Genomic DNA, 57,671 nt, shown 5'->3' on the forward strand with positions numbered 1-57,671 from the left:
GCTTGAATAGGGAGGTGATCATCATTGCTTCTGAAACAGAGGGGCGACAAGTGGTGTTATATTTTTATGATTTGAACACAGGACAATTAGAAGCTACTTATTATTTAGGGACTTTAAATCCGTTTACCCTTTCAAGTGTTATTGAATTGGAAGATGACGGGATTGCAATAACGGGTACTACTTTCTTGGCAGGAAGATTTGAAAGAATTTATCTGCAAAAAATAACGAAGGAGCAATTAGTTGGAATTTTATAGCTTGATTTTAAAAAATTAAAGCATCTTGCGAGTTCGCTAGCAACTCGTTTAAATTGAAATTATTCAAAAATAAATTTAAGAATTCAAAAAATGATAAGGTCTTTGGAAAGATTAAATCCGAAACCTTTCTCTTTAGCTGGATATCAGAATATTTCCTAAAAGCTCATAAATCCGAATCATCACATGTCCTTTCAGATGAAGTATGTGATGACCTGGATTTTGATGAGTTATTCATGTTTTTGGATCGAACCAATTCCAAAATTGGTCAGCAATATCTTTATCATCATCTCAGGACTTGTAATGGTAATACTATTACGAAAGAGGAAGAATATTTAATTCGTAGGATTAATGAAGATGAGCAGCTTAGATCATTTTTAGAAAAACAGTTGTCAAAACTCGATCAGAAAGAAGCTTTCTACATCGCAAAATTATTTCAAGATAAACCCATAGAAGCCCCCAAGTGGTACCGGCTGCTTCCGTTTTTATCCGCTTTATCCTTTGTTGCAATTATCAGCCTTTTATTTAGTACGATTATGGTTTATGTAGTTCCTGTTTTGGTTATCATCAACATGGGGCTTCATTACAGAAATAAAAACCATCTTGCCCATTATATTTCTTCCATACCGGAACTTGTAAAATTGCAAGCTGTAGCTAAAAAGCTAAATGGACATGATTGTGATTTTTTCACAGATGAAAAATTAGATAAATCTATATCTGCAATTGATAAGGTGAAGAAACACTTCTATTTATTTCAAATGGAAAACAAGGTACAAGGGGATATGACCACCGCATCCTGGGGTATCTTGGAATTAATTAAAATTATGTTCGTTATAGAACCTATTCTGTTTTTTAAGGCACTTAAGCGAATAAAGAGAAATCAAAAACACATTAATATATTATTTAATGCTATAGGTCGACTCGATATGCTTTGTTCCATAAGTTCTTTAAGGACAGGTATTGGAAATTACTGTTTCCCAGATTTTTCAAATTCTGAAAGAGGTATAAAAGCAGATGGGATTTATCATCCATTAATTGAAAATTGTGTGATCAACGATATTGATACTGCAGGTAAATCTATATTATTGACAGGCTCAAATATGTCTGGCAAAACTACATTTATTAGGACTATTGCTATCAATACCATAACATCGATGGCACTAAATACCAGTTTTGCAGAGGCTTTTCAAATGCCGAAAGTCAGACTGATGTCTGCTATCAGGATAAGTGATGATTTAATGAATGAAAAAAGTTATTATTTTGAGGAGGTATCCACTATAAAAGAGATGATTACTTGTTCTGAAAGCAGGAACTGTCATTTATTCCTTCTAGATGAGATTTTTAAAGGAACTAATACGATAGAAAGAATTTCAGCTGGGAAAGCCGTGCTATCGTATTTAGCAAAGCATAATAACTTGGTTTTTGTATCTACGCATGATATTGAGCTTGCTGATTTGTTAAAGGAAGAATATGATCTATACCATTTTAGTGAGATCATAAGCAATAATGAAGTTGATTTTGATTACAAACTTAAAGAGGGGAAGCTTAAAACCAGAAATGCCATCAGAATCCTAGATATAAATGGCTATCCAAAAACGATTATTGAAGAAGCTGAAAAAACCGCAGGGAGATTAGATTTAGAAAATTCCACTGCTAAAATGCCTCCCCAATAAATAAATAAAAGCCAGGGCCTTCTTGAGTGAAGGCTACATCTAATCGAGTGTAAATATCTTTTTTAGGGAATAATAAAAACCGAAGCCCGGCACCACCTGAGACCACAATATTTGATAAATCGAAGTTATTTAACTCCGAGAATACCTTACCTGCACCTGCAAATACCGCGGCTCCAATTCGGTCAGTAAAACCAAAAGGAATTGGAAGAAAGCGATATTCAAATTGAGCTGCCAATTGATTTCGATCTCTGTATCTGCCATAATAATACCCTCTCATTATGCTTTCTCCACCCATTAAAGCCAATTGATTAAACGGAACATCACCCGAATTAAATTGCCCCAATAGTTGCGCAGCAAATACATTGTGATTGCCAACAGGTCGGTAAATTCTTGTGTCGGATATCACAGTAGTGAAATCATATGTGCTTCCCCATCCTTGATTGTAATGAAGTAAAGCAAGTTCTGAGAAAAATCCTTTTCTTACATTTAAAACATTATGTCGGTTGTCATGCACTAGGCCGAGTCCAAAACCTAAATTAGTGGAGCCTTCGCTTCCTAATGGCAATTCCTGAATTCCGTTATTGCTTTCAGCGGGCACAAAGTCCACATTGCTTAAACGTTGAAAATCCATTTCTAAGCCTACAAATACATCTTTTTTGATTTTTCGTAAAACCCTTTCTTTGATAAAGATCTGATTAGCATCAACTCGCGCTATATAATCTTCAGGGGAGTCATTACCAATTCCGTGATAGAATAATGGGAAACTTTGAAACCGTAATCTACCAAGGAAAAACCATTTGTCTTCATCTGAGTAAATAGCATGATCAAACCATAATCCATATTGATTTTCTAATGTGAAAAAAGTAAATCCATTTATTTCACTTAAGCGGTTTGAGGTGTCTTGCTTGGCATAAAACACTAGCAATGAGCTTAATCCAAATTCCCAGCTTGTTTCAGGTGCATAAGCAACTGTTGGGTAAATCAAGAACTGTGGTTTGGATATATCGCTTGTATCATTGATTAGATTATTAAAGTACCTTTTTACAAAATTCTGAGCGTAGGAGGAGTGGCCACAAACAAGAAACAAGGCTAGTATAAATACTTTTACTGAGATAGTTTTCTTCACAAATATATTATTATGTAATCCCTTCAAGAACGACATTCTTCCTTTAAGTAGTTAAAATTTTCAGATTTTTTTTCAATAAAAAAAGCCTTCGACTAAATCGAAGGCTAAATTTAAAATATTTATGTTCATATTTTTTATTTGGTTCTCATATGAATATCTCTTTGCGGAAATGGAACTTCAATATTTTGCTTAACAAATTCGTTGTTAATAGCTTCCATATTATCCCAATATACTGGCCACAAATTATCAGTATCAGTCCAAACCCTAACACTTAAATCTAATGAACTATCTCCAAAATTAGTGAATTTCACTGCTGGCGCTGGATCAGCATGAATTCTTTCATCTCTTGATACTACATCTAAAATGATTTCTCTGACTTTACTGATATCAGAACCATATGCTACACCCACTTTTAATTCTGCTCTTCTAGTGTCTTTTATAGTGGTGTTCGTGACATCTGCGTTAGCTAATGCTCCGTTTGGCATCACAATCACTTGATTATCAAATGTTCTGACATAAGTATGAAGAATATCGATTTTCTCTACAACCCCAAAGTAACCCTTAGCTTCAATGATGTCATCAACTCTGAACGGTTTTGTAACTAAAATCAATATTCCCCCTGCAAAGTTGGATAAACTGCCCTGTAAGGCTAAACCGATCGCTAAACCAGCTGCACCTAAAACACCGAGTATAGCAGCAATTTTAATATCAATGCTTTGAGCGATGACCAATACTAAAGCGATATAAAAGACGAATCTAAAAAAAGAGCTTAAAAAAGATACAAGGGATACCTCCAATTCAGATTTCTTGAAAGCTTTCTTGATTCCCTTCATGAGGTAACCAATAGTAATTCTCCCTACAATAAATATGAGAATTACCTTTATTAGTGCTATTCCAATTTCGATAGCGTAAGTATAAATTTTATCTAATAATTCCGGATCTAATTGTTCAAACATATTTTTATGGTTTGGTAAGTTTTAGTTTAACATTGAAAATAAATGTTATGACATAAATTATTTTATCGTATTAAACTGTTTATAGTTTCATTTCTTTGATATAAGCATCTACACCACTTTCCAAATCAGTAAATTGATAAGGGTAGCCAATTGTTTTTAATTTTTCCATTTTTGCCTCTGTGAAATATTGATATTTATCACGAATATCAGCAGGAGTATCAATAAAACTGATGTCTTCTTGTTTATTCATGGATTTAAAAACGGCTTTCACTAAGTCTAAGAAAGTACGAGCTTTTCCACTACCCAGATTGTAGATTCCGGAATTTTTTCGGTGATGCATTAACCAAACCATCACATTCACCACATCATCTACAAAAACAAAGTCTCTCATTTGCTCCCCATCCTTAAATTCAGGATTATGAGAACGGAATAATTTCATTTTACCCGTTTCAGAAATTTGCTTGTAAGCATGTAAAATCACACTGGCCATTCTGCCTTTATGATATTCCCTTGGGCCATAAACATTGAAAAACTTTAATCCTGCCCAGTAAAATGGTTTTTTATCTTGCTTAAGCGCCCATTTATCAAATTCATTTTTTGAAATACCGTAAGGATTAAGGGGTTTTAATTCAGGGATTTTGCTTTCATCATCGTCATAACCTAGTTCCCCAAGTCCATAAGTAGCTGCAGAGCTAGCATAAATTAATGGAATTTGCATATCGATACATCTTTTCCAAACTTCTTTAGTGTAATCGGTATTGAGTTTAGTCAGTATAGCTAAATCAAATTCTGTAGTATCTGTTCTAGCACCTAAATGAAAGATAAATTCAATTTCTTTTTCATTTTGTTTATCTAGCCATTCAAAAAACACTTCCCTTTCGATTTTTTCTTGAATTTTTAAGCCTTCCAGATTTTTATTTTTTTCAGCATTATCAAATTTGTCAACCGCAATAATGTGGTTAAAACCCTCAGAATTGAGTTTTTTGATGAGGTTTGATGCGATAAATCCAGCGGCTCCGGTAACTATTATCATAAGATGTATGTTTTTGTAATAAGCTATTTAAGCAAAACTATTTATTATAAATGAATAAACGTATATTTGCAGCCTAAAAATTAAGATTGACATGGTTTACGTTAATCGTAAAGAACATTTTAACGCAGCACACAAGCTATTTAATCCTAACTGGAGCCGAGAGAAAAACGAAGAAGTTTTTGGTCCTTGCGCCAATGAAAATTGGCATGGTCATAATTTCGAGTTGATTGTAACAGTGAAAGGAGAACCTGATCCTGACACAGGATTTGTGGTAGATTTGAAGAAGTTAAGTAACTTGATTAGATCTGAAGTGATTGATAAGGTGGATCATAAAAACCTTAACATGGATGTGCCTTTTCTGGAAGGAAAAATGGCAAGTTGCGAAGTAATTATAGCTGAATTTTGGAAAATTTTAGAACCGAAAGTAAAGCAATTGCAAGAAGGATCTAGTCTTCATAAGTTAACACTTTATGAAACTCCTAGAAACTTTGTGGAGTATTACGGCTGAGAATATAGCTAAAGTATCATCTTAGAAAAATCTTGAAAAAAAATCATAATTATCCTTAATTCATATCCTAAAATCAAAAGGGTATTTATAAATTGCGCTAATGGAAAATTTTGTTGTATCAGCAAGGAAATATAGACCAAAAGGTTTTGATGAGGTAGTAGGGCAGAAGCATATTACTACTACTTTAAAAAACGCAATTGACAACGATCATTTGGCGCAATCTCTTTTGTTTTGTGGGCCAAGAGGGGTTGGTAAAACTACTTGTGCTAGGATTTTAGCAAGGCTGATCAACGATTTTGAAGTAGATAACATGGAAGGTTCTTCCTCCCTTAATATCTATGAGCTGGATGCTGCTTCAAATAACTCTGTGGATGATGTTCGGAATCTTATTGACAAAGTAAGAGTACCGCCACAGCATGGAAAATACAAAGTCTATATCATAGATGAGGTTCACATGCTTTCGAATGCAGCCTTTAATGCTTTCTTAAAAACATTAGAGGAGCCACCTTCTTACGCTATTTTTATTTTAGCAACTACTGAAAAGCATAAAGTAATTCCGACTATTCTTTCAAGATGTCAGATTTATGATTTTAATAGAATAAAAGTTTCGGATATATCAGATCATTTAAAAGATATAGCAGAAAGGGAAGGGATAGAAGCAGAAGAAGCCGCTTTACACCTAATTGCTCAGAAAGCGGATGGTGCTTTGCGTGATGCGTTATCCATTTTTGATTTGATAGTTACTTTCTCTCCTGATAATAAAATTACCTATCAGACAACTATAGATAATCTCCATATTTTAGATTACGATTATTATTTTAAAGTAACAGATGCTTTAAATAATGAAAAAATACCTCAAGCTTTATTACTTTTTGATGAGGTCTTGAAAAATGGCTTTGATGGACATAATTTCATTAATGGACTTGCTGCCCATTTCAGAGATTTATTAGTTTGTAAAGACGAATCTACTTTACAGTTATTAGAAGTTTCAGAACAGGTGAAAGCACAATACAAGCAGCAAGCTGCTGAAGTTTCTCCTTCCTTTATACTTTCAGGTCTTCAAGTTTTAAGTCAAACGGATCAATCTTATAAGGCAAGTAAAAATCAAAGGTTGGCAGTTGAATTAGCATTGATGAAACTAGCCAAAATTAATAGTGCAATTGATTTGGCAAAACAGAATGATGCTGTTTTAAAAAAAAAAGTGAGCTAAGTCAGTCTGAACAAGAAGATTCAACATCAAGTGAAGCAAAAAGCACCTCCCTTGCAGATCAAATTTCTGCTAAGGCAACCCAAAGCAAACCTTTAAAATCTTCTCCTTCCATTCCAAAACCAGGAGAGAAAATTAAATCTACTCCAGTAGAGTCCGCTTCCGAAAAGAATGCAGAAGATGCTAAGCAGGATTTGGATGATAATGACAATACTGAAGAAGGTAAGCAATTAAATGAGGGAGAATTAAAGTCTGCTATCTTAGAGTTCATCAAAAACGATAAAGTGGGTCCCGTAATCGAGAATTCTTTAAAAAACTCCGTAAAGCTAAAAGGGGAGATGATTACGGTAGAATTAACTAATCCTGTTGAGGTAGATGGAATTGAAAAAATAAAGGCTGATTTACTTACATTTATTAGAAAGAAATTTCAGAATAAGGCTATTCAATTACAGCATCAAGTTAATATTGAAAAGGCGGCTGAAAGACCTTATACCCCTAAAGAAAAGTTCGAGGCCATGCTAAAAGAGAACCCTATTTTAGGTAAACTCAGAGATACTTTTGGTCTCGATACTGATTACTAAACTTAATCGTTGTTGATTTATAGAAATAGAGAATGCTTAGCTTATATCTTTATGTTAAGCCCAATGTTCATTACACTTTTAAATTGGATACCAGCTACATTTCTGGTCTCGCCTGTAGTTTCATTTACAATGATTTCTTTTGATTTGATATCGTTATCGTAAATTAATTGAGTACTGTAACTAGCAGATAAGAATTTATTGATTTTAAAATTGAGAGCTGTTTCCCAGTTGACGTCAATATTTCCTATTTTTTCGTAATCAGAAAATAAGTTAAGGTTTGTAGATAGATTTACGTTATCCCATATGTCCTTTTGAAAGGAAGAAGAAAAGTTTAAACCAGCCTGAATTCTATAAGTTTCACCCGGATTAACCCCATAAGCACCTGCAGCGGACAAACTGTCATCTGTTACAAAAGTTGTTTTTGATGATATTGGAGAGATGGTAGCCGTAAATATCTTTTTATAACGATAGGTTATACCAATATTGGCTAATAAAAATCCAGGAGCCATAAAGCGTGAAATGACTTGATTTCCTTCTTCATTTAAACCTTCGGTAAATTGCGTTCTGAAATCCAAAATACTGGATACAAATATTCTTTTTCTTAATTGGCGGCTATAGCGAGAAGTTAAAATAATATTATCATCAGTTTTTACAAAGGGCTGTTCGCTATCCCCTTGTCTTAATAAGCCATATGCCATGTCAAGGCGATTGTCCCAAGCATCTTTATCCTTTTGGTAATTAATATTAAAGTTTGTTAAGCCAGCAATTGAAATTGAACTTTTACCACCACCATTCCAATTGGTAAGGTTAACCTGAGAAAAATTTAGGTTTAACACTGCACCTTTACTCCAATAAGTAGTATCAGATGGAATACTATCATTTTGTGCAAAAACAGATGAACTTAAGATTAGGAGGAATAAAATACTGGTAATAATCTTCATAAAGTAATGATACTTTTAAAAATCAATGAATTACTAATCTAGTATAGGTCAAGAGAACGGATTTCATTAAGTGCATTCTCGGTCAAAGGTTTTGTAATGAATTTAATTACATGATCATTATTCACAATCTTATCAATATCTCTTTTATTGTCAGAACTTGATAAGATGATAACCTTACATTTATCTTTTACGATATCCGAGAACTTTTCGAATTCATATAGAAATACGAAACCATCCACAATTGGCATATTGATATCCAAAAATATAATATTAGGAAGCTTATCAGGATCCTCCTTGTGCTCTTCCAAATATTCTAAGGCGCTCTTGCCCGAATTTTTGATTTCAACGTATTTTGCGAACTCAGTTATTTCAATGATTCGCTTGCTAATGAAATTGTCAGTATCATTATCATCAACAAGCATCACTAAATCAACAGTTTTTGTAGCTGTTACCATGTAAATTTACCCTTGTAATCTATTGATTAATTTACTCTGTTTAGAGTTATTTCTAAACATAAGTAAAGTTTTTTTTAATTAAAACATAAATCTTTCGAAATGCATTATTTTTTCGATAGATAACACAAATGTAAGATATTGTAGGCAAGATTTTAGTTAAAGGCAATATTTATTTCTGCTTTATAAGAATTAATTCTCCCTCTTTTAAATTATAATCTTGCTTATTATTCCACTCCATGATTTCTTTTAAACTGACATTGTATTTTTTTGCCAATGCATACATTGTATCTCCTGAAGTTACCTTATGTTTAATACTTCCTTTAACAGTTTCTGATATAGGTTCTTCTGTTTGATTTTCTTTTGGTTTTTCTTGTGTTGCTTCAGTCACTACTTTAGATGCTTCAACTACATATCCATCTTTGTTTACTTTAATTATCTGACCGATCGACAAAGTGTCTCTGATTTCTAATTCATTAACATTCAATAATGTTGAGATTTTCATATTAAACCTATTGGCAATGGAGAAAAATGTATCTCCTTTCTTTATAGCATATTCTACAAAATCATTTTGGTCAAACTCATCAGATTCATCCAATTCATTTTCATCTTCTAAATCAGATTCAGAATTTTCTTCTTCCACCGCTAACTCAGTTTCTCGGGTGGTTGTAGTGTCTTTGTCAGAGATTGCTTTTGCTTCACTATCAATACTATCGGTTTGATTAACGGATAATTCTTCTTCTTTTGGTAAGTTTTCTGTGGGTGTTGTTATAGTGCTATCCTGAACAACTCTTGGATCTTCAGATGAAATAGAATCCAAAAGAACTTCTTGTGGTTTCTCTTCTTTTTTCTCTAGTATAATTTCCTCTGAATTTTTCTTTTCTTGACTTTCTGAAGATTCAGTTATTTCAGCTTCTTCTTTTTTTTGCGGTGCTTCTCTATATTCTATGGGGATATTTGAAGGTCGATTATGACGCAACCATAAAACTCTTCCTTCTTTAGGATCTTGAGGAGGTTCCATTCTATTTTTTCTGTACAGTTTTTTCAACTTAACTCCATACTTTTGACTTATTTCCCACATATTCTCATTTTGAGAAACCGTGTGATAATAAAATTTCGCTCTATTTCTTTTTCTTCTTAAGTAATAGATTTTACCTGTTTTTAGCTCTTCCCTGATTTTGAGATCGTTCCATCTTCTAAATTTAAATTCATCAACCCCTGCTGTTTCGGCTAATTTCTTTACAGTATATCCAGCAGGAGCATAAATCCCATCCAGCCCATTTATTTCAACTTCATGAGGGATTGATCGATCTGATCTACTTGGGTAATTATCTATTAAAGGAAAGTTTTGCTGTTGGCTATCGTCAATGTCTCCAGGGGTGTTTTCCAATGCCATTTTCTTTTTGCTCTGCAATTTTTCAATTTTCTCTAAGTTGCTTAGCGGTACAATTACAGTGTAATTTTTGTCTTCAGGTATTTTACCCCTCTTAATCCACTTATTATATTCCTCAATAAGTTCTGTTGATATATTTTCCTCTTTTGCAATTTCTTTAAGTGTTGTACCTTTTACATTATCCACTTCCTTTAAGTAATACGGAGGTTTCGAAGTGCCAATAGCATTTTCAAAAGCTACTTTATGGGCTAGGAATTTTTTCAAATACCAATAACTATCACTCGTTATTTTCAAACGGCTCTTACCGAAATTATTATCGTCTATAACATCAGCCGCACCACCACGCCCTCTTTGGTAAGCAATTAAAGCATAAGCCCAATTATCAAAGTATTTGTTGTGATCCTTTAAATAAGTTGCGGCTGCTCTACTTGAGGAAACGATATTCATTCGCTCATCTATCAGACGATCAATTCTTAAATCGTTTTCCAATCCAGAAATTTCCTTGAATTGCCAAAAGCCCACAGCATTACTACTAGAGACTGCATCAGAAACTAAAGCACTCTCTTGAATCACTAAATATTTGAAATCTTCGGGTAAGCCTTCTTCCTTAAAAATCCTTTCTATGATGGGCATATACATGTCCACCCGTTCCAATTTCTTTTGAAAGTATTTTTCGCTACGAGTTAAAGCATCAACATCAGCTTGTATGTCTTTTATGGCGCCTGCAGTAAGTCTTAAATCCATATTGGCAAATTCCATACGTGAAGGAACTTGCTGAGCCCACAGCTGTGTGGAAAGAATTAGAATAGTAGCAGTAAATAATAATAGAAGTTTTATATTCATTTTTTTCTTAAAATCATTAATCCATCACGGATTGCGAATAGTACATTTTGAACTCGGTCATCTTGATGCACAAATTCGTTGAATTCCAGCATACTTTCAGTGTCTTTATCTAATTTTTTTCTGTTTTTCTCCAACACTTTTCCACTCCACAATACATTGTCAACCAAAATATAACCTCCTTTTCTGACTTGGTCAATACAAAGTTTATAGTAGTTTAAATAATTTGATTTATCGGCATCTATAAACACCATGTCCCAAGTTTTATTGAGTGTTGGCATAATTTCCAATGCTTTGCCTATTTTCATTTCAATTTTATCAGAATATTCTGATGATTGGAAATATTCTCTTACTCTTTCTTCCAATTCTTCATTTACATCTAGGGTAATGAGTTTCCCATTATCTTTCAATCCTTCTGCCATGCAAAGAGCAGAATAGCCTGTATATGTCCCAATTTCTAATATGTTTTCAGGTTGAATCATATGAGAGAGCATGGATAAAACCCTGCCTTGCAAATGACCACTAAGCATTCGCGGTTTTAGCACCTCGGTATGCGTCTCTCTATTGATTTTATAAAGCAACTCACTTTCGGGCTCAGTATGGGCTTCAATATATTTCTCTAAATCTGGATCTAAAAACTCCATAATTATCTTCTTTTGGCTTTGTATGTTAAGATGCTCAATCGATCATCAGCAAAAATTTCATGTGCGGTATCTTGTAGATCTTTAGCAGAAACCAGCTTTATTTGCTCAAAAAGCTCATCTAAAGATTCGATTTTATCTTTATCCAATAAGCTTCTACCCATCATTAGCATATAGCTCATATTATTTTCTTCTGCCATGGCTAATTGCCCCATCAGTTGCTGTTTGGCTACGTGCAATTGCAAACTCCCCAAAGGTTTTTCCTGCAACTTCCTTAATTCCTTTTTCACTAGTTTAATGCTTTTCGGAAGTTGTCCTGGATCGGTTCCGAAAAATATACTGAAAAGTGCTGTGTCCGTAAAGGGATGGTATCCGGCATCAATAGCATAAACAAATCCGTGTTTTTCCCTTAGTGCCATATTTAATCTACTGTTCATTCCAGGGCCTCCCAAAATATTAACCAACATAAAGAAAGCTAATCTTTTTGGATGGTGAATAGGGTAGGCAGTGGCACCAATTGCACATTGAGATTGTGATATTTCCTTATTAAAATTTATAGTGTTAGGCTGATAAATATCAAAAGGAATTCTATCTCTTTTTCTTTTATGATGCTCAATCGGTTCTAAATATTTTTTAGTGTAACGTTCTAGTTTTTTTTCCGAGATATCTCCCACAATAGAAAAAACGGTACGCTCAGTATCTAAATTTTCTTCCAAAAACTCCAAGAAATGCTGTCTGGTAAAACTTTTCAGGCTTTCTTCAGTCCCTAAGATATTATTTCCTAAAGGATGCCCAGAGAAAATCACCTCATCGAATTGGTCTTGAATATCATCTTCAGGAGAATCTTTGTACATCGCCATTTCTTCCAAAATGACTTGTCTTTCTTTTTCAATTTGTTTTTCAGGGAAAATAGATTGAAAAGTGATATCCACCAATAAATCCATTGCTTTATCCAGATATTGCTCCAACACTGAAGCATGGAAGAAAATCTTTTCTTTGGTAGTGTAGGCATTTAATTCACCACCAACAGAATCTAGTCTATTGAGAATGTGGAAGGTTTTTCGTCTTTTTGTGCCTTTAAAAGCCATGTGCTCCCAAAAATGAGCAATTCCCACCTGATGTGGTTTTTCATCACGGCTTCCAATGTCCAAAGCAAAACCGCAATGCACTATTTTTGAGTTGCTTACCGGCTGGTGGATAACTCTAATTCCGTTTTCTAAAGTCTTTATTTTATATCGATTCATTCATTCCCCGCTTAGGTGCAAAACTACAAATTATCTTTCTTTTTAAAGAAGTAATGAGTACTACATAAGAAATTTATTTAGTTTTGGGTAGATTCAAATTCTAAGAATTAATTAAATATGCATATAGCTTTTGAAGCCAAACGTGCTTTCAACAATTTTACTGGATTAGGTAATTATAGTCGATTTGTAATTTCTGCTTTAAAAGAGCATTATCCAGAGGAGCAGTACTCACTTTTTACTCCAAAAATATCTAAACGCGAGGAGGCTAAAAATTTTTATAAAGAGAATAAAGACATTACAGTTCTACCATCAGGACTTTGGAAAGCAGGTTCTTTAAAAAGTGCGTGGCGCTCCAACAGGATAGGGAAGCTGGCTGTAAAACAAAATGCCGATGTTTTCCATGGTTTGAGTAATGAGTTACCAAGTGGATTGAAAGGCAATACTAAGAAAATTGTCACCATTCATGATTTGATTTTCTTACGCTATCCTGACTATTACCCATTTATCGATAGGAAAATATATAAGAAAAAATTTAAGTCAGCCTGTAAAAAAGCAGATGAAATTATTGCTATCAGCGAACAAACGAAAAATGATATCATTGAATTTTTTGATATTGATGCAGCTAAAATTAATGTAGTCTATCAAGGAGTGCATCCAATTTATAATCAGGATTTGAAAACTAGAAGATTATTGTATTTGCTTGATCAGTATAGTTTACACCAACCTTATTTCTTGTATGTAGGGTCGATTGAAGATAGAAAAAATGCCAAGGATTTGGTTCAGGCTTTTAAATTAGTTTTAGATCAGGTTAAGCATGATTTATTACTTTTGATTATCGGAAAAAAAACAGACTATCAAAGAGAAGTGGAAAAAGAGATTAATTCGTTGAAACTTGGTCAAAGTGTTCGAATTTATAATAATATTCCTTTTACAGAATTGCCTTATCTTTATAAAGGAGCGGTAGCTTCGGTTTATCCTTCCAGTTTTGAAGGTTTCGGTATTCCGGTATTGGAATCGCTATCAGTGGGCACTTCAGTTGTTACGGGTAATCAATCCGCTATGAAAGAAGCAGGAGGAGAGCACGCACTTTATGCAGACCCAAAAAATCACGAAGAGCTAGCTGCACAGATGGTGAAATTAGCTGAAGATAATGATTTTAATGAACATCTGATTAAGAATGTAGATGCTCACTTGGCAAAGTTTTCATCAAGAAAGATCGCTGGGGATTTGATGGATTTGTATAAAAAGTAGGGTGATGGGTGTAGGATGTTGTGTGATCAGGTCATACTCAAAACCTAAAACATATAACCTAAAACTCATATCCAATTCCTAATTACCCCATTCGTAATTCGAATTTACTTATACCGCAAGCTAATATCAGTCAAATGATTCATGCTGCTAATAAAATGGTCATAACCTTCTTCCTTGCTGGTTTGATTGATTTGCAAGAGATGGTCTGGTTGGCAAAGTAACATCAAAAGCTTTAAATCATCAATTGATAATTTTGAATGAAATTGAGTGACTAAAGCTGAACTTTGTTTCAGTAATGCTTTCTGCAATGGATTATTAGTATAATCCGGAATTTTATGTTCCCAAGATGGTGAGCTTAATGGTAAACTCACTGCATAAACACTATGCTCATCTTCATTATCCATTAAGAATAGTTCTTGAATCTGTTTTTTGTTTGAAATATCCTTATCTATGAAATCAGAGGTATAGGCACTTCCATATCCATTTACTAAACTAATTTGAAAATTATCAGGGCCATCACCATTGGAAAGTAAAATATTAAAGGGTTGAGCTGTGTTTGATTTATAGACTTGACCAGAATGCTTTCCTGCCAGATGCCAGGTATTTGCAGTGGCTATTATGCCCTGATAGCCTAAAGATTTTACTATTTCCGCAATTTGGTCATCATACAAACAAGCTGTATTGATGAACATGCCTGGTTTCTTATCGAAATATTCCTTCAAGCCCTCTAAATACAATTCTGCTTCTTTTTTGAAAAGAATGGGGGAGCAGAGATAACTAAATGAATGATATGCACAAGAACCGACCAACTGAATTTTACTGGCTTTGACTTGCTTTTTGATTTCAAGCAATAGATCAGTATTCAGCTGATTGAGAAAATATAAAAATGGTAGACTGAAATAAACCAAAGGCGATTTATTTTCTTCTGCCATATTTAAAACCGTTTTTAATTTAGGTTGAATGGTATTAACGAAATCCACAGAAAAATCCTTCTGACTTTTGGTTTCATCAATAGCAGGAAGGTTTTTTCCAATATCTAAAAAAGATAATTTTTTCACCTCTAAAGGGTGATTGAAATGTATGATTTGATAATTATCCATTTTTCAATTCTTGCTTTAAAGCTGAAAATATATCATCTGAAACCGTCTCCCAATTTCTTTTCTTAACAGATTCTGCATTATCTTTTGCAATTTTTGAAGATTGCTCTCTATTCGTCAGTATTTCTCTAATAGCTGTTACATAGCTGTCAATATTGCTTTTTACCACCTTGGGCACATCTTTCAAAACTTCTGCTACTCCGCAATTTTTAGATAAAACCACTGGTAATTCTAAACTAACGGCTTCTAATGCTGACAATCCAAAAGGTTCTGATAATGAAGGCATCACCATCACCTGAGATGCTTTCATAATGGCAAAAACATCCTCTTGAGGAAGATGACCAGTAAAATGTATTTTATCTAGAATAGCTTTTTCAGTTGAAGAGGCAATCATTTCTTCTAGTAATTCTCCTTGTCCTGTTACTACAAAACGAAGATTTTTCTCCTTTTTTAATAAAGCGTCTGCTATATCAATAAAAGTTTTAGCTCCTTTTTGCAGACTTAATCTTCCGCAAAACAGAATAATATCCTCATCAAATGGTGCTTTATAATCAGACACTTGTAATTCATCAATTCCATGGTGAATTACTTTTATTTTAGAGGCTTTAATTCCGTATTCTTTTACCATAATTTTTTTATGGTATTCGCTTACCGCAATCACTAAATCGGCTATTTGCATGCCTTCTTTTTCCAAATCGAATAACCATGAGTTGCTTATTTTTCCGGCTCTGTCATAATCTAAAGCATGAATGTGCAGTACAAATGGTTTGCCGCTCAGTTCTTTCAAATTTTTAGAGGCAGGAATGGCTGTCCAGTCATGAGCATAAATAATATCAAAATCTAGATTTCTGCTTTTCGAAATTATTATTTGACTGAAATCTTCTAGGGCTTCCTGTACAGAGATTTCTATATTTTTATTGTCATTTTGGTGCTGTTCTATTTCAACACTACTTGCATAGAAATAAGGATTCAACTCACTTTTAACGGAAAGGTGAACCAAATCGGCATTCAGTTGCTTTTTGTTGGTTAATTTTTGTCGGTTTAGTGTTTCGGTTCTGCTGGTTTCTGTTTCCTGATCAGCTAATTCTTCTGCACTTTCAACTGAAAAAAGCTTTAAATGCACATTTTTAGCTAAATTTTGAGCAATATGATAACAGGCAATTCCTAATCCACTGTTTTGTGGGTTTGGATTCCCGGGACCTATCATTAATACCTCCATGAGCAATTGTTTTTAAGGTTTATTGTTTTATGATCTCTAAGGAGTCAAAATTTCTATCGACTATTATTTTAGAATCATTGTTCACATTGACAGTATTTCCATCAACAATCATTTTTTCAACATTACTAAATCCATGTAAATGAATTTCAAAGCCTTTTGAACCCGATTCATATTCTGATTCCATTTTATGCTGAATGATGATAGTGTTATCTACGGGTTTCTGAATAAAAGTGTGCAATGTACTGATGCCTATATCAAAATCTTTAGTTAGACCATCATCTTCATACAATTCACTAACAGTTTCATTTGATGCTTTATAAATATGCAATTTGATGTTTTCAGGCACAAATTCATCTACATATTGCATTTTATCTTGCATAGGAATAATAGCTCCAGCTTTAATAAACATTGGGATTTGATCCAGAGGCGTGGCGACTTGTATTTCTCTTTTTCCTGAAATCAGTTCATTTGTCCAATAGTTGTACCAATTACCTTCAGGCAAATACATCATTCGCTCCTTCACTTTAGGTGAAGAAACTGGGCAAATTAATAAATGCTGGCCCAATAGAAATTCTTCTTCCCTTTCTAGGGTTTCAGTATCCTCTTGGTAAGCCAATGAGATGGATCTCAACATAGGTTTTGCATATTCTGCATATTGCCAGAAAGTAGTATAGAGATATGGCATAATTTCATACCTCAATTCAATAAATTTCCTAACAATATTTAAATATTTATCCTCAAATTGCCATGGCTCTTTGTCCCCATGGTCTCCAGAAGAATGTGTTCTGAAAAAAGGATGGAAAGTAGCCATTTGAATCCAGCGAGTATATAATTCTCCATCTGGGGCGCCAATAAATCCACCTACATCCGAGCCGGCAAAAGAAACTCCTGATGCACTTAATCTTTGACATTGAACATTGGCTATTTTCAAATGCTCCCATGAAGCAAGATTGTCTCCTGTCCAAACGGAGCTGAATCGTTGAATTCCTGCGTAGGCAGATCGGGTGATGGTAAAGCTTCTATTATTTCCTGCGAATTGCTCCAAACCTTCATAAGTTGCCCGAGCCATTTGCATGCCGTAAACATTATGCCCTTTTCTGTGGCTACAAGGATGACCCTCATAATCATGTCGAACATCTCTTGGGAAAGTGCCTTCCTCAAATACAGCTGGTTCATTCATATCATTCCAAACACCCGCTACTCCGTCTTGTGATAGTCCGCCAAATAAGCCAGACCACCATTTTCTAGCAGCCGGATTAGTAAAATCGGGGAAATGGCAAGGACCAGGCCAAACGCTCCCTTTAAATCTTGCCCCATCCATTCTTTGGCAGAAATAATCGTGATGTACACCTTGCTGATAAACCGTATATAGTGGATCGATTTTAATCCCTGGATCAACGATCACGATCGTTTTAAAACCATCGTTTTTTAAATCGGCAATCATTTGTTTGGGATTCGGAAATCTTTCGTTATTCCAAGTGAAAATGCGATAACCATCCATATAATCAATGTCCAAATGGATGACATCACATGGTATTCTGTTCTCTCGAAATGTTTTGGCAAGGTCCCGAACAGTGCTTTCAGGATAGTAACTCCACTTACTTTGGTGATATCCTAATGCCCATTTTGGTGGCATTGGAGATTTTCCTGTGAGCTCAGTATAATCTTGTACTACGTTTTCTAACTGCGGACCATAGATGAAATAGTAACGCATTTCACCACCCTGTGCCCAGAAACTTATAGCTTCTTTCCTTTCATAACCGAAATCAAAGAAGCTTCTGAATGAATTGTCTAAGAAAATACCGTAGCCTTCTCCATCATTCAATCCCATAAAAAATGGAATGTTTTTATAAACTGGATCAGTTTCATTGCCATATCCGTAGCAATCAGTTCCCCATAACTCCCTGCGGGTTCCGTTTAGATTTAGATTCCCTGTTTTATCTCCAAGTCCGTAATATTTATTGGTTTTAGAAGATTTAAGAGTGGAAATTACCACATGTCCACCAAACCTTCTTTCATCTTTCCAATGGTATCCTTTTTCATCTTCAATTAAGATCTTGCCATTTTTATTCAGAATTTTGATAGTAGCATCAGATTTCTTTATGATACACTGCAATAATTCTGTCTTGATAATCAGTGAATCTTGCTGAGCTTCAAATTGATAATTTGTATTTCCTAATTCGAATTCAGGATCAATAGCATAAGAAAAATCATCTTCAAAATAGCCGTCATTGGCATATCTAAATTTTAAAATTTTTTCACTGATAATGCTTAATTCTAATGTAGAATTCTGAGCATAAATCTTTAATCTACCTTTCTTCTGTTTCCAGCTAATAATCCCGCCAGGGTAAAACTCTTCTTCCTTCTGCTCTTGAAATTTTTCTATATAATTGCCCTCAAAGTCTTTTTCAGATTCTTGAGCATTGTCTTTATTTTCTTCCATATTAAGAGATAAAATTTAGCGATTTATCGCCATTTTCAATACAAAATTAACTACTTATTGTAGTTAATACACTAAGTATTTCTTTATTTTTTTTAAATTAAGGGTTTATGAGTTTATACTCTTATAATTTACAGAAAATCAAGCAATTTCTTCTTATATTCTGACATTATTCGAGATTATTCTCATAAATTAAATTGTGCCTGATAGGTACTAATGATTGGAGCAACATTAATGATCTGATAATCAGTGTTAAAAGATGTTGTTTTGCTAATTATTATTAAATCATATAAATAATCTATTCCAATTACTGAGAAACACACTAATATGAATGATGATAATACAATTGATAATCAAACCCATATTTTAACAGAAATTGCCTGGGAAGTTTGTAATCAAGTAGGCGGCATTTATACGGTAATTCGTTCTAAAGTTCCGACTATGGTCAAAAAATGGGATAAAAATTATTTTTTGATAGGTCCTTATGCTCCAAAGGAAGCAGCCACTGATTTTGAAGAAGCTGACTTTGGTCATTCTGTTATAGATGAAACATTAAGAATTTGCAGAGAAAAAGGGTTAAGTATAAAATCTGGTTATTGGTTAGTTTCAGGCAGGCCACAAACTCTTTTATTTGACCATAAATCAGCATTTCATGAATTAGGAGATATAAAATATTACTATTGGCAAAATCATGGAATTGATTTTAAAAACCATGATCCTTTGATGGATGAAGTTCTAGCCTTTGGTTATATGGTTCATATTTTTCTTTCAGAAATGACACGAGTAGCCATTGACCAAAAAATTAAACCTCTGGCTCATTTCCATGAATGGATGGCAGGTTCTGCTGTCCCGAATTTAAGAAGAGATCAAGTGCCTTTGCAAACGGTTTTTACCACTCATGCTACTCTTTTGGGAAGGTATCTTGCGATGAATGATCCTCAATTTTATGACCATTTACCTTTTATGGATTGGCATAAGGAAGCAGTCCATTTTAATGTAGAGGCAAACGTAAAACTAGAACGAGCCTGCGTACATGGTGCTCACGTTTTTACAACGGTTAGTGAAGTTACAGGAAAAGAATGTTTCCATTTATTGGGGAGAAGTCCAGATAAAATTTTACCTAATGGATTGAATATTGAACGATTTTCGGTTTTACACGAAGTTCAAAATTTGCATCATAAGTATAAGCAATTACTGGAGAATTTTATAATGGGTCATTTTTTCAAAAGCTATTCTTTTGACTTAAATAAAACCCTATACTTTTTTACATCAGGTCGGTTTGAGTACTCCAATAAAGGATATGATTTAACTTTAGAGGCTTTGGCTCGCTTAAATCATCGGCTTAAAGAGGCTAATTCACCTCTAACTGTTGTAATGTTTTTTATTACTCGTCAGCCCGTTAAATCCATAAACCCAGATGTTTTGAATGCAAGGGCAATGCTTGATAAAATCAATGCTAATTCAAATGCAATTGTTGAGCAGATTAAAAACAGATTATATAGACAAGCTGCTTCAAGCAAAGGCGACCATAAATTACCCAACCTAAATGATATGGTGGATGATTATTGGAGATTAAGACATAGAAGAACTATACAAGCCTGGAAATCAGGAGGCTTACCGCCAGTAGTAACACATAATTTGGTAGATGATGCAAATGATTCTATTTTAAATTTCTTAAGAACGGCCAACCTTGTTAACAATGAATCCGATAAAGTTAAAGTAGTCTATCATCCTGATTTCATATCTTCCACTAATCCGTTATTCGGAATGGAGTATGATGATTTTGTTAGAGCGTGCCATTTAGGCGTTTTTCCTAGCTATTATGAGCCATGGGGCTATACTCCTTTAGAATCATTGGCTAGGGGAGTTGCTTCTGTAACATCAGATTTATCAGGATTTGGAGACTACATGAAGAATGTAAGCATTGGTGATAAAAAACACGGAATGTTTATAGTGAAAAGAGCCAATAAAAGCTTTGATGAAGCAGCAGAGGAATTAACAAATGTGATGTGGGAGTTTACTCAGATCACGAGTAGGGAAAGAATTGATATGAGAAATCAATCAGAGGATTTGTCTGAAGTTTTTGATTGGAAGAATTTATATAAAGCCTATGAAAACAGTTACAAAATGGCTTTAGAAACTTATTTTTAAACCTAACAACCCAAAATTATGGATGATAAACTGAAAGATGATATTAAAAAAGCAGGTAAATCTGTGGAGTTGGTAGAAGAGCAATTAGAAAGATTTAAGAAAGGATTTCCTTATTTATCTGTAGACAGACCTGCCACAATAGGAGATGGTATAATTCAACTATCCGAGAAAAGCATAGATGAATTCATTGCCTTTTTTGAAAAGCAGTGTATGGATTATAATATGATTAAGTTCGTGCCTGCAAGTGGTGCTGCTAGTCGTATGTTCAAAAGATTGTATGCTTTTATGGAAGAGGATGAATCCCAAGCTGAGCAGGATGAATTTTTAAAAACTTTTTTTAATAATATCCACAAGTTTGCTTTTTCTGAAGCATTGGATAAAAAAATGATGGAAAAGAGTATTGGTTTAGATGATGCTTTAAAAGCAAAGAAATACCATTCCATTGTAAAAGCTTTATTGTTAGAAGAAGGTTTGAATTATGGTAATTTACCGAAAGGGCTATTAGATTTTCATGATTATAAGTCAGGTATAAAAACTCCTGTTGGTGAACATTTTACTGAAGGTGAAAATTATGCAAGAGGAATTCAAGGGAAAGTAAGATTGCATTTTACAGTTTCTCCAGAGCATCAAAAACTTTTTGAAGAGCATGCTGAACATGTTAGAAAAGGCTTTAATGATTTTGATATTACTTTTTCTCAACAAAAACCAGAAACTGATACTATAGCCGTTAATCCTGATAATACTCCATTCTATAATGATGATGGAAGTATATTATTTCGCCCAGCAGGGCATGGAGCTTTAATTGAAAACTTGAATGATTTAGATCATGATATTGTATTCATAAAGAACATTGATAATGTGGTGCCCGACCATTTAAAGCTGAAAACCATTCATTATAAAAAAGCTTTGGCAGGTTTATTAATGAGTGTTCAAAGTAAATTATTTGGATATCAGAATCAATTAGAGCGCAATATAAACGAATTAGAATTATTGGAAATTGAGAATTTCGCTCGAAAAGATTTGTTTTTGGTATTCAAGGATGATTATGCCCAATTAGATTTTTCAGAGAAAGTTGGCTATTTACAGTATCTATTGCATCGACCAATAAGAATTTGCGGTATGGTGAAAAATACTGGAGAACCAGGTGGTGGTCCGTTTTGGGTAAATGAGGAAGACGGCTCTTTAAACCTACAAATAGCAGAAACTTCCCAAATAGATCCTGATGATAAGAAAGCACAAGAAGCTTTACAAAATGCCACTCATTTTAACCCTGTGGATCTAATATGTGGGATTAAAGATTTTCACGGAAGAAAATATGATTTGTTAAAATATAGAAATCCTGAAACAGGTTTTATCACAAGTAAATCAAAAGATGGGAGAGAGTTAAAAGCTCTAGAGCTTCCGGGGCTCTGGAATGGCGCAATGTCTGACTGGATTACGCTTTTCGTTGAAGTGCCATTATCAACTTTCAATCCTGTAAAAACTGTCAATGATTTATTGAGAGAAGAGCATCAAGCGGGATAAGCTAGCATTATTTACTTTAAGTAATGAAAAAAGCCTGTCGGATTTGAATCTGACAGGCTTTCTAATTTTATAACTGTTTCTACAATTTACTTTTCTGCTTTTTTCTTTGCAGTAGTAGTCTTTCTTGTAGTACGTTTCTTTTTTGGCTTTTCTTCTATGATTTCCTCTTCAACATCAGTCAAGATTCTACCACAGTGCTCACAAACGATTAATTTTTTTCTATCTCTGATATCAGCTTGTCTCTGAGGGGGAACAGTATTGAAACAACCACCGCAAGCTCCTCTTTTAACAGGAACAACAGCTAAGCCGTTTCTAACATTTCCTCTTAATCTTTCATAAGAAGCAGCTAATCTATCTTCAATTTTCTTTAGCGCCTTTTCTCTATCCTTCTCAAGTTTGCTAACTTCCTCTGTTGTTTCAGACTCGATATTTTCTAATTCAGCACGTTTGCTTTCTAAATCTTTTACACGGTCTTCGTGCATAGCTTTAGTTTCCTCGATGCCTTTTACCTTATCTTCAATTTTAGCTTCAGCTTCTTTTATTTTTTTCTCATGGATTTGAATATCCAATTGCTGTAATTCAACCTCTTTAGTGATGGCATCATATTCGCGATTATTTCTAACGCTCATTTGCTGTTCGCCATATTTGGCAATCAACTTTTCTGATTCCTTCATGCCTTGCTTAGCGGCTTCAATTTCATCTTTGATTGCTTTTACGCTTTCATCGAATTTTTGAATACGGGTTTCATAGCCTGCAATCTCATCTTCTAAATCAGCTACCTCGTCAGGTAGGGCTCCCCTCACTTTTTTAATATCGTCTAATTTTGAATCGATACCTTGTAATTTTTTCAAGGCATCAAGCTTTTGTGCTACAGTACTTTCCATGCAGTTAATAATATTTTATCGGATTCGTGACAGTCTGTCCTAAATGGAGTGCAATATTAGCAAAATTTTCTTTCAATATTGCATAAAATATCTCATTTGTAAAACGTTCGCTCTCATAATGCCCTATGTCGGCTATAATCAGCCTTTCATCAGCATCAAAAAACTCGTGATATTTAATGTCAGATGAGATATAAATGTCTGCTTGCTTAATTTTTGCTTGTGAAATTAGGAATGAACCAGCTCCTCCACAAATTGCAACTCTTTTTATTTTACGGTTTATCTCTTTAGTATGTTTTATAACGGATAAATCCATTTTATCTTTCAAGTAGTCAAAAAATTCTTTTGACTCCATGGGTTGCGCTATTTCTCCTATCATTCCTGAGCCTAAATCTTCATAACTGTTTTCCAACTGATGTAAATAATAAGCTACTTCCTCATATGGATGTGCCTTTTTCATGGCACTCAAGATTTTATTTTTTAAATGCATCGGAAAAATAATTTCTATCTTATGTTCATCTACAGTTTCTAGCTCTCCTTTTTTGCCGATGCTTGGGTTGGCTTTGTCAGATGGGAGAAAACTTCCTTTTCCTGCTGTTTCAAAAGCACAATCTTTGTATTCACCAATCTGACCTGCGCCTGCTTCGTGTAAAGCAGATTTTAATTCTTCAGAATTTTCTTGAGGGACAAAAACACTTAATTTACCTAAGAAACCATTTTTAGGGCTTAAGATTTCGGTATTAATCAAGCCTAGCTTTTCAGCAATCTTAGCATTCACTCCATTTTTAATATTATCCAAATTTGTATGAGATGCGTAAATGGCAATATCGTTTTTAATGGCTTTAATAACAGTTCTTTCTACATAATTGCTTCCAGTTAGTTTTTTCAATCCTTTGAAAATTATAGGATGATGTGCTACTATCAATTCACAATTTTTAGATATGGCTTCATCAATTACTTCTTCGGTTACGTCCAAAGTGATCAAGACATTGCTAACATTTTTAGATGCATCGCCCACTATCAAACCCGCGTTATCATAAGATTCTTGATAAGCTAAAGGCGCAATGCTTTCCAAATGTTGGACGATATCCTTTATTTTGCTCATATTTGTTTTTGTTTCAATTCGGTCAAAGTTAAAAAGTTTTACAGCCCTTGCAATTATTTAAAAATAAGTATTGGCAATTATTAATGTCACCATTTAGTATTTTATACAAATGGGTAATGCAATTAAGGAATCATTTATACGATATCGAACACAAAGCTGTTTTTCATTTTGATACCAAAATTATTTCTGTGGGCAATCTGTCCATGGGAGGAACTGGGAAAACTCCATTTGTGGAATATATTTTAAGGTATTTAATTGAAAAAGGATATTCTAATAAAGTGGCTACTTTATCAAGAGGTTACGGAAGAAAATCTAAAGGCTTTAGAATTGCTAATGATGAAGATTCACCCAAAACAATTGGGGACGAACCATTTCAAATTTATCAGAAATTCAGAAAGGCAGCAGTAGTTTCAGTAGGAGAGGATAGAGTTTTGGCAATTCCGAGTTTAATTTATGAACATCCTGAAAATGAAGTTATTGTTTTAGATGATGCCTATCAACACAGAAGTGTGAAACCCAATTTTTCAGTTTTATTGACTGATTTCAATTCTCTTTTCTACGAAGATTATGTTTTGCCATCAGGCACTTTAAGGGAAAGCAGAAAGGGAGCCAAAAGAGCAGATATTGTGATTGTGACTAAATGCCCACCGAATTTGGGGGGAATTGAACAGGAAAAGATTAAGAACGAAATTGTGCGTTATATTGATAAGGCTGTGTTTTTCACTTCTGTAAAATATGAAAAAACAGTGGCGACAAAAGAAGGGCAAGAGGTAGGAAAGAAAATTGTTTTAGTAACAGGAATTGCTCAAGCTCAAAAATTTAAAGAGCATTTAATTAATGAAGGATTTAATGTTGTAAAGCATTATGACTTTGCAGACCATCATAATTTTACTTCAAAAGAAATTGAAGAAATTGATGGATTCGCAAATTTAGAAAATGCTGATATCATCACTACTGAAAAGGATTGGGTGAGATTAATCTGCTTTCCAGAATTACCTAAATCATTTCAAAGCAGGTTGTTTTACATCCCTATCATGGTACAGTTTTTGGATGATGAAAAATCTTTTCATCAAATCTTGGAAGATTCTATAATAAGAGCTTAATAAATCCATGACTTTACTTAATTTTGCAGCTGTTTTGAAGAAAATTTTATTAATTATATCGATTTTTGTTTGTGGAATAGGCTCAGTTTTTGCCCAGGTGATTGATGATTCTACAAAAAATGTATATGGTGCTAAAACCACTTTTTTCACAACTGAGGAAAATATTAAAAATAACTTAGAAGCCTATCAGGTTATTGATACCAGTTTAACTGGTACACATAATTGGGATCCTGTAAACATCTCAGATTACTATTATCAAAATATAGGAACGATTGGAACTGCTATGCGTCCTGTATTTTATGAAACCCCGGATATAATAGGTAAAAGAAGTGGATTTGGGGTTTATGATCGCTACATGAAAACGCCTGACGAATTCAGATACTTTGATACTAAATCTCCTTACACCAAAATGAGATCAGTATTTGGCGGTAATTATAGAGCATTTATTGGAATTGATTTTTCAAGAAATGTAAACGAAAACTGGAATGTAGGTTTTAGTTTTAGAAGATGGACCATTGATAAACAAATTGGACCTTTGCAGAGTAGAGGTGATTTGAATGTGTTGAGCCATTCTTACGATATACAAACTGACTATCGCACACCAGATAGGAAATATCATGTGATGTTTAATTTTGCTCGAACCTTTCACAAAGTAAATGAAACAGGGGGTATAAGAGATACTACTGAGACCTTAGTTTATAATGAACTATTCGATTATGATGACGAAGATATAAATCTGAGAAACGCTCAAAGTGGTGAGCTTAGGCAGCAATATCATATTTATCAACAGTATAAATTGAATAATTTAATACAGTTCTACCATGTTTTTGATAGAACTAACAGAATGAATTCATTTTTAAATACAGATCCTTCCACTAATCCTGATGTTGATTACTTTGATCAATTTCTATTAAGAACAGATTCCACTGCTGATTTGAGTAGATATGTATATTTTCAAAATGAAGTAGGTTTTAAAGGGAGTATAGGTGATTTCTTTTATCGCTTTTACGGTAAGAGGAAAGAAATCCGATATACAGGGAAATATCTAAATTCCGTTAATCCATTAACAGAAAATTATGCGGGAGGATATATTCGATTTAAACCAAAAGAAAATTGGCAATTAAAAGCCAATGCTGAATATGAATTAAATGGAAATTATCAGATTGGAGCTAGCTTGGATGTTCCATTTCTAACTGTTAGCGCTAAGAGCATGCAATTTGCTTCCCCATTCTTTTATGAACAGCATTTAGGGAATCATGATTATTGGCGAAATAATTTTAGTAGCGAACAAGTGCAACAGTTAAGTGGAAAGTTGGATATAAAATGGAAGGATTATTTCAGAATACAGCCTAAACTGGATTTGAAAATAGTAAGCAATCATATGTATTTCGATACTTTAGCCATGCCTCAGCAATCAAATGGAATTGCTACTTTAATCCATCCCGGCATTGAAGCAAAAGCAAAATATGGCGCTATGAACTTGGATGCGAATTATGTTTATACGTTAAAAGAAGGAGCAGATGCTGATTTATTTAGGATACCTGAGCATTTCTTGACCTTAGATGTGTACTATCATAAAGTATTTGAAGGAAGATTAGAGGCCAGAATTGGGACTGAAGCTCATTATAAATCTACTTATTTTGCTGATGATTACGACCCAGTTATTCAGCAATTCCATTTACAGAATTATTTCGAAGTTCCGGGCTATATGTTTATTGATTTGTATGCTAGTGTAAAAATCAATACAGCACAATTATTTATAAAATTCAGACATTTAAATCAGGATATTACGGCAGGCGGATATTTCACAACCCCATACTATACCGGACAAGAAAGAATACTTGATTTTGGATTGACTTGGATGTTTTTTGATTAAATATTAATCCCTTTATCTTTTCTGAAAATGGAAAAAGAGAAATTCACATTAGGATTAGAATTACCTACCGACCCGAGATGGGTCAATATAGCTGAAAAAAATATTGAAGATATTTTAGTAGATCATGCTTATTGTGAGCAAAAAGCCGCTAGCTCATGCATGAGTTTGATCATTAATTTTCCTGAAATGGATGAAATGGTGAAAGTGATGACACCGGTGGTAGCTGAAGAATGGTCTCATTTTGAAAGAGTGTTAGAACAATTAGATAAAAGAGGTTATAAGCTCGGTTTTCAACGAAAAGATGAATACGTTTCTAAATTAATGAAATTGGAAATAAAAGGTGGTAGCCGAAAATTCCAGCTAATGGAAAAACTTTTAATTAATGCTTTGATTGAAGCAAGAAGCTGTGAAAGGTTTAAACAATTGCATTTGCATATTCAGGATGAGGAATTAAAAAAATTCTATTATGAATTAATGGTTTCAGAGGCAGGCCATTATAAAAACTTCTTGAAATTGGCAGAAAGTTACCAACCAAAAGAAAATGTAAGAAAGCGTTGGGCAGAATTATTAGAAGCAGAAGCTGAAATTATGAAGAATTTGGAAGTAAGGGAAGATAGGTTGCATTAATATAAATGATTGCTTTCTTCCGCTAGCCAAGCTAGTGGAAACTACTAGCTCCTCTAGAGCGTTTTCAATATCAGCACCACCTTAAAAAAACAATATTTAGCTCAAACTCTTTTTCTAGAAACTAATCCTAAATAACTACTTTTTCATTCTATTCTTTGCCAGAGGCAAAAGTAATAATCGCTAACCGGAGGCAAGCGATAGAAAAACCTTCTTCTGGTATAAAATATCACAAATGGTTTTTTTGACTAGTGTTGTATAAATTATTTATACTTATTCAAACTAATAGCCTTTTGCCGAGAAGATTTGAAACGCTTAACATCATCTTTCCTTAGCGCTTCATGTTTAGTTTTTCTGCCTTGTACACGCTTTCTCCACATCCTGAAACTAGAAGGCTTCATTTCCTTACGCATGATTTTAATGGTTTGCTTTTCAGTTATGCCAAATTGATTGTAAATAGCATCAAATGTGGTACGATCTTCCCAACCCATTTCTACTATTCTGTCAATTTCTTCAGGGCTTAAATCCTTAATTTTTTTCATGCTACTAAAACCAGTGTATGGAATGATTGTTTTATGCTTACATTTAAAAATGTTTGGTAAAATCACCAAACAGGCGAAGAGATGTAAATTAATAGAAAAACATATAGCTAATCAAGATAGCTGCTATAATTCCAACTGCATCGGCTATTAAGCCGCAAGTTAAAGCATATCGGGAATTACGAATATTTACTGAGCCAAAATAAACTGCTAATACATAAAATGTAGTTTCGGTAGAACCTTGCATCACACTCACTAGTCTTCCTACAAAGGAATCAGCTCCATGAACTTCCATTGCATCCACCATCATTCCTCTTGCTCCACTTCCGCTGAGTGGTTTCATTAAGGCAGTTGGGATACTCGGCACAAAGTCAGTGTTTAAACCAGCAAAAGCCACAACTGCCTCCAAGCCATCTTTTAAAACCATCATAGCCCCTGAAGCTCTGAAAACGCCAACTGCTACTAAAATAGCAATCAGATAAGGAATGATCATTACTGCATAATTGAAACCTTCTTTAGCTCCTTCAACGAATGAGTCATACACATTTACTTTTTTACGGACAGCCAGGACAATGAAAGCTATAATTATGGAGAATAGAATGAAATTGGCAATATTAGATGAAATAGGTCCAAGTTCTGCTTGGCTAAGACTACTAAAAAACCAGATAATTCCTGCAATTATAAGACTCAATAAGCCTAAAGAAAGCAATATGTTTTTATGGAAAAGGTTGATTTTCTGAATCAAAGAGACAGCTATCAATCCACTTAAAGTAGAGAAAAAAGTAGTAAGTAAAATCGGGATAAATACATCTGAAGGATCAGCGGCACCTAATTGAGAACGATAAACCATAATACTTATAGGAATAATAGTTAATCCTGAGGTATTCAATACCAAAAACATAATTTGGGCATTGCTGGCAGTATCTTTCACAGGATTCAATTCTTGTAAACTGTGCATAGCTTTCAATCCTAAGGGCGTGGCTGCATTATCCAATCCCAACATATTAGCTGAAATATTCATCAGCATAGCACCCATGGCAGGATGATTTTTGGGAACTTCCGGAAATAGCCTTGAGAAAAGGGGTGAGGTGATTTTCGCTAAAATAGCAACCATTCCACCTCTTTCGCCTATTTTCATAATTCCTAACCAAAGAGACATCACGCCTGTTAACCATAAAGAAATTTCAAATCCCAATTTGGCATTATCGAAGGTAGCCTGAGTGAGCGCAGGGAATATTTCCATATCGCCCATGAAAATCCATTGGACAAGGGCAAAGACAAAGGCAATCAGAAAAAATGCAATCCAGATGTAATTGAGAACCATAAGCGCAATTAATCACTAAAAACAGGATTTTACAATAATGAGGTAAAAATATGTGGAAAGAAATTCTAAGACCCCATATTATTGATGACTTTATTTCAATCCCCAACTTGTAATAAATCCATAGTTTTCAGATATTCAATTTTCAACCGAATATTGAACCGATGAAAGAGAATTTTTTGCATTATGTCTGGCGATATCAGAAATTTGATACAAATGAGTTAAAAACTTCCGATGGCGCTTCAGTAAAAACTATCAAAACAGGTTTTGCACATTCTAATTCTGGTCCAGATTTCCAGCAAGCTAAAATTTTAATAGATGAAATGGAATGGAATGGAGCTGTGGAAATCCATATCAAATCTTCTGATTGGAACCGCCACAATCATCAAACTGACCCTAATTATGAAAATGTGGTTTTGCATGTAGTTTGGAAAAATGATGAACCGATTCAACATCCTGATGGTAGTAAAATTCCCACTATTGAATTAAAAGATAGAGTAGATTATAATTTGATTGAGAAATACCAAAATCTGCAAAGTTCACAAGATGAAATTCCATGTGGAGGTCATTGGTCAGAAATAAGTGGCTTGCATAAATCTGAAATGCTGGAAAAAGCATTGATAGAACGACTTTATCAAAAATCTGAAAAGGCAAAAAACCATTTTGAAAACGGAACCCAAAACTGGGATCAAGCATCCTATTTTATGTTGTTATCAGCCATGGGTTTTAAGGTAAATCAACATCCGTTTGAGCGCTTAGCTGAAATTTTACCCTATAATTTGATAAAAAAGTACAGTTCCTCAATTTTTCAATTGGAAGCCTTGCTTTTTGGAGTTTCAGGTTTTTTAACTCAGGATTTTGAAGATGAGTATCCCAATCAATTAAAAAAGGAATGGGAGTTTCTAAGTCATAAACATAAAGCCACTTTAGGTAGTGAAATGCATCTGCACGAATGGCGATTTCTTCGATTACGGCCAGCCAATTTTCCCACCATCAGAATAGCGGAACTAGCTCAGATTTTACATGTTTTTCCTTCACTCTTCGATGCTTTTGTCATCGATATGGATTTAAAAAGTATTCAAAAGCGACTGAAAGTTAAAGTTTCCGATTATTGGTTGAACCATTATCAGTTTGACAAAGAAAGTAAATATCGCAATAAGCAAATGGGGCAGAATTCTATTAAAACGCTTGTCATAAACTGCATTCCGGCATTATTGGCGCTTTATGCCAATGGCGTAGGAGAGGAAAAATATATGGATAAAGCCATTGGCTTATTAAATGACTTAAAAGCAGAAAAGAATTATATTACCCAAAAATTTACTGACTTAGGAGAAACACTTAATACTGCATTTGATTCACAAGCCATGATTCAACTTCATAATGAATATTGCCAACCTAAAAAGTGTCTGGATTGTAGCATAGGCTTATCCATTTTAAAAGCATGATTTCATTGATCATTCATATTCTGATTATCGCCACAATTTTTATTGCATTCAATCGAAAGATGTCAAGAGTGGATGATCGTATTATTTTCAGCATTTTTACCCTCCTAAAAATTAGTTGTGGTATTTTAATGGGCTTTTTGTATTGGTCATATTATGGAGCAGGTGATACCATTTTCTTTTATGAACAAGCCCAAGCACTTTTTCAATATTTTCAAGCGGATAAAATCTCACTTTCTGAATGGACAGGATTTACTCCCTTAAGTTTGTCACAAGCTGAATTTTCAGCTCAGTCAGAGCCAAGAACCTTCTTTTTTGTACGGTTGATGAGCTTTCTTTACGCTTTTACCCAAGGAAATTATTGGGTTATGAGTATTTATTTAAGCTTTTTTGCAGGATTGGGTACTTGGGCTTTTGCTCATGAATTGGTGAGAATATCTAAAGTAAATAAATCAGTTATTTATATCGCTTTGCTTTTCATTCCTTCTATCACTTTTTGGAGTTCGGGTTTATTAAAAGAAAGTTTGATGACCATTGCGATTTATGTTTTAGGTTTATCCGTTCTAAAATGGGTAGCTAAACCTACAAAATGGCTTTATGCGATTCCTGCAATCTTAAGTGTTATTGTATTATGGAAAGTGAAATACTACGTCCCTATCACTTTATTGCCTATTGTGCTTTTAACTACCCTGTTTTATCGAGGTAAATTTCTAAGTAACTTCAGTTTTCCGAAAAAATTGGCACTGTGTTTTTCTTTATTGATATTAGGAGGAATTTCTATTGCATTTATCCATCCTGTTTTTCATAGTGGTCGCTTTTTTGAGTTGATTCGAATAAGTCATGATGTAATTGCATATAACTCTACGGAAGCCCTAATTCATTTTCAAAATGTAGAAGGCAATGTTTTATTTTTTCTACAAAATTTACCTTTGGCTTGGTTTACGGGCATATTTCGACCTTTTGTTTGGGAATCTTATAGTCCTATATCCTTAATGTGGGGGTTGGAAAAAGGAATGTTTACGCTATTAGCATTTGCTTCCATAATCCTTTCTTTTAAAGTTAAGTTTTCTCAAACTGAAAAATGGTGGGGGATTGCCATTTTGATTTATACTTCTGTTTTGTCATCGGTTATCACATTAGCAACTCCAAATTTCGGAACATTAATTCGCTATGAAATAGCTTATATGCCATTTTTATGGCTTTTGGTTTTATTCATTTTGAATAAATATAAAATAGGAACCGCTTTATTGCGCAAGGAATGATTAAGCCTTAACTTTGCAGTTCTAAAAATTAACTATGGACAAAAAACCTGTAATAATCTTAGGGGCTAAAGGGATCGGACCTTCTGCAGCTGAAATTTTCAAAAGTAATAGTGTTGAAATTTATTGCTTTTTGGATGATGATAAAACTATACATGGCACCGAGATTGATTTCGTTTCTGTTTTAGGAGAAACAGATGATGATGGTTATTTAAAATATATCGGTAAAAAATGCGATGCTTTTGTGGCGGAAGACAATATGAAAGCGCGTAAAAAAATGACCAAAATGCTGAATGACCGTAGGAAGACAATGCCTGCCAATGCCATTCATGCTCAAGCAATTGTTTCTGATTCTGCACATTTGGGTTATGGAAATTTCATTAACGCTAGAGCTGTTTTGGGAGCCTATTCCAAAGTGCCTAATCACTGCCTGATTCATTCTGGAGCAATTATAGAATATAATGTAGAGCTTGGGGATTATGTCCAGGTTGGAGCTGGAACTCAGATAAATAGTGGCGTAATTGTTGGAGATGAAACCTTTATTGGCTCTGGAGTAACAGTGGTTTCAGGAGTGAAAATTGGTAAAAAAGCGAATATTGGAGCAGGTTCAGTTGTGATTAGAGATGTGAAAGATGGAGAAACCGTTTTTGGGAATCCTGCACAAACGATTGAAAATTAATTAATTATATTTATAAAATCACCTTATTTACACTAAGGAGGAAATTATGGAAAATACAGAAAACCAATACAAAGTAATTCTTTATTACTGCTATGCGGAAATAGAGAATCCTGATCAATTCAGGGATGAGCATCACTTAATGTGTTTAGAACTCGATTTAAGAGGTAGAATCATTATCTCAAAGGAAGGCTTAAACGGCACTGTTTCAGGTAGTACTGAAAATGTGGATGAATATATGAAAAGAGTAAAAGCAGATCCTCGATTTGCGGATACTGATTTCAAAGAAGATTTTCATCCTGAACACACCTTTAAGAAATTGAATGTGAGGCATAAACCTGAAATCGTTCATTCAAGTCTTTCTCATATTAATCCTCGAAAGAAAACTGGCGCTTATGTTGAGCCTGAGCAATTCAGGGAGATGATCAAGAATGAGGAGGATATTGTGATTTTAGATGTTCGGTCCAATTATGAACATGAATTAGGGAGATTTAAAAATGCCGTAACTTTAGATATAGAAAATTTCAGGGATTTTCCCGATAAAATCAACGAATTAGAGCAATATAAAGGTAAAAAGATTGTGACTTATTGCACAGGAGGTATCAAGTGCGAGAAAGCAAGTGCTTTTCTGTTAGAGCAGGGATTTGACAATGTTCATCAACTACATGGCGGAATAATCAAATACGGTTTGGAAGCGGAAGGAGAAGATTTTGAAGGGAAATGCTATGTCTTTGACAATAGACTATCAGTAGATGTAAACAAAGTGAACCCTAAAGTAGTTTCTAAATGCTTTGTTTGTGATACTAATTCCGATAGGATGGTAAATTGTGCGAATCCTACCTGCAATGTGCATGTACCGATTTGCGAAAAATGCGGTTGGGAAATGGAAGGTGCTTGTTCTAAGGAATGTAAAGAGCACCCTGAAAAAAGAGAATATAATGGAACTGGCTATTACCAAAAGAAAACCAATGGATATGATCCTTACAAAGGCTTTCAAGGTAAAGTTGAAAAAACTAAAATCTAATTGTAATGAACGAGAAATATCCTGAGTCAGAATTAATATTGAACAAAGACGGTTCCGTCTATCATTTGAGTTTAAAGCCTCAGGATATTTCAGATGTGATACTTACTGTAGGAGACCCTTCCAGAGTTCATAAAGTGAGTCAATATTTTGATGAAGTCACTTTTGAGATGAACAAAAGGGAGTTTATTACACATACGGGTACTTATAAGGGGCGAAAACTTACGGTGATGTCCACAGGAATGGGGACTGATAATGTGGAGATTTTAATGACAGAATTGGATGCCCTTGCCAATATCAACCTGAAGAAAAGGGAAAATAAGGTTAAGAAAAAGTCATTAAAAATCATTAGAATAGGTACTTCTGGCGGACTTCAGCAGGATTTGCCTGTCGATTCATTGTTAGCTTCTCAGTTTGCAATCGGGATAGATACCTTAATGCAATTCTATCATTTGGAAAGAACCGAAGCTGAGTCCAATGTTGAATCTGCATTACAGTTAGAAATTGGCCTTCCTTTTCGACCATATTGTGTAGAAGGTTCTACCTCCCTACTCAAACATTTTTCTGATGGAATGAATATTGGTAATACAGTTACATGCCCAGGATTTTACGCTCCACAAGGAAGACAATTACGCACCCCAATTCGCTTTCCTAAAATTACAGAAAGTTTATCTATGTTTCATTATGGAGATTTGTGGCTAACCAATTTTGAAATGGAAACAGCAGGTTATTATGCAATGGGCAGATTGTTAGGACATGAAGTTTTAAGTTGTAATGCAATTGTGGCCAACAGAATGACTCATCAATTTTCAAAAAACTCTGATAAAACGATTGATACACTAATCAAAATGGTTTTAGATAAAGCCTCAGAACTATAGAATTCCGTAAAAATACAATCACATCTTCATAGTGCTGAATGAACAGTTAGTCGAAAATGATTGATTTTAATAAGATAATATCCTACTTTGAAGTCTTATTGAACCAATTATGAGGTTTTTATATCTATTAATAGTACAATTATTAGCCATACCACTCTGGGCACAGAATCAGTTGAAAAACACTGATTTTAATAATTTGAATGTGAGTGATGGGCTTTCTCAGAATATAGTGGAGACCATTTATCAAGGTAAAAGTGGGTTTCTTTGGTTAGGTACACAGGATGGACTCAACAGATATGATGGAAAGAATTTCCTTTCCTTTCAATATAAAATCGATGATTCTACAAGCTTAAGCAATAATTACGTAAAAGACATAGTAGAAGACAATGATAAGAATTTATGGATTGGTACTTACGGTGGCGGCTTAAATAAATTTGATAAAAAGTCAAATTTTGAGCACTTTCTTCAAGATAGTGAAAATCCAAATTCCATAAGTAACAATGTTGTATATTCAATTCTTCAGTATTCAGATTCAGTTTATTGGTTGGGTACTAAAAATGGTTTGAATAAATTCAATATAAAAACAGAAAAGTTTTCAAATCAAATTTCAAATCCTGAAAATTTCCCTTCTTTAAATAACCCAGTTGTTTATTGTATTTCAAAAGCTGAGGATGCCAATGAAATTTGGGTTGGAACTCGAGAAGGACTTCATAAAGTGAATACTGAAACTTATCAAGTTGAAAAGTTCTTAAAAGGCGAAAATGGCTTAAAAGATGACGATATAAGAGATCTGTATTTTGATACGAATGGAATTTTATGGATAGCAACAAAATTAGGTGGGGTATTTTATAAAAAGTCAAATAGCAATAATTTTGAGCAAATAGATTTAAAGTTTGTTGATGAAAATAAAGTCTATGCTCGTAAAATTTATCCTAATAATAAAGGTGGAATTTGGTTGGGTACCTTTGATAAAGGATTATTTTACATAAATGATGAATTTAAAACGATACATCAATTCCAAGAGGAAAAGTATAATCCTAATGCTTTACCATCTAGTAATGTTGTTGAGATTTATCAAGATGAATCTGGCAATTATTGGTTAGGTACGCATGGAGGAGGAATTTCCTCCTTTAATTTAAATCAGAAAAAATTTGATTTGTATCAGCCTGATGAAGATGATCCATATAGCATCTCAGATGATGCAGTAAATTATATCTTTGAAGATAGTAGAGGAGATATTTACATTGCAAATGATGCAGGAATAGACATTGTTTTAGAAAACAATGAGCAACTCCAATTTAAACAAGTTTTAAGTAGTTATTCAGGCTTTCCTGATGATAGAGGATGGCTTTTATTCGAAGATTCTGATAATATTCTATGGGTTGGGTTATGGAATTTTGGATTATCTAAATATAACAGAGATACTGGTGAATTAAAATCGTACAGAAATATAGAAGAAGATACTAACTCTATTACTACCAATTTTATTGAAAGTATTGCTGAAGCTCCGAATGGTAAACTTTGGATAGGTTTATTGGGTGATGGTGGATTAGTTGTTTTCGATAAGGATAAAGAAAATTTCAAACGATATCGGCATGATGTGAATGATCCAAGTTCTCTGTCAAATAACAGGGTGCATAAAGTATTGATTGATCATAAGAATAGAATTTGGCTTGGAACAGATTTTGGCTTGGATTTATATCGACCCACTACAGATGATTTTAAGCATTTCAGATATGATAAGAATGATTCTAGTAGTATTAATTATAATATTATCAGAACGATAATAGAGGATAGCAACAACAATATTTGGATCGGTACTGGAGGAGGTGGAATAACTAAGTTGATTGAGACGAAAGCTGGAATTCAATTTAAATCCTTTACTGAAGATGATGGCTTGGTAAATAACAATATAGCTGGAATAACTGAAGATTTGAATGGAAACCTATGGATTTCCACTTATAAAGGTATCTCATCTTTTAATCCTAAAACTGAGGAATTTAAAAACTATGATAGTTCAGATGGATTGCAAGGAGAGGAATTCGTAAGAAGATCTATTACTACTTTGAAAGATGGGAGAATATTTGCTGGTGGTTATAATGGGTTGAATGTTTTTAAGCCTGAAGATTTAAAGAGAAGTGAATATGAACCTTCTGTAAATATTGTTTCAGTAGAAATCACTAGTGAAAATGGAGCAAATCAGATACGAGATTTCTCTATCGATTCTATTTTATTAGATCATAATGATTATTTACTTTCTTTTGAAATTGCTACTACTGATTTAAGTAATTCAGATAAAATTGAATATGCTTATTTGCTGGAAGGCTTTAATAAAGAGTGGATTTATAATAAAAATAGAAGGCATTTTACTTTTACTAATTTACCACCAGGTGAATATAATTTGAAGATAAAAGGTACGAATTCAGACGGAAAATGGTCTGGGAATATTAAAGAACTTTATATTAATGTTGATCCTCCATTTTGGGCGACTCCTTGGTTTCGAACTTTGTTTGTTGTCTTCTTAATTATTTTAGTTTTGGCGTATATTCAGTTAAGAATTAGGTATTTAAAAAAATCTAGAAGGACGTTACAAGCTAAAGTAGAAGAGCGGACATCAGAATTAGAAATTACAAATAAACATTTATTGGAAAACCAATCATTGGTGCTACATCAGAAAGAAGAGATTGCTCAAAAGAATGCAATCATACAGAAGCAGAATGATGAATTAAAATTAAGTAATCTTCAATTGGAGGAAATGGTGGATGAAAGAACAAAGGAATTGAGAGAGACGAATGATAATTTGAAAATTGCAAAACATGAATTTGATACCTTTTTCTATCGAGCAGCGCATGATCTAAAGGGACCGGTTTCTACTATTCTAGGTCTTTGTTATTTGGCTATGAAAGAAACAGATGAGGAGGCCGCAGTATTTTACTTTACAAAAGTTAATGAAACTGCTGACCGTATGAATAATATTTTATTCAACCTTCAAAAGATCAACAAGCTGAAGCAACAAGAAGTAGTGGTTCAAAATCATAATATAAGAAAATTAATTATTGATGCAGCTAAGGAAAACATTCCTGATAATGAAGATTGGCAACAATTTATAAATATTGAATTAAAAGCTTTAGATGAAAATATTTTAACTGATTCAGTTCATTTAAAAGTGATTTTCTCAAATTTAATTAATAATTCTATCAAGTTTTCAAAGCGCGCTGAAAAGCCCAATGTAGTAATTGAATTTTCTAAAAATGAAAAGGATAAAACTTATCAAATAGTATTTGAAGACTTTGGATTAGGAATAGATCCGCATTTTAGAGATAAGATTTTTAATATGTTTTTTGTGGCTACTGAACATAAAAGAGGAAATGGGTTAGGGTTATACAGCGTTAGATTGGCAGTATCAAAATTAGGAGGAGAAATTTACTTGGAAGAGGATAAGTCAGCTTGCTTTCGAATAGAATTACCAATTCCATATCGTAAAGAACTTATGGTGAATTAGGATATCACTTCATTTTTTACAGGTTGAAATTTATAAATACTCATTTCGTAAAGAAATTACTTTCATTCTCTATCCCAAATCTTCTCTGCTTTCTTGCCTATTAACCAAAAAGATACTGCTATGATACCAAAGAACAATGCTTTGTGTAATTCATCCCAAAAATATTCGAAATAACGAGTATAAAGATTCAGGAAGATAAAGGAAATTCCTATGTTTTTAAGTAGGCTGTCTTCTTTTTTAATTCCTATCAAAATAGCTCCAAAACTTGCTAATAGTAAAATAAGGCTATACCACCATAGGTAGAATTGTCTTATTTCCAACCATTTTTCATAACTGTTATAATTGCCGAAAATTGTTAAAAACCAAAGGGACATAAAGAAGATAATCAATCCGCTCCAATAAGTTGGCTCTACAAATGGCTTTAATTTTTCAGCTTTTTTGATGAAATAAGTAACAATTAAAATTAAGGCACCAAAAAATGTAAACCGCATAGGGAAATTCATTCCAATAAATAAGTAATTATCTTTTCCCAGATTATGAGTAATTGAGCCAAAAGCAATCACAATAGCAATAATTCCAAAAAGCCAAAGCAATTCTTTATTTCGGACTACAGCGATAACGAAATATAAAGAAGCTAATCCCAAAATGATAACACCCGGATTTTCTTCCATTCCGAATAGAAAACTTATAAACCCTGAGGCGATAGCTAAAAATATTGCTCCAAAAAATGCAAAAACTTCTTTGCTGTATTTTTTTCGTTTCTTTTTTAAATTGTAGCGATAATCCAACCAAAAGAATAATGCACTAAAAGCTATAAATGTGATTGACTTAGTGGCATAAGAAGTTGAAATTAAAGAATCAATTAAGTCTAAAAGAGCTTTGTCTGCGAAGATGCTAACTACTGCAATAAGTAAACTCACTAAAGCGAAAAGAAAGGAATAATGGGCTAAAGACTGCCAATTGAAAGGTTTGTTTTCTATACTTTCGTCAAGCTCTTTTGCTTTTTGGGCATCAATTAAACCACTAGATTGCCAATGGCTAAGTGCTTTGGTAATAGTCTCTTTTTCCTTTTTGCTTATTTGCATTTTCTAAAGATAATAGATTTGGAAAAATTTAATTAACCTTTGTCTTTTTTAGTACCTGCATACAGTTCATACTCTAATAATCTACACTCGATTTTAGCGTTCATAAAAGGAATTCTTCTTTTAGTTCGCAAACCAATTTTCTTAGCTAAATTCATATTTCCAGTAAATATGTAGCCAGTTTTTCCTTTGCAGTCTCTTTTAAAGAAATCACCAATTTGGCTGTAAACATTAGCTAATTCTTCTTCCTCACCTAATCTTTCCCCGTATTCAGGGTTAAGAAAAACAACGCCATCACTTTCTGGAATTGTGCTATCTCTAAAATCTTTTTTCTCGAATGTTATGGCATCTGCAACGCCCGCTTCTTCTGCATTTTGCTTTGCTGCTTGAATTGCCATTCTACTGTTATCGCCTGCAATAATTTCGCATTCAATTGGTTTTTCATTGTGAATGGCTTCTTCTTTTAACTTCTCCCAAGCGTCAAGATCAAATCCTTTTAAATAATGGAATCCGAATTTTTCACGATTTAAACCAGGTGCTTTATTGGCTGCAATACAAGCTGCTTCAATTGCTAAAGTTCCTGATCCGCACATTGGGTTAATAAATACCTGATTGGGTTTCCAGTTTGAAGCTAAGATGGTAGCCGCAGCTAATGATTCATTCATAGGTGCTTTACCAGGAATTTTTCTGTAGCCGTGTTTGGAAATAGTCTCTCCTGAAGTATCCAAATATATCGATACCTGATCCTCCATCCAATGTAGAAAAACCACCATTTGGTCTCTTAAAGGACCAGAATCTGGTCTTATACCAGTTTTGTCTTTCAATCTGTCAACTATGGCATCTTTTACCCTAACATTGGCAAATTGAGTGTTTAATATTTTTTCATTATTAACATAGGAAGTGATACATAGATAGCCATTTTCATCTAAAATTTCTTCCCATTTTACCTGATAAAGCTGCTGATATAATTTATCAGGATTGTTTGCCTTAAATGATTTTATCAGGAATAAAACTTTATTCGCAGTTCGGAGATGAAGATTTAAATGCATGCAATCGGTTTTGGTACCTTCCAAAGCTACATCTAAAGGGCCTTCGTGAGTCACTTTATAACCAAGATTCTCTATTTCCTGTCTTAGAACAGGAGCGATATAAGGGGGGCAGGGGAGAACGATTTTACTTTTTTCCATTGGGCAAAGTTAAAACAAATTCATGAGCCATTTCCATTCGATTTTGATTTCCTTTATATTCGCAATCCAATTTGAAAAATAAGATTATGAAGCAGTGGTTTTTGTGCAAAGTTAAATACCAGAAAGAAGATGAAAACGGTAGGTTAAAATCCGTTACAGAGCCTTATTTGGTCGATGCCGTTTCTTTTACTGAAGCGGAAACTCGCATGTATGAAGAAATGGGGGAGCGTGTGAGAGGAGAATTTATGATTACTGGCATTAGCAAAAGTAAAATAGTGGATGTTTTCCATTATGAGGATGCTGACATCTGGCATAAATGTAAGGTGGTTTATTATGTAGCAGAGGAAAGCGGGAAAGAAAAGAAAATCACCAATCAAATGATAGTGACTGCTAAAAATGTAAAAGAAGCTTACGATAGAATTTATCTAAGCTTAAATAATATGTTGGTTTCATTTCAGGTACCAGAAGTAATTGAAAGCTCGATAATTGAAGTATTTAATTATTCTGGCGATCTTTCACCAGAGTCATCTGAGGTGGAGGAAGAAGTTTCTGAAGAAGAGAATGATTAAAAAAGAAAACTTTCCCTTTGTGCTCTGACATTGGGAAAGTTAATTCCTATTGAATATTTAAACTCCAATCGTATTCATAATGATTTATATTATAGCTCGATGGGATTTTGCTTTCTCTGAATTGATTGATATATGATATCACATTTTCTGCTTTCATTTTAAAGTCCTTTTCATACCATTTAAAAATCATAGACAATTCAACTAGATTTTGGTTTTCTTTAACTTTAATAAAATCAGGATTATTGATTGAGTTGGAAGTTCTTTCATCCAATTGAGCATCCAATTTATCGGCAGTGTAAGCAAAATTAGCCAACTCGGGACAGCCTATAGCCGCACATGAAAACGCAAAGTGAACGCGAGGATCTCTGAAAGGAATAATAACTTTTCCTTTTTCTATTTGATCTAATGTGAGCATTTCGCCTCCGACATTATGCTTTACCTTGTCAAAAAACCCGTTTTTATCTAAGGCCGATTTTAGTGGGTAGTATTCTGTTATTTGTCTGATTACAATGATGTTATAAGCATTAATGTACAAGGCTTTTATTTCATTTTTCGTCAATTCTTTAATATTCACTGAAGCTAATGACTGATATAATTTATCTACTTCCTCAAAATTGTTCTTCAATCTTTTATAGTCAACTTTTCCATCTTGAACATATTTTTTCAGGAATAGATCTGCTTCTTGATTAAATTCGTTAATGTTCTGTTTGTATGCCATCAAGCTCAGGCTTGATAATAATACGGTAATAATTGTCAGTTTAAGATTTTTCATAGTTCTTTTATTTTTTCTTCAATTTACGATAAGAATTTAACTTCGGATTGCTTTTTATTGTCTTCGGCTTGACAATTGATTAGTTTTAATAGCTTTAAAATTGAATTGAGAATTTTCACAACATTTAAATCAACCCTATGAGGAGCATAGTCATCATTGGAAATGGTATTTCAGGTGTTACCACCGCTAGGCATATTCGCAAACATAGTGAAGATAAAATCACAATCATTTCTGCTGAGACAGAACATTTCTATTCTCGCACAGCCTTAATGTATATTTATATGGGGCACATGAAATATGAAAATACGAAGCCATATGAAGATTTCTTCTGGAAAAAGAACAGAATTGATTTAGTATATGATTATGTGGAGCAAATTGATTTTAAAAACAAAAAACTGCAATTAAAACAATCTGAGGCGGTCAACTATGATGTTTTAGTATTAGCAGTAGGATCTAAATCTAATAAATTCGGATGGCCTGGCCAAGATTTGGAGGCAGTTCAAGGGCTCTACAGTTATCAGGATTTAGAAGGGATGGAGAAATATTCTTCAACCACAAAGCAGGCTGTAATTGTAGGAGGGGGGTTGATTGGAATTGAAATGGGGGAGATGTTCCACACCCGAAATATAGATGTCACTTTTGTAGTCCGTGAAAGCAGCTTTTGGGATAATGTATTGCCTCCCGGAGAATCAGAGATGGTCAATAGACATATTAGAAAGCATGGTTTTAAATTGATGCTTGAATCCGAGATTACGGAAATTATAGATGATGGAAATGGAAGAGCAAAAGGAGTGAAATTGAAAGAGGGAGGAGAATTAGAAGCACAGTTTGTTGGATTAACTGTGGGGGTTTCTCCAAATATCGATTTTCTTAAAGATACGGACTTGGAAACCAATAAGGGGATAAAAGTCAATGAATACTTTGAGACCAACCAACCAGATGTTTATGCTATTGGTGATTGTGCTGAATTTGAAAAAGTTCCTGCTGAAGATAGAAAGTCTATTGAACAAGTTTGGTACACAGGAAGAATGCATGGAGAGACTTTAGCTCAATCGATTTGTGGGAATAAAACAGCTTATCAACCAGGTGTTTGGTTCAATTCAGCTAAGTTTTTGGATATAGAATATCAAACTTATGGACAAGTGACCAATCAGCCTAATGAAAAAACTGAAGAACATTTTTATTGGGAACATGAAAAAGGAGAAAAATCAATCAGATTGGTTTTTCATAAAGAAGATAAGACTTTGAAGGGCGTAAACTTAATGGGCGTAAGATATCGTCATGAGGTTTGCGATAAGATGATAAGGGATAAATGGCCCATGAAAAAAGTTTTTCAAAATTTGAAGAAGGCTAATTTTGATCCTGAATTTTTCAAAAGATATGAGGATGAATTGGTGGGTATGTATAATAAAAGATACCCAAATGAAATGGTTAAAGTAGGTAGAAAAAAAGTATTGGGATTATTCTAAATTAGATATATGAAGAGTTTAAAAATAATACATAAAATCGGTTTATTTGTCTTTATTATTGGTTTTTCAACCTTTTTATCCTTGTTCTTTTTAGGGCAATATCAATTAGATAAAAATGATTTGAAGGAAGTTTTAGGGGAAGATACTTTTCCTTTGGTTGATGAATTTGCTAGTGATATTTATAATAAGAAGTACACTAATCAATTTGCATTTATTAGTGATTTTAAATCTGTCTTAGAGCAAAGCAATCAAAAAGTAAAATCAAAATTTGAAATCAAATCAGATTTAGCTAAAGAAATTGCAACTTCAGTTGAAGGAAAAGCATTTCAGCAATCTGCAATTGAAAAAACAATAGGCAAAGCTTCTGATGATGTAGGAGAATGGCAATTGAAGCAACTCATAGATTATACAGGATGGATGGAAGGCAAGGAATATGAAACCACTGATGAATTGACATCTCAATTAGAGAATGTTATTACTGATATAAATAATTCAATTATTTCCCAAAAAGGCTTCAGCCAAAATAATATAAATAACAAGACATTTACAATTACAAAACAGTCAGAGGTAGGTCCAGTTGCTCAAAACCCTTGGTTATGGTTGCTTTTAGCTATAGGTATTCCAATTATCGGAGCCATTATGTATTTATTGCCTAAATTAAAAACAGAACATGCTGGGATTAAAAATGATGGGATATTCCATAGTGCCCTGAAAAACAGAGGCTGGATTGGTATTTTATTAGGTACATTTCTAATCAGTTTTTATGTATTTCTTTATTGGTTTCCTGAATATATGACCTCCTGGATTGTGATGGTTGACCCGCTCAGTAAAATGTTAAGCGGGAATCCTGCTAGTCAGTGGTTTATGTATGGATTCCTTTACACCTTGGCTATTTTGGTCATGGGCATTAGGATGATTATTAAGTACAGACATAGCCCTTATCAAATGGTTCGGACTGTATCTGTTATGTTCTTTCAATTGGCTTTTGCTTTTGTGATTCCTGAAATACTGGTTCGCCTGAATCAACCTTACATGGATTTGAAAAATATGTGGCCATTGGATTACAGCTTCTTTTTTGATTACCGATTAAACGAAATGGTTGAAGCAGGCACGATTGGCTTGTTTATGTTGGGTTGGGGGATAGCCTTGTTTACATTGGGGGTTCCAATCTTCACCTATTTGTACGGTAAGCGATGGTATTGTAGTTGGGTATGTGGTTGTGGAGGATTGGCCGAAACTTTGGGCGATCCTTACCGACAGTTATCAGATAAGTCACTAGGAGCGTGGAAAATAGAAAGGTGGCTAATTCATGGTGTCTTAGTTTTTGCAGTGGTGATGACGGCTGCTGTTTTATATACATATTTCACAGGCAGCTCTCAGCTTCTGGGTATGAATACTTATAACATAAGAGCGGTCTATGGCTTTGGAATTGGATCTATATTTTCCGGTGTAATAGGTACCGGATTTTATCCTTTTATGGGTAACAGGGTTTGGTGTAGGTTTGGGTGTCCTTTAGCGGCTTACTTAGGCTTTGTTCAGCGTTTCAAGTCTCGTTTTAGAATTACCACAAATGGAGGGCAATGCATTTCATGCGGTAACTGCTCTACTTATTGTGAAATGGGGATAGATGTTCGTTGGTATGCTCAAAGAGGACAAAATATTATCCGTTCTTCATGTGTTGGTTGTGGTGTTTGTTCTTCTGTTTGCCCTAGGGGTGTTTTAAATCTTGAGAATAGAGATGAAAATGGTAGGTTTAATCAGCCTTCTTTGGTTGGTAATGATAGTTTTGGCGTTCAGAGTTAAATAGAAAGAGCTTATTGGAATTTTTAATTCTATAATTTTGTATTATATTTGTGATATACAAATATGAAATAGCCATGAATATAACAACTACACTTCCCAAACATGTCGTTGATTTATTGGCCAAAAAGGCTAATGAATTAAATATGCCTAAGAATAAATTGATAGAAAAGGCCTTAACTGTCTATTTAGAAAACATAGAAAAGGCAGAATATGCCAAATCATACAAAATGGCAGGAGACGATATAGATGTCATGATGGTTGCAGAAGAAGGTATGCAAGATTACTGGAAGCAACTCAAAGATACTGATGACGCATGAAGCAGGCTGAAATTTGGAATGTAAACTTAAATCCTGTTAAAGGTAGTGAGCAAGCAGGATTTCGGCCTGTTGTCATTTTAAGTGGAAATTTGGCTAATGAATTTTTGCGTACCGTAATAGTTTGTCCACTCACCACAAAGGTTAAAGGATATAAAGGAAATCCTGTTTTAGAACCAAATATTAAAAATGGCTTGAAGGAAAAGTCAGAAGTTTTGGTTTTTCATATCCGCTCCATTTCAAAGGATCGATTTGTCAATAAATTGGGAGAAGTTTCGCCAGATTGCATGGAACAAATGAAGAAGACTTTAGGGGATATTTTGAAATATTAGTTTATTACAAATACTTTTTGATTTTTGTTGGGTCTTGACGATTATCCCAAACACTTGCTATTATGAGCTTTGTTGCTGTTAGTTTATAAAAAATACTGAAATTCCCATCTGAAATAACTCTAATGTTTTGGAAATCAGTTGGTTTTCCTATGTAATTGAATTTTGAGAGATGCTTAATTTTCCTTCTTATAAACTTTGATATTTTTACGCTATATTTTTTGTTACCTGTTTTATTATCCCAAAATTCAAGGATGTCTTTTCTTTGGTTTTTTGCTGTGTCTGTCCAAATTACTCTTTTAGCCATTCGTCTTCTTCAGCATTTACTTCTTCATCTGTAGAAATTCTACCATATTTTATATCTTCTTCAGCGGCTTTTAATGCATCTAGTTGTTCAACAGATACTTTATAAATTCCATCTTTTTCTTTTGATTTTTTTAATATGTCATCTATAGTTGATAAGGCACTAATATCATTAATGGCTAATATTTTTTTGATTAGGTCGATTTTTATTTGTGCTTCTGATATCATAGTTATTAATTTAAAAAAGGATAATGAGAAATCAAATTTCTTTAGATTTTAATTCTCTAAAACCCCTTTAACAAAATCACTCACTAAATAAGAAAGTAATTTTCCTGTGCTATTATCTTTTAAGCCAGTTTCCAATTCGGTAGCGGCTTCACAGATATGAAAATAAGCTGGATGTAAATTATGAGCGCTTTTGTAAGCATAATATCTTGCTTCTGTGGTGGTAAAACCAGAGGGTGTCATGGCTGAACTTAATACACCTTCTATGCTGTCCATATCCAATTCAATTCCGCAAGCTTTATGTTGATTGAGTTGAATGAAATCATTTATAGCATCTTCAAAACTGATCTTTTTCCGTAAATAAATATCTTCCCAAAAATAGTATCGAATGCCTTTATGTTTAGCCATTTCATCCAGCATATTTTGGCTATTGTAATTTTCATGTAAGCCTAAAATGCTATAATCAGCCATAAATCCTTCAGCTTTGGCAGTGCTGAATGGATTACCACTATGTCTGCCTTCCAAAGCTCTGAAATCAGCATGAGCATCCAAATTCATTACATTTATTGTCCCATCTTTTGCCTGACTTACTCCTTTTATGATAGGATAAGCATTGGCATGACTTCCGCCAATAATAATCGGAATTTTTCCTGCATTTGAAATTTCTTGAATAAGCGGAAATACAGCATCATCAATTAAAGGGACCAATTCTCTGAAATCTTCTACAGTTTTAGCGTTTTCAGCCAATTCTTGAAAATTAAAATTCCCTAATAGGTGAATACTTTCTCCATTCAATTTGTGGGTATGCTGAATATTTAAGAAAGCTTTCAAAAATGAATTCCATGCAGTATGGGTACCGCTAACTCCTAAATTTCCTTTTACCCCTATCGATTCTTCAATTCCTAAAAGGATAAATTTTGCAGTAGAATTCTTATATTCAGTTCCATAACTGATTTTCTCACCTATTTTAATTTCTCCTTTTCTAGGCTTTAGGTAGCTATTTAAAGCTGTTTCGTCAAAATAATGGAAGTGATTTATATCCATTCTCCTTTTATCATAACTTTTTCGATATTCTGAGAGCCAAATGCATAAGGCATATAGGCCAAAGAAGGAATATCCTTTGTGAGGATTAAGTTAGCACTTTTTCCTTTAGAAATGGAACCCACTTCCTTTTCTACTTCCATAGCGTAAGCTCCATTTAGAGTAGCCGCATTAAAAGCTTCCTCAGGCGTTATTTTCATTTGAATGCAAGCTAATGAAATCAATAATGGAATATTTCCACTTGGAGAAGAGCCTGGATTATAATCGGTTGCTAAGGCTATGGCAGCGCCTGCATCAATTAATTCCCGAGCAGGAGGGAAGCCCATTCTTAAGAAAAAGGCTGCAGAAGGAAGTAAAGTTGAAATGATTTCATTCTCACCTAACAACTTAATTTCTTCTTCACCTAAAGTTTCCAGATGGTCAACAGAAAGGGCATTGGTTTTAATACCCAATTGCACTCCACCGCTATTATTTAATTGGTTGGCATGAATTTTTGCTTTCAAGCCATACTTCGCACCTGCACTTAGTACTTGCTCACTTAATTGTTCATCGAAAAAGCCTGTCTCGCAAAACACATCAATGTAGTCTGCTAATTTCTCCTCTGCTATGGCAGGCAACATCTCATCTATAATAAGCTTTATATAAGCTTCTTTATTTTCTTTATAGGGCTCTGGGAAAGCATGTGCTCCCAAAAATGTAGATTTTACTGGGATATTTACAGCTTCCTTTATTCTTCTGATTACCCGAAGCATTTTGAGTTCGGCTTCCAAGCTCAAGCCATAACCGCTTTTGATTTCCAAGGCACCAGTTCCAAGGTGCATCACCTCATTTACCCGAACCATAGCTTGCTCAAAAAGCTCGTCTTCAGATGTATTAGCCAATCTTTTAGCTGAATTCAAAATTCCGCCTCCTTTAGCAGCAATTTCAGCGTAACTTAGTCCTTTTATTTTGTGAACAAATTCATCTTCTCGGCTACCGGCAAAAACAATATGCGTATGAGAATCACAAAAAGTAGGTAAAATAGATTTTCCTTTGGCATCGAATACCTTCTTTCCTTCTGTTATGGCATTTGCCATTTTACCAAAATCCACTATTCTACCATTCTCCACTTCTAAGAATGCATTTTCTAATGAGGGGAAATCAGCTAGTTCCTTTCCTCTTAGCAATTGCGTGGTTTCTCTTGTACCGTAAAGTGATTTAATGTTGGTTATGAGCATGGGTGTGAGTTGGGAGTTAGAAGTTAGAAGATGGAAGTTTGAAGTTGAGCTATCGAACCTTACTTCGGAAACTTACCATCATATTCATTAAATTATATGCTTGATTGTATTGAGTTTGAAATTGATTTTCATCTATATAATTTCTTCTTTTTGCTTTATGTAAGCAAGTTACAACTTCAGCAAGAGATCGAATACTGTAGCTTAGAAATCTTTTATATTCTGGAGCAGACTGTAAAATAGAGCCCTCAGAAATATTTAAAGCAATTGAATCGGAAGCCCTCCGAAGTTGAGAAGTTAGATTAAATATTTCATCTTTTGGGAAGTTTATAGATAAATTAAACAAGTCTTCTCCATAATCCATAGCAATTTGCCATATTCGAAGATTTTCAAATTTAAAGTTCATGGTTGATTTTTTAATGAAATACTAAAGTATTAAACCATATTAAATCTACCAACTGATTTTGCAAAATCAATTCCTTTAAATTTGTGTACAGACAAACATAACTGTTAAGCTATAAACCGGTCTGACCTTCGGTACTGACCTAACTTCCTACTTCCTACTTCTAACTTCTGTCTCCCAACTTCTAACTCCTAAAATTCCGCGTTATCCGGTGTCCTAGGGAAAGGAATCACATCCCTAATATTCCCCATTCCAGTCACAAAAAGCATCAATCTTTCGAAGCCTAAGCCGAAACCACTATGTGGAGCGGTACCGAATTTACGGGTGTCTAAATACCACCATAATTCGTCCTCAGGAATGTCCATTTCTCTCATCCTTTGGGTGAGCTTATCTAGTCTTTCCTCTCTTTGAGAACCACCTACAATTTCGCCTATGCCTGGGAATAAAATATCCATGGCACCCACCGTTTTATCATCATCATTCTGACGCATGTAGAAGGCTTTGATGTCTTTCGGGTAATCAAATAAAATCACAGGCTTTTTAAAGTGCTTCTCCACTAAGAACCTTTCATGTTCCGATTGTAAATCTGCTCCCCATCCTTCAATGATGTAGTTGAATTTCTTCTTTTTATTCGGCTTGCTGTTTCTTAGGATTTCTATAGCATCAGTATAGCTTACTTTCTCGAAATCATTGTCCAGAATGAATTGTAATCTTTCCAATAAGCCCATTTCCTGACGCTCATTCTGCGGCTTTTGCTTATCCTCTTCATCGGCTCTATTCGCTAGGAAATCCAAATCTTCTTTGCAGTTTTCCAAAGCGTATTTCACAACATACTTCAACATTTCTTCTGCCAAGTTCATGTTGTCATTCAAATCATAGAAAGCCATTTCAGGCTCCACCATCCAGAATTCAGCTAAATGACGGGTAGTATTAGAGTTTTCAGCTCTGAAAGTTGGTCCGAATGTATAAATTTCGCCTAAAGCCATTGCACTTAATTCGCCTTCCAGCTGACCAGAAACCGTTAAATTGGTTTCTTTACCGAAGAAATCTTGCTTATAATCCACTTTTCCATCATCCGTCATTGGAATTTTGTCCAAATCGAAATTAGTAACATGGAATGTTTCTCCTGCACCTTCAGCATCATTGGCTGTTATGATTGGTGTATGTAAATTATAAAATCCTTTTTCATGGAAGAATTGATGAATAGCAAAAGCCATTGCATGACGAATTCTAAAAACTGCACTAAAAGTACTGCTTCTCATTCTGAGGTGAGCTTTCTCCCTCATGAATTCCATGGAATGCTTTTTAGGTTGCAATGGATATTTTTCAGGATCAGCTTTTCCTAATACCTCAATATTTTCAGCTAAAATTTCAACAGATTGACCTGCTCCTTGAGAAGCCACTACTTTTCCTACCACACTAATTGCAGCTCCTGTGGTAATATCTTTTATAATATTTTCAGAAATAACCTCCGGATCGGCTACAATTTGAATGTTATTGATAGTGGAACCATCATTAAGCGCAATAAAAAAAACAGGCTTTCCACCTCTTTTTGTTCTTACCCATCCTTTTACATTTGCTTGTTGTTCAGTAGCTTCGCTAGATAATAGTTTCTTGATTTTAATTCTTGCCGGAACAGTCATAAAATTATTGCGTTTATAAATGATAAAATTTAATCTGCCAAAATTCGATATTATTGGCTTTTTATCAAAGATATAATGTGCATATAATTGATTTTTTAATGCTTAATTCCAGAATTTAAAATAAATTTGAATTAAGAACATTGGCACAATTTTTAGTGAAATAGATTTATGCAAAAATTAGTACTCTCACAATCATTAGGACAAAGGTTGTCTCCTCAGCAAATTCAGTTTATAAAACTGTTACAAGTGCCTACTGCTGAGTTAGATACTAGAATTGAAGAAGAATTGGAAATAAATCCGGCTCTGGAAGAAGGAAAAGAAGAGCCAGAAGAGGATAATTATGAAGAGGATTATGAGGAAGATGCAACCGATGATGATTTTGATATAGAAGATTACCTCCATGATGATGAAGCCGGCTATAAAATGCAGGGTGATGGAAACAGTCAGGAGGAAGAAAAGGAGATGCCAATTGCCATGGGCACTACTTTGAATGACCAATTGATGACTCAATTGGGTTTTCTAGGCTTGGATAAGCATCAATATAAAATAGGAAAACAATTAATCGGAAGTATTGAAAGTGATGGCTATATCCGTAGAGAAATTAATGCTATTGTCAATGACTTGGCATTTTCACAAAATGTAAACACCGATGAAGATGAGATTGAAAGTGTATTGACCAAAATTCAGGATTTTGATCCAGCCGGAATAGCAGCTCGCAATTTAGAGGAATGTCTTTTACTGCAGTTAGAAAGAAAACTAGACCAATCAGAAGCTGTAAAATTAGCTTATCAAATTATTGATGAATGTTTTGAGGAGTTTTCTAAAAAGCATTATGAAAAAATAGTGAAGAAACTCAATATTGAGGATGAGTCATTATTTAAAGATGCCATCGATACTATTAAGCGCTTAAATCCTAAACCGGGTGGCTCTGGCTCGGGCGCTGTAAAAACACAATTTTTAATGCCTGATTTTATTCTGACTAATCAGAATGGAGAAATGGTTATCACCTTAAATTCAAGAAATGCACCAGATTTAAGGGTAAGTCCATCTTATTCTGAGATGTTGAAAGCCTATGATAAGGGCGATAAAAAGGATAAAAAATTAAAAGAGACTGTAGGTTTTGTAAAGCAAAAACTAGATGCTGCAAAATGGTTTATTGATGCTATCAAACAGCGTCAATTTACACTTTTGAACACTATGCAGGCAATTTTAGAATATCAATATGAATTTTTTAGAGAAGGAGACGAAAGCAAATTGCGTCCGATGATTTTAAAGGATATTGCTGAAAAGATTGATATGGATATTTCTACTGTTTCAAGAGTGGCGAATAGCAAATCTGTTCAAACAGAATTTGGAATTTATCCTTTGAAATATTTCTTTTCAGAAGGTATAGCTACGGAATCAGGAGAAGATGTAAGCTCAAGAGAAGTGAAAAATACGTTAAGAGGCTTTATTGATAAGGAGGATAAAAGTAAACCGCTATCAGATGATAAATTAGAAAAACTATTGAAGGAAAAAGGCTATAAAATTGCCCGAAGAACTGTTGCCAAGTATAGAGAACAGTTGAATATCCCAGTTGCACGTTTAAGAAAAGAGTTATAGTGAATAAATTCTGGGCGCATTTCATATCAGTAGTTTTTCAACCTTTGCTTATTCCAAGTTATATTTTTTTAGGGATTTTATTTATGCTTCCCTATAGTTTAAACATGACTGGGGATTTGGCTTGGAGATTTATGTCCATGATTTTCATGACTACTTTTCTTATCCCTTTAATGGGAATTTTACTCCTAAAATTTACCCGAAATATCACTAATTTGAATATGGAAGACAGAAAAGAAAGAGTCTTTCCATTTCTATTTAATGCCATTTTTTATGGAGCTACCACTTACCTTTTCTGGGAAAAATTCCGTTTTCCGAATTTGGTAACAGTTATTTTATTGTCTGTTACAATCAGCATCGTTATTTTAACCGTAATCACCATTTGGTGGAAAGTAAGTGCACATGCCATTGCTATTGCAGGTGCCACAGGAATATATCTTGCATTGCTATTAAAAGCTGAGCCTTCAGATTTTTATTATGCTGTAGCTATATGTTTTTTATTTTGCGGATTGGTCGGTAGTGCAAGATTAAAATTAGAGGCTCATGATTCCAAGCAAGTTTGGATTGGTTTCCTTGTTGGGTTTTTTGTAAATTTCCTCACAATTTTGATATTTAATTAAATTGAGCCAATTAGGCCGTTACACAATAGAAATTAATTATTAGATTCCATATAAAGAAAAATAAATAATGTACGAGTTTTTAAAATATGAACTTCACGATGGTGTTTGTACCATCACTTTTAATCGCCCAGATTTTTATAATGCTTTTAATGACGGCATCAGTTATGAATTTCAAGATGCATTGAAATCAGCTGGAAAAGATTCTGAAGTAAGAGTTGTAGTGATAACAGGAGAGGGGAAAGCCTTTTCTTCCGGTCAGGATTTGAAATCTGCTCGTGATGAGGATGATAAGATGTTTTATAACTCATTGGAGAAAAGATACAATCCGATCATCAGGGCAATGCGAAAGTTGCCAAAACCCATTATCGCCAGATTAAATGGAGTTGCGGCAGGAGCAGGATGTTCTTTAGCATTGGCTGCCGATATGATAATTGCTGCAGAATCTTCTAAAATGATTGAAGTTTTTATCAATATAGGGTTAGTTCCCGATTCTGGCTCTTCTTTCTTCCTACCGAATTTAGTAGGTTATCAAAAGGCATTTGAACTATGCGCTATGGGTACAAAAATCACAGCTCAGGAAGCCTATGAGTTAGGAATTGTGAATAAAGTAGTGAAAGATGATGAGTTAGATGCAGCTGTAAAATCTTATACGGATTATTTTGCAAAAGCGCCAACAAAATCAATTGGCATGATTAAGAAAATGTTGAACAAAGCTGCTACTTCTACTTTAGATGATATGTTGGAATATGAAAAATATTCACAGCAGATTGCTGGAACTTCAGAAGATTACAAAGAAGGAAAACAAGCCTTTTTAGAGAAGCGTAAGCCAGAGTTTAAAGGAGAATAGAAAAGGATAATAATAAAAAATATTCCGATACCTAGGATTGGGAATAAATAAAAAGACCACTTAAGAATTTTCTTAAGTGGTCTTTTTATACCTATTGAATTTAATTTTTTAGAAAAGGTTGAAACTCAACCCAAATCTATATGGAGTAGTTTGGGTAAACTCATCATTTGAATTGAGAGGTCCTCTTCCAGGGTTAAATAATTCTGAGAAATCGTATTGGAAATATGCGCCAAAGCCAGCGATGCCAACTCTAAAATGAGCACCATATCTAAATTGATTCAGCTCGAAATCTTCTTTTCTCTTAATTTTTTTAGTCTCTTCATTTTCCACATATTTAATTTTGGTTTTACCAGAAACTAAATAGCCAATACTACCACCAGCGGCTAAGAAAAATCCTCCGTCATCAATTTTATTCTTATTAAAGTAGTATCTGAATTCGAGTGGAATATTAATATAATTTGTTTCGAATTTTGATTTTTCCACAACCCCATTTCCAATCATATTAGCCCCAATGGAATCGATCATGATAACCTGGCCTTCAGTAGAAGGGTTAGAACCATAATTTAAAGTTAAACTAGTGTCGTTTGCAAATGCGTATTTATCAAAAGAAAAATTAAACCCACCATTAAAAGTGAAGTTTGAATTCCCAACTTGGATAGGATACATATACCCTATTTTAAATGAATTATTTCCAAGGGGCCTAAGATCTAAGGCTTCAACATCATTATTACTTAACATATTTAAGCCAAATGATAAGGTTAAATCACCTTTTAAATCTGGTCTGGGACCAAATGTATTTTTTTCTTCTAAATTCTGAGCCTGAATGGATATTGTGGTAGTCAATAATACAAATGCTACGAATAGTTTTTTCATTGGTGTTATTTTGAATTTTACTTTCGGGTGACAAAGATAGTGTTTTATGTAGAGGATAAATAAATAATTCATTTTTCTTATAAGAAATAATTATTTACCTTTGCACACTCATTTACAAACGCAGTGAATGATTTCATATTGTTTCTACAATTATAAAACAGTTTGAAAATTTTAAAATGGCCTTGTAGCTCAACTGAATAGAGCACCTGATTACGGCTCAGGAGGTTCCAAGTTTGAATCTTGGCAAGGTCACTTATTTAAACCCATTCAAAAGCGAATGGGTTTTTTTGTTTAAGTTTAATTAAGAACTTTTGTAACGAAATGAGTATAAATATTCGAAGGCGAATTTATACCAACCGAAGGATGCCTGCCTGCCGGCAGGCAGGAATATTTATCGCGAATTCCATGCGACCGTTGAAAATAAACATATACATATGAAATATTTATTCATATCTCTTCTTTTTATCTTTTTCTCCTGTTCTAGCCCTGAAAAGGATGAGTATACTTTAAAACTTGAGAGTTTTATTGAAGCATCTCAACATATATATAATGATCAAGCGGATGAATTATTGGAGTATTCAGACATATCTGCCTTTACAGATTCTATTATAGGAACTTCCATGGGTAATTATCAATTTCAAGATTATTATGGGAATGATGTTGATTTATTGACTGATTCAAAACCAGTCCTTTTGGAGTCGTTTGCTAGTTGGTGTGCACCGTGTATCAGTTCTATTCCTGCTTTAAATCAACTTTCAGAAGACTATCCTGAGGTTCGGTTTATTATTTTAGCACATGATACTCCTGATAAATTGGAAAAGTATGCAGATCAATTGAATTCTAGAATTCATTTTATTCCATCAGATAGTATTGTAAATGCAAGTAAAGTGATAAAACTAAAAGTAGGGGGGGTTCAGAGCATTTTTCCATTTCCTACTACTTTCTCTATTGATGCTAAAGGCGTAATTCAAAATGTGATGATAGGAGGCCCCAGAGCAGGTACTTTTGGTGGGAGGACCTATACTGAAGAAGAAGTATATGAAACGAATCTGGAAAGATTAGGAAGGGAGCTTGATCATTTGATTTCTAAATAATCAATTCCAATTCACTTCAAAAAGCAATTTATCTTGAGCAACAACTGTGGTGAATTTTGCTTCATCTACTTTCTCAATTTTTAAGCTTGTTTGTCCCTCTTCAATTTTGATAGATTCTTGTTCTAAAACATTTCTTGAATCTTCTTTATGGAAAATTACAAACACTTCAATTCCAGCTGGGATTTCTATTTCAATATAATCTTGATCAGAATTAATTGATTTGAAAATAGACTTTGGTTTTTCTTGGTTTAAAATTGAGATGATTTTTTCACTGTCAGGCACCCCATAACCGATATAGTTGTTAGGATTTTCAGCTAAATGGCTTCCTGATTTTATAATATCCATTACTTCTATATTACTTAAAGTGCTGTCATATTCCCATATACATGCCGCTAATCCTGTGATAACTGGAGCCGAAAAAGAAGTGCCATTGGATGCAAAACAAACTACATCTGGTTTTACATAGTCCAGTTTTTCAGGGCCAATTGAGGAATAATATATTTTGGACCAATCATCAAAACGAACAGCTCCCACTGTTAATATATCTTTTGCATCTGAAGGCAAAGATAGAATTTCCCAATTTTTGTGTCCATCATTTCCGGCAGCACTTACGATTAACATTCCCTTTTCGGCTGCCATTTGAGCAGTTTTTGTGATTATACTGCTTTTTCCATTCACCTCTTTTTTGCTATGATTTTCTTTTCTTTTATCATATCCATCAGTATACCCTAAAGAAGAATTGACCAATCTAATTCCCATTTCATGGAACAACTCAATAGCTTCTACCCAATAATCTTCTTCCAGCCTTCTTTCTCTGATACCGTGATCCGTTCTTGCTAAATACAGGTCCGCGTTTGTAGCCATGCCATATTTAATTGAGGTTCCATTGTCCGATCCTGCCATCATTCTTAATACCTGAGTGCCATGATCATCTCCAGAAATCCTTTTACCATAGAATGGATCATTATTCCCTTTTAAGAGATAATCCTGAAAAAATTTTATTTGCTCATTTTCAATTAAATGCTTTAGTGAAGGTTCTACATTGGCATTCATATATCCACCATCAATCACACCGATCTTTACATTTTTTCCACTTAATCCCAGGCTGTCAGTTATGAAATGAGCCTTAATTTGTTCTAATGCATAAGAATACTCTATTGTTGTTAGAGTTTCAATTGATAATGATTGAAGTTTTTTCTGAGGACTAATGCTTTTGACTAAATCATGATTTTTTAAGGTTTGAGCAATTTCTTCCTTTGTGAAAATACTAACCACGGGATTCCACTTCGATTGGTAGTGGAATTCTATATTTTCTGAATATTTCTTTTTTAAGCTGTCCTTTAAAAGTTCTATTTGTGGGTTTTTTGCATTCAAATAGTCAATATTAAATTCCATCCAGTACTTCTGTTGTGCTAAAACTGCAATCGAAAGCAGATAAAAAGGGATTAAAAGGAAGATTGTCTTGAAAAAAGCCTGTTTTAACATGTTGAATGAGATAATAAAATGTAAATTTGAAATTTACGAAGCTT

Annotated in this window: 53 protein-coding genes and 1 tRNA gene (1 of these 54 running past the window's edge); 27 read left to right on the forward strand and 27 right to left on the reverse strand. The window is 34.0% G+C overall.

Annotation, left to right across the window (positions count from 1 at the left end):
• Together QYS49_RS09415 and QYS49_RS09420 are read left to right on the forward strand one after the other, a co-directional pair.
• Positions 1-254 carry the 3' end of a hypothetical protein gene (locus QYS49_RS09415; protein WP_308351543.1) on the forward strand. 934 nt of this gene lie to the left of the window's left edge, so only the last 254 of its 1,188 coding nucleotides appear in the window; its start codon lies off the left edge, out of view; the stop codon is at positions 252-254.
• A gap of 53 nt (positions 255-307) precedes the next feature.
• The gene (locus QYS49_RS09420) at positions 308-1,924 is read left to right on the forward strand and encodes a MutS-related protein (RefSeq protein WP_308351544.1); all 1,617 of its coding nucleotides are present in this window, start codon (positions 308-310) and stop codon (positions 1,922-1,924) included.
• On the opposite strand, the gene QYS49_RS09425 is transcribed toward QYS49_RS09420, so the two are convergent.
• From QYS49_RS09425 to rfaD, 3 genes are all read right to left on the reverse strand, one after another.
• Positions 1,905-3,050: a BamA/TamA family outer membrane protein gene (locus QYS49_RS09425; RefSeq protein WP_308351545.1), complete on the reverse strand. Its 1,146-nt coding sequence runs from the start codon at positions 3,048-3,050 to the stop codon at positions 1,905-1,907. The genes QYS49_RS09420 and QYS49_RS09425 overlap by 20 nt on opposite strands.
• Before the next feature lie 134 nt (positions 3,051-3,184).
• A complete protein-coding gene (locus QYS49_RS09430) occupies positions 3,185-4,006 on the reverse strand; it encodes a mechanosensitive ion channel family protein (protein ID WP_308351546.1) in 822 nt (273 codons plus the stop codon).
• A gap of 79 nt (positions 4,007-4,085) precedes the next feature.
• Entirely contained in the window at positions 4,086-5,039 is a 954-nt protein-coding gene (rfaD, locus tag QYS49_RS09435; protein ID WP_308351547.1) for an ADP-glyceromanno-heptose 6-epimerase, read from the reverse strand.
• A 91-nt stretch (positions 5,040-5,130) separates the two neighbouring features.
• On the opposite strand from rfaD, the gene QYS49_RS09440 reads away from it, so the two are divergent.
• Together QYS49_RS09440 and dnaX are read left to right on the forward strand one after the other, a co-directional pair.
• Positions 5,131-5,547: a 6-pyruvoyl trahydropterin synthase family protein gene (locus QYS49_RS09440; RefSeq protein ID WP_308351548.1), complete on the forward strand. Its 417-nt coding sequence runs from the start codon at positions 5,131-5,133 to the stop codon at positions 5,545-5,547.
• Between the two features lie 100 nt (positions 5,548-5,647).
• Entirely contained in the window at positions 5,648-6,757 is a 1,110-nt protein-coding gene (gene dnaX / locus QYS49_RS09445) for a DNA polymerase III subunit gamma/tau (protein ID WP_308351549.1), read from the forward strand.
• Positions 6,758-6,815: 58 nt separating this feature from the next.
• Here the strand turns inward: dnaX and QYS49_RS09450 are convergent, their stop codons facing one another.
• Positions 6,816-6,965, reverse strand: coding sequence for a hypothetical protein (locus tag QYS49_RS09450; RefSeq protein ID WP_308351550.1), 150 nt, complete (start codon positions 6,963-6,965; stop codon positions 6,816-6,818).
• On the opposite strand from QYS49_RS09450, the gene QYS49_RS09455 reads away from it, so the two are divergent.
• Complete coding sequence (locus QYS49_RS09455) at positions 6,949-7,335, forward strand: DUF8493 domain-containing protein (RefSeq protein ID WP_308351551.1); 387 nt, start codon at positions 6,949-6,951, stop codon at positions 7,333-7,335. The genes QYS49_RS09450 and QYS49_RS09455 overlap by 17 nt on opposite strands.
• A 41-nt stretch (positions 7,336-7,376) precedes the next feature.
• Here QYS49_RS09455 and QYS49_RS09460 read toward each other — a convergent pair whose 3' ends face one another.
• The 5 genes from QYS49_RS09460 to QYS49_RS09480 all read right to left on the reverse strand — a co-directional run bounded on the left by QYS49_RS09460 (position 7,377) and on the right by QYS49_RS09480 (position 12,846).
• A complete protein-coding gene (locus QYS49_RS09460) occupies positions 7,377-8,276 on the reverse strand; it encodes a DUF3078 domain-containing protein (RefSeq protein WP_308351552.1) in 900 nt (299 codons plus the stop codon).
• Positions 8,277-8,314: 38 nt separating this feature from the next.
• A complete protein-coding gene (locus tag QYS49_RS09465) occupies positions 8,315-8,731 on the reverse strand; it encodes a response regulator (RefSeq protein ID WP_308351553.1) in 417 nt (138 codons plus the stop codon).
• A gap of 169 nt (positions 8,732-8,900) precedes the next feature.
• The gene (locus QYS49_RS09470; RefSeq protein WP_308351554.1) at positions 8,901-10,964 is read right to left on the reverse strand and encodes a LysM peptidoglycan-binding domain-containing protein; all 2,064 of its coding nucleotides are present in this window, start codon (positions 10,962-10,964) and stop codon (positions 8,901-8,903) included.
• Entirely contained in the window at positions 10,961-11,605 is a 645-nt protein-coding gene (locus QYS49_RS09475; protein WP_308351555.1) for an O-methyltransferase, read from the reverse strand. Before QYS49_RS09475 ends, QYS49_RS09470 begins: the two co-directional genes overlap by 4 nt.
• 2 nt (positions 11,606-11,607) lie before the next feature.
• Positions 11,608-12,846, reverse strand: a complete 1,239-nt coding sequence (locus tag QYS49_RS09480) for a M16 family metallopeptidase (RefSeq protein ID WP_308351556.1) — start codon at positions 12,844-12,846, stop codon at positions 11,608-11,610.
• Between the two features lie 117 nt (positions 12,847-12,963).
• On the opposite strand from QYS49_RS09480, the gene QYS49_RS09485 reads away from it, so the two are divergent.
• Positions 12,964-14,097, forward strand: a complete 1,134-nt coding sequence (locus QYS49_RS09485) for a glycosyltransferase family 4 protein (protein ID WP_308351557.1) — start codon at positions 12,964-12,966, stop codon at positions 14,095-14,097.
• 104 nt (positions 14,098-14,201) lie between these two features.
• Here the strand turns inward: QYS49_RS09485 and QYS49_RS09490 are convergent, their stop codons facing one another.
• Genes QYS49_RS09490 through QYS49_RS09500 form a run of 3 tightly spaced genes read right to left on the reverse strand, consistent with a single transcriptional unit; the run spans position 14,202 to position 18,856 of the window.
• A complete protein-coding gene (locus QYS49_RS09490) occupies positions 14,202-15,197 on the reverse strand; it encodes a polysaccharide deacetylase family protein (protein WP_308351558.1) in 996 nt (331 codons plus the stop codon).
• A complete protein-coding gene (locus tag QYS49_RS09495; protein WP_308351559.1) occupies positions 15,190-16,413 on the reverse strand; it encodes a glycosyltransferase family 4 protein in 1,224 nt (407 codons plus the stop codon). Before QYS49_RS09495 ends, QYS49_RS09490 begins: the two co-directional genes overlap by 8 nt.
• 19 nt (positions 16,414-16,432) lie before the next feature.
• Positions 16,433-18,856: a glycoside hydrolase family 31 protein gene (locus tag QYS49_RS09500; RefSeq protein WP_308351560.1), complete on the reverse strand. Its 2,424-nt coding sequence runs from the start codon at positions 18,854-18,856 to the stop codon at positions 16,433-16,435.
• 324 nt (positions 18,857-19,180) lie between these two features.
• Between QYS49_RS09500 and QYS49_RS09505 the strand changes: the two genes are divergently transcribed.
• Both QYS49_RS09505 and QYS49_RS09510 read left to right on the forward strand, forming a co-directional pair.
• Complete coding sequence (locus QYS49_RS09505; RefSeq protein WP_308351561.1) at positions 19,181-21,004, forward strand: glycosyltransferase; 1,824 nt, start codon at positions 19,181-19,183, stop codon at positions 21,002-21,004.
• An 18-nt stretch (positions 21,005-21,022) separates the two neighbouring features.
• Positions 21,023-22,528 carry a DUF4301 family protein gene (locus tag QYS49_RS09510; RefSeq protein ID WP_308346982.1) on the forward strand — a complete coding sequence of 502 codons (1,506 nt, stop codon included), beginning with the start codon at positions 21,023-21,025 and terminating at the stop codon, positions 22,526-22,528.
• 86 nt (positions 22,529-22,614) lie between these two features.
• Here QYS49_RS09510 and QYS49_RS09515 read toward each other — a convergent pair whose 3' ends face one another.
• Together QYS49_RS09515 and QYS49_RS09520 are read right to left on the reverse strand one after the other, a co-directional pair.
• Positions 22,615-23,412, reverse strand: a complete 798-nt coding sequence (locus tag QYS49_RS09515; RefSeq protein WP_308346983.1) for a zinc ribbon domain-containing protein — start codon at positions 23,410-23,412, stop codon at positions 22,615-22,617.
• Positions 23,413-23,416: 4 nt separating this feature from the next.
• Positions 23,417-24,514, reverse strand: a complete 1,098-nt coding sequence (locus QYS49_RS09520) for a Nif3-like dinuclear metal center hexameric protein (protein WP_308346984.1) — start codon at positions 24,512-24,514, stop codon at positions 23,417-23,419.
• Between the two features lie 83 nt (positions 24,515-24,597).
• Between QYS49_RS09520 and lpxK the strand changes: the two genes are divergently transcribed.
• The 3 genes from lpxK to QYS49_RS09535 are packed head-to-tail and all read left to right on the forward strand — an operon-like array spanning position 24,598 to position 28,120.
• Positions 24,598-25,617 carry a tetraacyldisaccharide 4'-kinase gene (lpxK, locus tag QYS49_RS09525; protein WP_308351578.1) on the forward strand — a complete coding sequence of 340 codons (1,020 nt, stop codon included), beginning with the start codon at positions 24,598-24,600 and terminating at the stop codon, positions 25,615-25,617.
• A 7-nt stretch (positions 25,618-25,624) separates the two neighbouring features.
• On the forward strand, positions 25,625-27,493 hold the full coding sequence (locus tag QYS49_RS09530) for a putative porin (RefSeq protein ID WP_308346985.1): 1,869 nt from the start codon (positions 25,625-25,627) through the stop codon (positions 27,491-27,493).
• A gap of 27 nt (positions 27,494-27,520) precedes the next feature.
• On the forward strand, positions 27,521-28,120 hold the full coding sequence (locus QYS49_RS09535; protein ID WP_308346986.1) for a MiaE family protein: 600 nt from the start codon (positions 27,521-27,523) through the stop codon (positions 28,118-28,120).
• Between the two features lie 260 nt (positions 28,121-28,380).
• On the opposite strand, the gene QYS49_RS09540 is transcribed toward QYS49_RS09535, so the two are convergent.
• Positions 28,381-28,659, reverse strand: a complete 279-nt coding sequence (locus tag QYS49_RS09540) for a TIGR03643 family protein (RefSeq protein ID WP_308346987.1) — start codon at positions 28,657-28,659, stop codon at positions 28,381-28,383.
• A gap of 88 nt (positions 28,660-28,747) precedes the next feature.
• Positions 28,748-29,980, reverse strand: a complete 1,233-nt coding sequence (locus tag QYS49_RS09545) for a spore maturation protein (RefSeq protein ID WP_308346988.1) — start codon at positions 29,978-29,980, stop codon at positions 28,748-28,750.
• 161 nt (positions 29,981-30,141) lie between these two features.
• Here QYS49_RS09545 and QYS49_RS09550 point away from each other — a divergent pair, with 161 nt between their 5' ends.
• From QYS49_RS09550 to QYS49_RS09575, 6 genes are all read left to right on the forward strand, one after another.
• Positions 30,142-31,422 (forward strand): DUF2851 family protein, encoded by a 1,281-nt coding sequence (locus QYS49_RS09550; protein WP_308346989.1) that lies wholly within the window; start codon positions 30,142-30,144, stop codon positions 31,420-31,422.
• Entirely contained in the window at positions 31,419-32,681 is a 1,263-nt protein-coding gene (locus QYS49_RS09555; protein ID WP_308346990.1) for a hypothetical protein, read from the forward strand. Before QYS49_RS09550 ends, QYS49_RS09555 begins: the two co-directional genes overlap by 4 nt.
• A gap of 34 nt (positions 32,682-32,715) precedes the next feature.
• Positions 32,716-33,357, forward strand: a complete 642-nt coding sequence (locus QYS49_RS09560) for an acetyltransferase (RefSeq protein WP_308346991.1) — start codon at positions 32,716-32,718, stop codon at positions 33,355-33,357.
• 46 nt (positions 33,358-33,403) lie between these two features.
• Positions 33,404-34,378, forward strand: a complete 975-nt coding sequence (gene trhO / locus QYS49_RS09565) for an oxygen-dependent tRNA uridine(34) hydroxylase TrhO (protein WP_308346992.1) — start codon at positions 33,404-33,406, stop codon at positions 34,376-34,378.
• Between the two features lie 5 nt (positions 34,379-34,383).
• Positions 34,384-35,253: a nucleoside phosphorylase gene (locus QYS49_RS09570; RefSeq protein WP_308346993.1), complete on the forward strand. Its 870-nt coding sequence runs from the start codon at positions 34,384-34,386 to the stop codon at positions 35,251-35,253.
• A 109-nt stretch (positions 35,254-35,362) separates the two neighbouring features.
• Positions 35,363-38,755 (forward strand): sensor histidine kinase, encoded by a 3,393-nt coding sequence (locus QYS49_RS09575; protein ID WP_308346995.1) that lies wholly within the window; start codon positions 35,363-35,365, stop codon positions 38,753-38,755.
• Between the two features lie 62 nt (positions 38,756-38,817).
• On the opposite strand, the gene QYS49_RS09580 is transcribed toward QYS49_RS09575, so the two are convergent.
• Entirely contained in the window at positions 38,818-39,840 is a 1,023-nt protein-coding gene (locus QYS49_RS09580; protein ID WP_308346996.1) for a hypothetical protein, read from the reverse strand.
• A gap of 32 nt (positions 39,841-39,872) precedes the next feature.
• On the reverse strand, positions 39,873-41,024 hold the full coding sequence (locus QYS49_RS09585; protein ID WP_308346997.1) for a THUMP domain-containing class I SAM-dependent RNA methyltransferase: 1,152 nt from the start codon (positions 41,022-41,024) through the stop codon (positions 39,873-39,875).
• Between the two features lie 86 nt (positions 41,025-41,110).
• Here QYS49_RS09585 and QYS49_RS09590 point away from each other — a divergent pair, with 86 nt between their 5' ends.
• The gene (locus QYS49_RS09590; RefSeq protein ID WP_308346998.1) at positions 41,111-41,593 is read left to right on the forward strand and encodes a DUF4494 domain-containing protein; all 483 of its coding nucleotides are present in this window, start codon (positions 41,111-41,113) and stop codon (positions 41,591-41,593) included.
• A 46-nt stretch (positions 41,594-41,639) separates the two neighbouring features.
• On the opposite strand, the gene QYS49_RS09595 is transcribed toward QYS49_RS09590, so the two are convergent.
• Positions 41,640-42,365 carry a DUF547 domain-containing protein gene (locus QYS49_RS09595; RefSeq protein ID WP_308346999.1) on the reverse strand — a complete coding sequence of 242 codons (726 nt, stop codon included), beginning with the start codon at positions 42,363-42,365 and terminating at the stop codon, positions 41,640-41,642.
• 137 nt (positions 42,366-42,502) lie between these two features.
• On the opposite strand from QYS49_RS09595, the gene QYS49_RS09600 reads away from it, so the two are divergent.
• From QYS49_RS09600 to QYS49_RS09615, 4 genes are all read left to right on the forward strand, one after another.
• The gene (locus tag QYS49_RS09600; protein ID WP_308347000.1) at positions 42,503-43,834 is read left to right on the forward strand and encodes an NAD(P)/FAD-dependent oxidoreductase; all 1,332 of its coding nucleotides are present in this window, start codon (positions 42,503-42,505) and stop codon (positions 43,832-43,834) included.
• 9 nt (positions 43,835-43,843) lie between these two features.
• Positions 43,844-45,637 (forward strand): 4Fe-4S binding protein, encoded by a 1,794-nt coding sequence (locus QYS49_RS09605; protein ID WP_308347001.1) that lies wholly within the window; start codon positions 43,844-43,846, stop codon positions 45,635-45,637.
• A gap of 74 nt (positions 45,638-45,711) precedes the next feature.
• Positions 45,712-45,954, forward strand: a complete 243-nt coding sequence (locus QYS49_RS09610) for a CopG family transcriptional regulator (RefSeq protein ID WP_308347002.1) — start codon at positions 45,712-45,714, stop codon at positions 45,952-45,954.
• Positions 45,951-46,283 (forward strand): type II toxin-antitoxin system PemK/MazF family toxin, encoded by a 333-nt coding sequence (locus tag QYS49_RS09615; RefSeq protein WP_308347003.1) that lies wholly within the window; start codon positions 45,951-45,953, stop codon positions 46,281-46,283. The genes QYS49_RS09610 and QYS49_RS09615 overlap by 4 nt, the downstream gene beginning before the upstream one ends.
• A 4-nt stretch (positions 46,284-46,287) precedes the next feature.
• Here the strand turns inward: QYS49_RS09615 and QYS49_RS09620 are convergent, their stop codons facing one another.
• From QYS49_RS09620 to asnS, 6 genes are all read right to left on the reverse strand, one after another.
• Positions 46,288-46,587, reverse strand: a complete 300-nt coding sequence (locus QYS49_RS09620; protein ID WP_308347004.1) for a type II toxin-antitoxin system RelE/ParE family toxin — start codon at positions 46,585-46,587, stop codon at positions 46,288-46,290.
• On the reverse strand, positions 46,572-46,811 hold the full coding sequence (locus QYS49_RS09625; protein WP_308347005.1) for a hypothetical protein: 240 nt from the start codon (positions 46,809-46,811) through the stop codon (positions 46,572-46,574). Before QYS49_RS09625 ends, QYS49_RS09620 begins: the two co-directional genes overlap by 16 nt.
• Positions 46,812-46,859: 48 nt before the next feature.
• The gene (locus tag QYS49_RS09630) at positions 46,860-47,852 is read right to left on the reverse strand and encodes a formimidoylglutamase (protein WP_308347007.1); all 993 of its coding nucleotides are present in this window, start codon (positions 47,850-47,852) and stop codon (positions 46,860-46,862) included.
• Positions 47,843-49,066 carry an imidazolonepropionase gene (hutI, locus tag QYS49_RS09635; RefSeq protein WP_308347010.1) on the reverse strand — a complete coding sequence of 408 codons (1,224 nt, stop codon included), beginning with the start codon at positions 49,064-49,066 and terminating at the stop codon, positions 47,843-47,845. Before hutI ends, QYS49_RS09630 begins: the two co-directional genes overlap by 10 nt.
• 49 nt (positions 49,067-49,115) lie before the next feature.
• On the reverse strand, positions 49,116-49,469 hold the full coding sequence (locus tag QYS49_RS09640; RefSeq protein ID WP_308347012.1) for a four helix bundle protein: 354 nt from the start codon (positions 49,467-49,469) through the stop codon (positions 49,116-49,118).
• 188 nt (positions 49,470-49,657) lie between these two features.
• Complete coding sequence (asnS, locus tag QYS49_RS09645; protein ID WP_308347014.1) at positions 49,658-51,109, reverse strand: asparagine--tRNA ligase; 1,452 nt, start codon at positions 51,107-51,109, stop codon at positions 49,658-49,660.
• Positions 51,110-51,277: 168 nt separating this feature from the next.
• Between asnS and rpoN the strand changes: the two genes are divergently transcribed.
• From rpoN to QYS49_RS09660, 3 genes are all read left to right on the forward strand, one after another.
• Positions 51,278-52,711: an RNA polymerase factor sigma-54 gene (gene rpoN, locus QYS49_RS09650; protein ID WP_308347016.1), complete on the forward strand. Its 1,434-nt coding sequence runs from the start codon at positions 51,278-51,280 to the stop codon at positions 52,709-52,711.
• Positions 52,712-52,815: 104 nt separating this feature from the next.
• Positions 52,816-53,328, forward strand: coding sequence for a PA-phosphatase (locus tag QYS49_RS09655; RefSeq protein ID WP_308347018.1), 513 nt, complete (start codon positions 52,816-52,818; stop codon positions 53,326-53,328).
• Between the two features lie 67 nt (positions 53,329-53,395).
• Positions 53,396-54,175 carry an enoyl-CoA hydratase/isomerase family protein gene (locus tag QYS49_RS09660; RefSeq protein WP_308347020.1) on the forward strand — a complete coding sequence of 260 codons (780 nt, stop codon included), beginning with the start codon at positions 53,396-53,398 and terminating at the stop codon, positions 54,173-54,175.
• 108 nt (positions 54,176-54,283) lie between these two features.
• Here the strand turns inward: QYS49_RS09660 and QYS49_RS09665 are convergent, their stop codons facing one another.
• Entirely contained in the window at positions 54,284-55,048 is a 765-nt protein-coding gene (locus QYS49_RS09665; RefSeq protein ID WP_308347021.1) for an outer membrane beta-barrel protein, read from the reverse strand.
• Between the two features lie 178 nt (positions 55,049-55,226).
• Here QYS49_RS09665 and QYS49_RS09670 point away from each other — a divergent pair.
• Both QYS49_RS09670 and QYS49_RS09675 read left to right on the forward strand, forming a co-directional pair.
• A tRNA-Arg gene (locus QYS49_RS09670) sits at positions 55,227-55,300 on the forward strand.
• A 182-nt stretch (positions 55,301-55,482) separates the two neighbouring features.
• Complete coding sequence (locus tag QYS49_RS09675) at positions 55,483-56,142, forward strand: TlpA family protein disulfide reductase (protein ID WP_308347022.1); 660 nt, start codon at positions 55,483-55,485, stop codon at positions 56,140-56,142.
• Here the strand turns inward: QYS49_RS09675 and QYS49_RS09680 are convergent, their stop codons facing one another.
• Positions 56,143-57,627 carry a S8 family serine peptidase gene (locus tag QYS49_RS09680; protein WP_308347023.1) on the reverse strand — a complete coding sequence of 495 codons (1,485 nt, stop codon included), beginning with the start codon at positions 57,625-57,627 and terminating at the stop codon, positions 56,143-56,145.
• Positions 57,628-57,671: the final 44 nt, after the last annotated feature.

The sequence above is a fragment of the Marivirga salinae genome (assembly GCF_030503855.1).
Taxonomy (GTDB): Bacteria; Bacteroidota; Bacteroidia; order Cytophagales; family Cyclobacteriaceae; genus Marivirga; species Marivirga salinarum.

Coding starts and splice junctions, on each gene's coding strand:
- QYS49_RS09540 (WP_308346987.1), bottom strand. CDS start 28,659: ATGAAAAAAATTAAGGATTTAAGCCCTGAAGAAATTGACAGAATAGTA.
- QYS49_RS09585 (WP_308346997.1), bottom strand. CDS start 41,024: ATGGAAAAAAGTAAAATCGTTCTCCCCTGCCCCCCTTATATCGCTCCT.
- QYS49_RS09630 (WP_308347007.1), bottom strand. CDS start 47,852: ATGGATATAAATCACTTCCATTATTTTGACGAAACAGCTTTAAATAGC.
- QYS49_RS09505 (WP_308351561.1), top strand. CDS start 19,181: ATGAATGATGATAATACAATTGATAATCAAACCCATATTTTAACAGAA.
- QYS49_RS09600 (WP_308347000.1), top strand. CDS start 42,503: ATGAGGAGCATAGTCATCATTGGAAATGGTATTTCAGGTGTTACCACC.
- QYS49_RS09560 (WP_308346991.1), top strand. CDS start 32,716: ATGGACAAAAAACCTGTAATAATCTTAGGGGCTAAAGGGATCGGACCT.
- QYS49_RS09500 (WP_308351560.1), bottom strand. CDS start 18,856: ATGGAAGAAAATAAAGACAATGCTCAAGAATCTGAAAAAGACTTTGAG.
- QYS49_RS09580 (WP_308346996.1), bottom strand. CDS start 39,840: ATGCAAATAAGCAAAAAGGAAAAAGAGACTATTACCAAAGCACTTAGC.
- QYS49_RS09490 (WP_308351558.1), bottom strand. CDS start 15,197: ATGGATAATTATCAAATCATACATTTCAATCACCCTTTAGAGGTGAAA.
- QYS49_RS09595 (WP_308346999.1), bottom strand. CDS start 42,365: ATGAAAAATCTTAAACTGACAATTATTACCGTATTATTATCAAGCCTG.
- QYS49_RS09675 (WP_308347022.1), top strand. CDS start 55,483: ATGAAATATTTATTCATATCTCTTCTTTTTATCTTTTTCTCCTGTTCT.
- rfaD (WP_308351547.1), bottom strand. CDS start 5,039: ATGATAATAGTTACCGGAGCCGCTGGATTTATCGCATCAAACCTCATC.
- QYS49_RS09550 (WP_308346989.1), top strand. CDS start 30,142: ATGAAAGAGAATTTTTTGCATTATGTCTGGCGATATCAGAAATTTGAT.
- QYS49_RS09530 (WP_308346985.1), top strand. CDS start 25,625: ATGACTTTACTTAATTTTGCAGCTGTTTTGAAGAAAATTTTATTAATT.
- QYS49_RS09515 (WP_308346983.1), bottom strand. CDS start 23,412: ATGGAAAGTACTGTAGCACAAAAGCTTGATGCCTTGAAAAAATTACAA.
- QYS49_RS09430 (WP_308351546.1), bottom strand. CDS start 4,006: ATGTTTGAACAATTAGATCCGGAATTATTAGATAAAATTTATACTTAC.
- asnS (WP_308347014.1), bottom strand. CDS start 51,109: ATGACTGTTCCGGCAAGAATTAAAATCAAGAAACTATTATCTAGCGAA.
- QYS49_RS09620 (WP_308347004.1), bottom strand. CDS start 46,587: ATGGCTAAAAGAGTAATTTGGACAGACACAGCAAAAAACCAAAGAAAA.
- trhO (WP_308346992.1), top strand. CDS start 33,404: ATGGAAAATACAGAAAACCAATACAAAGTAATTCTTTATTACTGCTAT.
- QYS49_RS09680 (WP_308347023.1), bottom strand. CDS start 57,627: ATGTTAAAACAGGCTTTTTTCAAGACAATCTTCCTTTTAATCCCTTTT.
- QYS49_RS09655 (WP_308347018.1), top strand. CDS start 52,816: ATGACTGGGGATTTGGCTTGGAGATTTATGTCCATGATTTTCATGACT.
- QYS49_RS09615 (WP_308347003.1), top strand. CDS start 45,951: ATGAAGCAGGCTGAAATTTGGAATGTAAACTTAAATCCTGTTAAAGGT.
- lpxK (WP_308351578.1), top strand. CDS start 24,598: ATGTCACCATTTAGTATTTTATACAAATGGGTAATGCAATTAAGGAAT.
- QYS49_RS09470 (WP_308351554.1), bottom strand. CDS start 10,964: ATGAATATAAAACTTCTATTATTATTTACTGCTACTATTCTAATTCTT.
- rpoN (WP_308347016.1), top strand. CDS start 51,278: ATGCAAAAATTAGTACTCTCACAATCATTAGGACAAAGGTTGTCTCCT.
- QYS49_RS09485 (WP_308351557.1), top strand. CDS start 12,964: ATGCATATAGCTTTTGAAGCCAAACGTGCTTTCAACAATTTTACTGGA.
- QYS49_RS09605 (WP_308347001.1), top strand. CDS start 43,844: ATGAAGAGTTTAAAAATAATACATAAAATCGGTTTATTTGTCTTTATT.
- QYS49_RS09640 (WP_308347012.1), bottom strand. CDS start 49,469: ATGAACTTTAAATTTGAAAATCTTCGAATATGGCAAATTGCTATGGAT.
- QYS49_RS09480 (WP_308351556.1), bottom strand. CDS start 12,846: ATGAATCGATATAAAATAAAGACTTTAGAAAACGGAATTAGAGTTATC.
- QYS49_RS09575 (WP_308346995.1), top strand. CDS start 35,363: ATGAGGTTTTTATATCTATTAATAGTACAATTATTAGCCATACCACTC.
- QYS49_RS09475 (WP_308351555.1), bottom strand. CDS start 11,605: ATGGAGTTTTTAGATCCAGATTTAGAGAAATATATTGAAGCCCATACT.
- QYS49_RS09520 (WP_308346984.1), bottom strand. CDS start 24,514: ATGAGCAAAATAAAGGATATCGTCCAACATTTGGAAAGCATTGCGCCT.
- QYS49_RS09570 (WP_308346993.1), top strand. CDS start 34,384: ATGAACGAGAAATATCCTGAGTCAGAATTAATATTGAACAAAGACGGT.
- QYS49_RS09545 (WP_308346988.1), bottom strand. CDS start 29,980: ATGGTTCTCAATTACATCTGGATTGCATTTTTTCTGATTGCCTTTGTC.
- QYS49_RS09625 (WP_308347005.1), bottom strand. CDS start 46,811: ATGATATCAGAAGCACAAATAAAAATCGACCTAATCAAAAAAATATTA.
- QYS49_RS09665 (WP_308347021.1), bottom strand. CDS start 55,048: ATGAAAAAACTATTCGTAGCATTTGTATTATTGACTACCACAATATCC.
- QYS49_RS09510 (WP_308346982.1), top strand. CDS start 21,023: ATGGATGATAAACTGAAAGATGATATTAAAAAAGCAGGTAAATCTGTG.
- QYS49_RS09535 (WP_308346986.1), top strand. CDS start 27,521: ATGGAAAAAGAGAAATTCACATTAGGATTAGAATTACCTACCGACCCG.
- hutI (WP_308347010.1), bottom strand. CDS start 49,066: ATGCTCATAACCAACATTAAATCACTTTACGGTACAAGAGAAACCACG.
- QYS49_RS09610 (WP_308347002.1), top strand. CDS start 45,712: ATGAATATAACAACTACACTTCCCAAACATGTCGTTGATTTATTGGCC.
- QYS49_RS09590 (WP_308346998.1), top strand. CDS start 41,111: ATGAAGCAGTGGTTTTTGTGCAAAGTTAAATACCAGAAAGAAGATGAA.
- QYS49_RS09460 (WP_308351552.1), bottom strand. CDS start 8,276: ATGAAGATTATTACCAGTATTTTATTCCTCCTAATCTTAAGTTCATCT.
- QYS49_RS09465 (WP_308351553.1), bottom strand. CDS start 8,731: ATGGTAACAGCTACAAAAACTGTTGATTTAGTGATGCTTGTTGATGAT.
- QYS49_RS09660 (WP_308347020.1), top strand. CDS start 53,396: ATGTACGAGTTTTTAAAATATGAACTTCACGATGGTGTTTGTACCATC.
- dnaX (WP_308351549.1), top strand. CDS start 5,648: ATGGAAAATTTTGTTGTATCAGCAAGGAAATATAGACCAAAAGGTTTT.
- QYS49_RS09440 (WP_308351548.1), top strand. CDS start 5,131: ATGGTTTACGTTAATCGTAAAGAACATTTTAACGCAGCACACAAGCTA.
- QYS49_RS09495 (WP_308351559.1), bottom strand. CDS start 16,413: ATGGAGGTATTAATGATAGGTCCCGGGAATCCAAACCCACAAAACAGT.
- QYS49_RS09555 (WP_308346990.1), top strand. CDS start 31,419: ATGATTTCATTGATCATTCATATTCTGATTATCGCCACAATTTTTATT.